General features: G+C 68.0%; 43 protein-coding genes and 1 tRNA gene (1 of these 44 cut by a window edge). 24 read left to right on the top strand and 20 right to left on the bottom strand.

What is annotated here, in order from left to right; genetic code table 11:
- Positions 1-114: 114 nt before the first annotated feature.
- From ACTQWE_RS07595 to ACTQWE_RS07570, 6 genes are all read right to left on the bottom strand, one after another.
- Positions 115-828 carry a hypothetical protein gene (locus ACTQWE_RS07595; RefSeq protein WP_441921504.1) on the bottom strand — a complete coding sequence of 238 codons (714 nt, stop codon included), beginning with the start codon at positions 826-828 and terminating at the stop codon, positions 115-117.
- Between the two features lie 168 nt (positions 829-996).
- Positions 997-1,848, bottom strand: a complete 852-nt coding sequence (locus tag ACTQWE_RS07590) for an ATP-binding protein (RefSeq protein WP_090862573.1) — start codon at positions 1,846-1,848, stop codon at positions 997-999.
- A 131-nt stretch (positions 1,849-1,979) separates the two neighbouring features.
- Positions 1,980-2,348, bottom strand: coding sequence for a hypothetical protein (locus ACTQWE_RS07585; protein ID WP_059053485.1), 369 nt, complete (start codon positions 2,346-2,348; stop codon positions 1,980-1,982).
- Positions 2,332-2,634, bottom strand: a complete 303-nt coding sequence (locus ACTQWE_RS07580) for a hypothetical protein (protein ID WP_441921502.1) — start codon at positions 2,632-2,634, stop codon at positions 2,332-2,334. Before ACTQWE_RS07580 ends, ACTQWE_RS07585 begins: the two co-directional genes overlap by 17 nt.
- A gap of 161 nt (positions 2,635-2,795) precedes the next feature.
- The gene (locus tag ACTQWE_RS07575) at positions 2,796-3,086 is read right to left on the bottom strand and encodes a helix-turn-helix domain-containing protein (protein ID WP_441921500.1); all 291 of its coding nucleotides are present in this window, start codon (positions 3,084-3,086) and stop codon (positions 2,796-2,798) included.
- A gap of 420 nt (positions 3,087-3,506) precedes the next feature.
- A tRNA-Val gene (locus tag ACTQWE_RS07570) sits at positions 3,507-3,581 on the bottom strand.
- A 410-nt stretch (positions 3,582-3,991) separates the two neighbouring features.
- Between ACTQWE_RS07570 and ACTQWE_RS07565 the strand changes: the two genes are divergently transcribed.
- The 5 genes from ACTQWE_RS07565 to ACTQWE_RS07545 all read left to right on the top strand — a co-directional run bounded on the left by ACTQWE_RS07565 (position 3,992) and on the right by ACTQWE_RS07545 (position 8,228).
- Positions 3,992-4,603: a pyridoxamine 5'-phosphate oxidase family protein gene (locus ACTQWE_RS07565; RefSeq protein WP_441921498.1), complete on the top strand. Its 612-nt coding sequence runs from the start codon at positions 3,992-3,994 to the stop codon at positions 4,601-4,603.
- Between the two features lie 3 nt (positions 4,604-4,606).
- Positions 4,607-6,151, top strand: coding sequence for an ABC transporter permease/substrate-binding protein (locus ACTQWE_RS07560; protein ID WP_441856263.1), 1,545 nt, complete (start codon positions 4,607-4,609; stop codon positions 6,149-6,151).
- Positions 6,148-6,993 (top strand): ABC transporter ATP-binding protein, encoded by an 846-nt coding sequence (locus ACTQWE_RS07555; protein WP_441856262.1) that lies wholly within the window; start codon positions 6,148-6,150, stop codon positions 6,991-6,993. Before ACTQWE_RS07560 ends, ACTQWE_RS07555 begins: the two co-directional genes overlap by 4 nt.
- A gap of 1 nt (position 6,994) precedes the next feature.
- Entirely contained in the window at positions 6,995-7,450 is a 456-nt protein-coding gene (locus ACTQWE_RS07550) for an Rrf2 family transcriptional regulator (RefSeq protein WP_441856260.1), read from the top strand.
- Positions 7,451-7,679: 229 nt separating this feature from the next.
- Entirely contained in the window at positions 7,680-8,228 is a 549-nt protein-coding gene (locus tag ACTQWE_RS07545; protein WP_441856258.1) for a hypothetical protein, read from the top strand.
- Between the two features lie 55 nt (positions 8,229-8,283).
- On the opposite strand, the gene ACTQWE_RS07540 is transcribed toward ACTQWE_RS07545, so the two are convergent.
- Positions 8,284-8,934, bottom strand: a complete 651-nt coding sequence (locus ACTQWE_RS07540) for a GntR family transcriptional regulator (RefSeq protein WP_441856256.1) — start codon at positions 8,932-8,934, stop codon at positions 8,284-8,286.
- Between the two features lie 218 nt (positions 8,935-9,152).
- Here ACTQWE_RS07540 and ACTQWE_RS07535 point away from each other — a divergent pair, with 218 nt between their 5' ends.
- From ACTQWE_RS07535 to nox, 4 genes are all read left to right on the top strand, one after another.
- Complete coding sequence (locus ACTQWE_RS07535; RefSeq protein ID WP_441856255.1) at positions 9,153-9,938, top strand: dimethylarginine dimethylaminohydrolase family protein; 786 nt, start codon at positions 9,153-9,155, stop codon at positions 9,936-9,938.
- Positions 9,939-10,100: 162 nt separating this feature from the next.
- Positions 10,101-12,611, top strand: coding sequence for an excinuclease ABC subunit UvrA (locus ACTQWE_RS07530; protein ID WP_441921496.1), 2,511 nt, complete (start codon positions 10,101-10,103; stop codon positions 12,609-12,611).
- Positions 12,612-12,681: 70 nt separating this feature from the next.
- Positions 12,682-13,725, top strand: coding sequence for a dipeptidase (locus tag ACTQWE_RS07525; RefSeq protein ID WP_441856252.1), 1,044 nt, complete (start codon positions 12,682-12,684; stop codon positions 13,723-13,725).
- Between the two features lie 221 nt (positions 13,726-13,946).
- Positions 13,947-15,299, top strand: coding sequence for a H2O-forming NADH oxidase (nox, locus tag ACTQWE_RS07520; protein WP_441856250.1), 1,353 nt, complete (start codon positions 13,947-13,949; stop codon positions 15,297-15,299).
- 161 nt (positions 15,300-15,460) lie between these two features.
- On the opposite strand, the gene ACTQWE_RS07515 is transcribed toward nox, so the two are convergent.
- Complete coding sequence (locus ACTQWE_RS07515) at positions 15,461-15,889, bottom strand: Dps family protein (RefSeq protein ID WP_170104478.1); 429 nt, start codon at positions 15,887-15,889, stop codon at positions 15,461-15,463.
- A gap of 251 nt (positions 15,890-16,140) precedes the next feature.
- On the opposite strand from ACTQWE_RS07515, the gene ACTQWE_RS07510 reads away from it, so the two are divergent.
- Entirely contained in the window at positions 16,141-16,992 is an 852-nt protein-coding gene (locus tag ACTQWE_RS07510) for an Rpn family recombination-promoting nuclease/putative transposase (RefSeq protein ID WP_441856247.1), read from the top strand.
- Between the two features lie 134 nt (positions 16,993-17,126).
- On the opposite strand, the gene ACTQWE_RS07505 is transcribed toward ACTQWE_RS07510, so the two are convergent.
- The gene (locus ACTQWE_RS07505; protein WP_441856245.1) at positions 17,127-19,112 is read right to left on the bottom strand and encodes an oxidoreductase; all 1,986 of its coding nucleotides are present in this window, start codon (positions 19,110-19,112) and stop codon (positions 17,127-17,129) included.
- A 204-nt stretch (positions 19,113-19,316) separates the two neighbouring features.
- Between ACTQWE_RS07505 and ACTQWE_RS07500 the strand changes: the two genes are divergently transcribed.
- Positions 19,317-20,099 carry a hypothetical protein gene (locus tag ACTQWE_RS07500; protein ID WP_441856243.1) on the top strand — a complete coding sequence of 261 codons (783 nt, stop codon included), beginning with the start codon at positions 19,317-19,319 and terminating at the stop codon, positions 20,097-20,099.
- A gap of 51 nt (positions 20,100-20,150) precedes the next feature.
- On the opposite strand, the gene ACTQWE_RS07495 is transcribed toward ACTQWE_RS07500, so the two are convergent.
- From ACTQWE_RS07495 to ACTQWE_RS07485, 3 genes are all read right to left on the bottom strand, one after another.
- The gene (locus ACTQWE_RS07495) at positions 20,151-21,209 is read right to left on the bottom strand and encodes a ribonucleotide-diphosphate reductase subunit beta (RefSeq protein WP_441856241.1); all 1,059 of its coding nucleotides are present in this window, start codon (positions 21,207-21,209) and stop codon (positions 20,151-20,153) included.
- Positions 21,210-21,286: 77 nt separating this feature from the next.
- A complete protein-coding gene (locus tag ACTQWE_RS07490; RefSeq protein WP_441921494.1) occupies positions 21,287-23,878 on the bottom strand; it encodes a ribonucleoside-diphosphate reductase subunit alpha in 2,592 nt (863 codons plus the stop codon).
- Positions 23,879-24,187: 309 nt separating this feature from the next.
- Positions 24,188-25,132, bottom strand: coding sequence for a 3-hydroxyacyl-CoA dehydrogenase (locus ACTQWE_RS07485; RefSeq protein ID WP_170104485.1), 945 nt, complete (start codon positions 25,130-25,132; stop codon positions 24,188-24,190).
- A 601-nt stretch (positions 25,133-25,733) separates the two neighbouring features.
- Between ACTQWE_RS07485 and ACTQWE_RS07480 the strand changes: the two genes are divergently transcribed.
- Positions 25,734-26,984 carry an MFS transporter gene (locus ACTQWE_RS07480; protein ID WP_441856238.1) on the top strand — a complete coding sequence of 417 codons (1,251 nt, stop codon included), beginning with the start codon at positions 25,734-25,736 and terminating at the stop codon, positions 26,982-26,984.
- Positions 26,985-27,066: 82 nt separating this feature from the next.
- Here the strand turns inward: ACTQWE_RS07480 and ACTQWE_RS07475 are convergent, their stop codons facing one another.
- Positions 27,067-27,462 (bottom strand): winged helix-turn-helix transcriptional regulator, encoded by a 396-nt coding sequence (locus tag ACTQWE_RS07475; protein WP_441856236.1) that lies wholly within the window; start codon positions 27,460-27,462, stop codon positions 27,067-27,069.
- Between the two features lie 113 nt (positions 27,463-27,575).
- Here ACTQWE_RS07475 and trxA point away from each other — a divergent pair, with 113 nt between their 5' ends.
- Positions 27,576-27,893 carry a thioredoxin gene (gene trxA / locus ACTQWE_RS07470; protein WP_441856234.1) on the top strand — a complete coding sequence of 106 codons (318 nt, stop codon included), beginning with the start codon at positions 27,576-27,578 and terminating at the stop codon, positions 27,891-27,893.
- A gap of 185 nt (positions 27,894-28,078) precedes the next feature.
- Here trxA and ACTQWE_RS07465 read toward each other — a convergent pair whose 3' ends face one another.
- Together ACTQWE_RS07465 and ACTQWE_RS07460 are read right to left on the bottom strand one after the other, a co-directional pair.
- Positions 28,079-29,113, bottom strand: coding sequence for a DUF4179 domain-containing protein (locus ACTQWE_RS07465; RefSeq protein WP_441856232.1), 1,035 nt, complete (start codon positions 29,111-29,113; stop codon positions 28,079-28,081).
- Positions 29,073-29,711, bottom strand: a complete 639-nt coding sequence (locus ACTQWE_RS07460) for an RNA polymerase sigma factor (RefSeq protein WP_441856230.1) — start codon at positions 29,709-29,711, stop codon at positions 29,073-29,075. The genes ACTQWE_RS07465 and ACTQWE_RS07460 overlap by 41 nt, the downstream gene beginning before the upstream one ends.
- Positions 29,712-29,905: 194 nt before the next feature.
- Between ACTQWE_RS07460 and ACTQWE_RS07455 the strand changes: the two genes are divergently transcribed.
- Positions 29,906-30,586, top strand: coding sequence for a pentapeptide repeat-containing protein (locus ACTQWE_RS07455; protein WP_441856228.1), 681 nt, complete (start codon positions 29,906-29,908; stop codon positions 30,584-30,586).
- Positions 30,587-30,726: 140 nt separating this feature from the next.
- On the opposite strand, the gene ACTQWE_RS07450 is transcribed toward ACTQWE_RS07455, so the two are convergent.
- Positions 30,727-32,979 carry a glycogen synthase gene (locus ACTQWE_RS07450; protein WP_441856226.1) on the bottom strand — a complete coding sequence of 751 codons (2,253 nt, stop codon included), beginning with the start codon at positions 32,977-32,979 and terminating at the stop codon, positions 30,727-30,729.
- Positions 32,980-33,251: 272 nt separating this feature from the next.
- Between ACTQWE_RS07450 and ACTQWE_RS07445 the strand changes: the two genes are divergently transcribed.
- On the top strand, positions 33,252-33,962 hold the full coding sequence (locus ACTQWE_RS07445) for an HAD family hydrolase (RefSeq protein ID WP_441856224.1): 711 nt from the start codon (positions 33,252-33,254) through the stop codon (positions 33,960-33,962).
- A 27-nt stretch (positions 33,963-33,989) separates the two neighbouring features.
- Here the strand turns inward: ACTQWE_RS07445 and ACTQWE_RS07440 are convergent, their stop codons facing one another.
- A complete protein-coding gene (locus ACTQWE_RS07440) occupies positions 33,990-34,622 on the bottom strand; it encodes a uracil-DNA glycosylase family protein (protein ID WP_441856222.1) in 633 nt (210 codons plus the stop codon).
- 287 nt (positions 34,623-34,909) lie between these two features.
- Here ACTQWE_RS07440 and ACTQWE_RS07435 point away from each other — a divergent pair, with 287 nt between their 5' ends.
- A complete protein-coding gene (locus ACTQWE_RS07435; RefSeq protein ID WP_441856220.1) occupies positions 34,910-36,082 on the top strand; it encodes a DUF389 domain-containing protein in 1,173 nt (390 codons plus the stop codon).
- Positions 36,083-36,091: 9 nt separating this feature from the next.
- Here the strand turns inward: ACTQWE_RS07435 and ACTQWE_RS07430 are convergent, their stop codons facing one another.
- Complete coding sequence (locus tag ACTQWE_RS07430; protein WP_441856218.1) at positions 36,092-36,982, bottom strand: LysR family transcriptional regulator; 891 nt, start codon at positions 36,980-36,982, stop codon at positions 36,092-36,094.
- A gap of 207 nt (positions 36,983-37,189) precedes the next feature.
- Here ACTQWE_RS07430 and ACTQWE_RS07425 point away from each other — a divergent pair, with 207 nt between their 5' ends.
- The 5 genes from ACTQWE_RS07425 to ACTQWE_RS07405 all read left to right on the top strand — a co-directional run bounded on the left by ACTQWE_RS07425 (position 37,190) and on the right by ACTQWE_RS07405 (position 48,955).
- The gene (locus ACTQWE_RS07425) at positions 37,190-38,188 is read left to right on the top strand and encodes a DMT family transporter (RefSeq protein WP_441856216.1); all 999 of its coding nucleotides are present in this window, start codon (positions 37,190-37,192) and stop codon (positions 38,186-38,188) included.
- A 430-nt stretch (positions 38,189-38,618) separates the two neighbouring features.
- Positions 38,619-40,763 (top strand): GmrSD restriction endonuclease domain-containing protein, encoded by a 2,145-nt coding sequence (locus ACTQWE_RS07420; protein WP_441856214.1) that lies wholly within the window; start codon positions 38,619-38,621, stop codon positions 40,761-40,763.
- A 168-nt stretch (positions 40,764-40,931) separates the two neighbouring features.
- Entirely contained in the window at positions 40,932-42,458 is a 1,527-nt protein-coding gene (purF, locus tag ACTQWE_RS07415; RefSeq protein ID WP_441856212.1) for an amidophosphoribosyltransferase, read from the top strand.
- Positions 42,459-42,832: 374 nt separating this feature from the next.
- On the top strand, positions 42,833-47,491 hold the full coding sequence (gene gltB / locus ACTQWE_RS07410) for a glutamate synthase large subunit (protein WP_441856210.1): 4,659 nt from the start codon (positions 42,833-42,835) through the stop codon (positions 47,489-47,491).
- 3 nt (positions 47,492-47,494) lie between these two features.
- The gene (locus tag ACTQWE_RS07405) at positions 47,495-48,955 is read left to right on the top strand and encodes a glutamate synthase subunit beta (protein ID WP_441856208.1); all 1,461 of its coding nucleotides are present in this window, start codon (positions 47,495-47,497) and stop codon (positions 48,953-48,955) included.
- A gap of 303 nt (positions 48,956-49,258) precedes the next feature.
- Here ACTQWE_RS07405 and ACTQWE_RS07400 read toward each other — a convergent pair whose 3' ends face one another.
- Complete coding sequence (locus ACTQWE_RS07400; protein ID WP_170104502.1) at positions 49,259-51,349, bottom strand: glutamine synthetase III family protein; 2,091 nt, start codon at positions 51,347-51,349, stop codon at positions 49,259-49,261.
- Positions 51,350-51,589: 240 nt separating this feature from the next.
- On the bottom strand, positions 51,590-53,155 hold the full coding sequence (locus ACTQWE_RS07395) for a DUF438 domain-containing protein (protein WP_441856206.1): 1,566 nt from the start codon (positions 53,153-53,155) through the stop codon (positions 51,590-51,592).
- Between the two features lie 239 nt (positions 53,156-53,394).
- Between ACTQWE_RS07395 and ACTQWE_RS07390 the strand changes: the two genes are divergently transcribed.
- From ACTQWE_RS07390 to ACTQWE_RS07380, 3 genes are all read left to right on the top strand, one after another.
- Entirely contained in the window at positions 53,395-54,201 is an 807-nt protein-coding gene (locus ACTQWE_RS07390; protein ID WP_441856204.1) for a DUF1295 domain-containing protein, read from the top strand.
- A gap of 109 nt (positions 54,202-54,310) precedes the next feature.
- A complete protein-coding gene (locus ACTQWE_RS07385; protein WP_441856203.1) occupies positions 54,311-54,739 on the top strand; it encodes a hypothetical protein in 429 nt (142 codons plus the stop codon).
- Positions 54,740-54,842: 103 nt separating this feature from the next.
- Positions 54,843-55,038: the 5' portion of an ABC transporter substrate-binding protein gene (locus ACTQWE_RS07380; protein ID WP_441921492.1), read on the top strand. 902 nt of this gene lie beyond the right edge of the window; only the first 196 of its 1,098 coding nucleotides appear in the window; the start codon lies at positions 54,843-54,845; the stop codon falls past the right edge of the window.

Below are 55,038 nucleotides of genomic sequence, written 5' to 3'. Positions count from 1 at the left end.
GCGCGGACCCCGTCGGCGCCGTCGGGTCGGCGAGGTCCGCGAGGAGGTCGGCGGCGTCGAACGCGGCAGCGGAGCCGATGGCCGCGGCCAGTGCCCCCTTCGGTTTGCCGGCACTCACTTTGACCGCTCCTCGCGCCTGGGCGCGAGGTCGCGACCGCGCTCGCAGTCGCGCGCGCGGTCGCGCGCGCCGGACCCGTCGCGCATGGCCTCAGACGCCTCGCGTGCGCGCCTGCCGCGGTCCTCCAGGGGCTCCGCGTCTCGGTCCTTCCGGGCAACGGCCTTCCCGTCGCCGCGGGTCTCGCCGGTGTGGTCGTCGTCGCGCGCCTCGTCGGCGTGGCCCCTCTCGTCGCGGTCCCCGTCGTCGCGGGCGCGGGCGTCGCGCTCCGCGCGCTCGGCGGCCCTGCGGGTCTCCTCGATGAGGCGGTCCAGGCACTCGGCCACCCTCGGCGCGTCGTCCAGCCTGAAGACGAGCTCCGTCCTGCCGTCCCGCCCCTCCACGAAGCCGTTGCCGACGCCGTGCGCCTCGAGGTCGGAGTGGATGATCCCCTTGAGCTCCTCGAAGCCGTCGATTGCCTTGAGCTCTCGCACGTCGAGGCGGGCGTACTCGGGCGCCGCGCCCCCGCGCGGCTCCTCCCTTGCAGGCCCCGGCGCCGCCTGGTCGCCGAGCTGCCGCCTGAGCGCGGAGAGCGCCTCCTCGATCCTGGCGGCCGCCTCGCCCATGGCGCCGTCGCGCGCGGAGAGCCCGGAGCGCTCCGCGGCGACCGTGCCGGCGCGGACGATCATGTCGTAGAGCCTCTGTCCCGAGTCGTCGCCGTAGTCGTCCGCCATGCCCGCCCCCCGTTCCTTGCGTGAGGGGCGGGCCGCCGGGACGGCCGCGCCCGGCCGAGTCCCCGCCATGTCCTGTGTGGCGCCGCGGCGACGCCGCCCCACACCCTTCTACAGGGGATGGGACGGCGCGTGTCGGCCCGCCGGGGCGCCTGGCTTCCCTGGGCTTCCCTAGGGTATCCCGTCATAAACTCTCCGCATCTGCGGGGGCGTGGCGGCGGCGCGCCGCTTGTCCGGACCGCCGAGCCTCACGTCGTCGCACGTCTGCCTGATCCGCGAGACTATCGCCCTCGCGGTCTCCGCCTCGCCCCGCCTCGCGAGCCGCGCCTCGAGCTCGTCCATGGTGTACTGGGTGGTGATGACCGTGGACCGCATCCCCTCGTAGCGCGCGTTCAGCAGCTCGAAGAGCGTCATGACCGTCCAGGGCGACTGCGCCTCCTTCCCAAGGTCGTCGAGCACGAGCACCTCGCACGAGAGGTATCGCTCCTTCACCGAGGCGGCGCGGGCCGGCGAGGCGTCGTCGAAGGTGTCCCTGATCCTCGCGAGGAGCCCGACCGAGGTCGTGAAGGCGACGGTCTCCCCCCGGTCGAGGAGCACGGACGCGATGCCGGCGGCGTTGTACGTCTTGCCCACGCCGATCCCGCCGTGGATGTAGAGGCCGTTGCCTGCGCCGTGGCGGTACCCCATCGCGAACGACGCGCACGCCTCGTCCGTGGGGAGCGCCGATCGGAAGCGGCGGCCTATCCCGCACCGTGCGAGGCGGGCCTCGCGGTCCTGCGCCTGGCGCTCGCCCTCCGCGCGGCGCGACTCCTCCTCCGCGGCTGCCGCGCCGCTGCACGAGCAGCGCTCCCTGGAGACCCACACGACCCTCTCGCCGACGACGACGCCCCTCGCCTCGAGCGCCCTCCCGCAGAACGGGCAGCGCGCGGCGGGCGGCTCGGGGCCGAGCCCCAGCTCCCTCGCCTGGGCCGGCCCGATGAGCGAGCGCCTGGGGTCCGGCGCCTTTGCTGTCTCTCCTTTCATGTCCCTCCTCTCTTATCGGGTGACGCCGCGTCACCCCTGCCGCTGACGCGATGTCATGGGGGCCCGGTTGGCGGCGTGACGTCCCGTCATGGGCGTGGGGCCTCCCGCCATGCCACGCCGTCATGGGTGGCTCAGCCTCCCACGGACCTGTTCCTCCGTTCCGTGACCCTGACCGCCCGCTCGACCGCGCTGTCCACGAGCCCGTACCTCTTTGTGATCCGCTTGTTGGGCAGCACGTGCTCGCCGAGCTCGACAATGAGGCCCCTGGCCTCCAGCGCTGAGACCGCCCGGTGGACCTGTCGCTCGCTGACGCCGAGCATGCGTGCCGTGCCCCTCTTGCTCTCGTAGAACTCGACGCCCTCATGCCTGCAGAAGCCGAAGATCCTCGCGTAGACGAGCAGCTCACAGCCTCGGAGGCCCATCCCCTCTGTCATGAACCGGTAGACCCGCACGTACTCGACGGCGCGCTCGTGCGCCCTCCCGTCAGTGCCCCGTGCCATGGGAGGACCTCTTGTAGACCGTCGCGTTCCTCCCCGCGGGGGAGTCCTTGTAGGGGACCGTGTTCCTGTCCCACCAGAGCTTGAACTCGTCCGCGTGGACGAGGGGGTTCCTGCGCTGGTCCTCGAAGATCCTGAAGGGTATCGGATCGACGTCCCTCAAGGCGAGCTCACGGACCTTGGTCACCTTCACGTGCATCAGCTTTCCCACGTCCGCTATGGTCAGGTAGTCCTGCACCATCTGCAGGACGTAGATTACCCTCTCCTCTTCGCCGCCTCTTCCACTCATCGGAATCGCCCCCGTTCGCCTCGTTGGGTTCCGACCGGCGTCCGAAGCCGGTGGTGGGGGCCTGCTGGCAGGCCGTTGGAGACGCGGGCCCGGCCTGCCGGCCGCTGCTCATAAAACGTTATACGAGCGACGTTGCCTTGTTCTTTCAGGGGCACGGCGGGTCACCAGACCAGACCTGCCGCTACGGCGACGTCGAGGGCGCGCTTGCTCACGCGAATCCTCCTGCCGACCCTGCTCACGGGTATGGCGCCGTTCTTCACGAGCCGGTACAGGGTGCGCCTGGAGATCCCCAGGTAGAGCTCGACCGAACGCGTGTCCATCCAGAGGTCGCCATCGGCACCCGCCGCGCAGATGCGGGCGATCCTCTCGAGGTCCTCCTCGTTCCTCGGAACGGCGGGGGATTCTCCCCGATGCCCGTTGTCCGTGCGGCTCCCGGCCTGATCCGCAGCCATGCGAATCCCTCCCAAATGTTCCCGTCTCGGGTGACATCGTGTGCCACCATGTGCCAGTCGTGCGCGTCGCCGCGAGTGGCGACGACACATGTATATGACTGGCACTTTCGTCAGTGCTGACCTCGCGCGAACGCCTGACTTCCACGGGCTTCCCGTGGGTTCCCGACCAGAAAATCGACACAGCTACGGATGGCTGGGCGAGGGGTTTTGGAAGGCCGATGCCTGCACGAACCGGCTTCGGGGGAGTGAAAGTTGTGTCTGCATAATGGAGAGTTCAAAATGTATAAGGAAAATTCTGACACGCAGATAAAACGGCATGCTGCGGAAGCGTCCTGAATGGGTTGCGTGCACTACGCGTGCACTCTTGCGTGCACCAAACGAAAACAGGCCAGAGGACATAGCCTCTGGCCTGCGAGTTTATGGTGGGCGTTAGAAGATTTGAACTTCTGACCTCTTCCGTGTCAGGGAAGCGCTCTCCCCCTGAGCTAAACGCCCGAATAGCTCGTCGCGATGCGACAGAGAGACACTTTATGGCAAACGCGCCGCGCTGGCAAGCGCGAATGCGAGCAAAACGATTTCTCCGCAATTCGCGAGGGGAGATGGGCGTGCTGAATGGGGGAGAAGTACGCGCTGCCATCCTCCGCGCCGTCTGCCCGCGGGGAGTGCCTGCGGGTGCGCGAGCGCCAGAACTTTCCGGAGTTTGTGAGCTCCTCGCGCGGCGGCATGACCTCCTTGTTGGTCCAATGCTCCAAGACGCGACCGTCCTCTGCCGCGCGGAAGATGTCTGTGGTGACCCAGTGCGCTGCGCCGTTTTGTGTAATGTCGGCCAACGTGATAGAAAGTATTTGACACGTTACATGTTATCAAATACATTACACGTATTGGACGACGACTGAGGAGGCGCCATGGACGCGCAGGATTGCCTGGACACGCTGCGACAGATCAAGGACGTGTCGTTTGCGACGGTGGACCAGGAGGGCCACCCACAGATTCGCATCATCGACGTGATGCTGGTGGAGAAGGGCAGGCTCTACTTCTGCACCTCGCGCGGGAAGGACTTCCATGCGCAGCTGCTGCGTGACCCGCACGTGGCAATCGTGGGCATGACGCACGACTTCAAGATGGTCCGCCTGGCGGGAGAGGCCCGTCGCGTGGAGGTGGCGCCGCGTGCCGTGATCGATCGCATATTTGACGAGAACTCCTCCATGAACGACGTGTACCCCGGAGACTCGCGATACGTTCTTGACCCATTTGTGATCGAGACCGGCTGCGTGGAACTATTTGACCTTGGGGTGAGCCCCATCTTCAGGCAGACGTTCTCGCTGGGGGGCGCGCCCGTGCACGTGCAGGGCTTCAAGATCACGGACACGTGCATTGGCTGTGGCCCGTGCGCGCGCCCGTGCCCGCAGCAGTGCATAGCGGCGGGCAGCCCGTTTGTTATAGACCAGGCGCACTGCCTGCACTGCGGGCTGTGCTTCGAGTCGTGCCCGGTCAAGGCGATCGTGAGGAGGGCATAGCCCATGCTTGTGCAGATGCTCGACCTTCTCGCCACAAGGCGGGACTTCTTCCTGGGACTGCTGCTAGAGCACGTACAGATATCTCTGGTGTCCATCGCCATCGCCATCGTGGTGGGCGGCATCGCGGGCATCCTCATAAGCGAGTTCCAGCGCGCGGCAAAGCCGACGCTTGCCGTGGTGAACTTTCTGTACACAATTCCTTCCATCAGCATGCTCGGCTTCCTCATCCCGTTTTCTGGCGTGGGAGACGCCACCGCCGTGATCGCGCTCACCATATACGCGCTGCTCCCCATGGTGCGTGCCACGCATACGGGCATCACGAACGTCGAACCCGCCATTCTGGAGGCGGCGCGCGGCATGGGTGGTACCCGCATGCAGACGCTGCTGCGCGTGAGGCTGCCGCTGGCGCTGCCCGTGATCATGAGCGGTATCCGCAACATGGTTGTCATGACCATCGCGCTTGCCGGCATCGCCTCGTTCATTGGCGCGGGCGGCCTGGGCGTGGCCATCTATCGAGGCATCACCACCAACAACGCCGCCATGACCATGGCGGGGAGCCTCCTGATCGCGGTGCTGGCACTGGTGGTGGACTTTGTGCTGGGGTTTGTTGAGAAGCGCATGGGCATGCGCTCGAAAGCGGCCAAGAGGACCAACCGCCGGCTTGCCGTGGGCGCCCTGGTGGCGTGCGGCGTCGCCGCGGCGTGCGCCGTGGTGCCGGGCATGGTTGCCGGCGCGCCCGCGACCATCAACGTGGCGACGAAGCCCATGACGGAGCAGTACATCATGGGCAACATGCTGAAGGACCTGATAGAGCAGGACACCAACCTCAAGGTGAAGGTGACGCAGGGCGTGGGCGGCGGCACCTCGAACATCGAGCCCGCCATGGAGTCCGGCGACTTCGACCTGTACCCCGAGTACACCGGCACGGGCTGGGCCATGGTGCTCAAGAAGGGTGGCACGTACTCAGAGGACGAGTTTGGCCAGCTCAAGGCGGGGTACCGCAAGAAGGGTTTCAGCTGGGTGGGCATGTACGGCTTTGGCAACACGTACGGCATCGCCGTCAGGAGCGACGTCGCGAAGCGCTACGGCATCAAGACGTACTCCGACCTCGCGAAGGTGGCAGACCGGCTGAAGCTGGGCGCGGAGGCGGACTTCTTCGAGCGCGCGGACGGCTACGACGCCCTGTGCAAGGCGTACGGCATGCGCTTTGGCTCCACGATGCAGCTGGACATCGGCCTGAAGTATGACGCGCTGGAGCAGGGGAGCGTGGACGCGCTCATCATCTTCACGACGGATGGCAAGCTGAGCCACGCAAACGCGACGGTGCTGAAGGACGACAAGGGCTTCTTCCCCTCGTACGAGTGCGGTAACGTCGTGCGCACGAAGGTGCTTGAGCAGCACCCTGAGCTGCGCGCGGTGCTGAAGAAGCTGGACGGCACCATAACGGAGAGCGACATGGCGCGCATGAACTACCAGGTGGAGGAGAAAGGCGAGGACCCCGAGGACGTTGCCCGGGAGTACCTGCGTGCGAAGGGACTGCTGAAATGAGCGAGACCACAGACATCGCCATCGAGTACCGCGACGTGACGAAGGCCTACGGCGAGAAGACCGTGCTTTCCCACTTTGACCTTCGTGTGGCAAAGGGGGAGTTCCTCACGATCGTGGGGTCTTCCGGCTGCGGCAAGACGACGGCGCTGAAGATGGTGAACCGGCTGATAGAGCCCACCTCCGGCGACGTGCTGGTGGACGGCCGCAACGTGCGCGACGTGGACGCGATAGAGCTGCGTCGCAGCATAGGCTATGCCATCCAGGGCAGCGTGCTCTTTCCCCACATGACCGTGGAGGAAAACGTGTCGTACGTGCCGAACCTGCTCAACCGGCACGACCGCGCGCGCACGGAGAAGGCCGTGAGCAAGTGGATGGACATCGTGGGACTTCCGCAGGACATGCTGGATCGCTACCCGGCGGAGCTTTCCGGCGGGCAGCAGCAGCGCGTGGGCATAGCGCGCGCACTTGCGGCCTCCCCGGACACCCTGCTGATGGACGAGCCGTTTGGCGCCGTGGACGAGATAACCCGCGGCCAGCTGCAGACGGAGATCGCGCGCATCCACCGCGAGTGCGGCATCACCATCATGTTTGTGACGCACGACATCGGCGAGGCCCTGCGCCTGGGCACGCGGGTGCTGGTGCTGGACGCAGGGCGGATTCAGCAGTATGGTACGCCGCAGGAGATTCTGGCCCGGCCGGCGACGGAGTTTGTCGAGCGCCTGGTGGCGCGCCAGCGGCACGCATGCGACCTTTCCGACGAGCGGCTGTGCGCATGCGAGCACAGCGGTGCCGCACGCGCGGAGGCGGCGCTTCTCGCCCAGGGGGCAGACAAAGGAGAATGACATGCAGATAACCAGCAGACTCACCATGGCCGCACACATGGTGTGCGCAATCGACTACTTTGGCGACAAGCTTCCCGTGACGAGCACGTTTCTGGCGGGGAGCCTTGGCACGAGCCCGGTCATGGTGCGCACAATCATGGGCATGCTCAAGCAGGCGGGCATCATCAGCTCAAGCAAGGGGAAGTCGGGCATCACGCTTGCGCGCCCGCTTGCGGACATCTCGCTGCTGGACCTGTGGCGAGCCGTGGACCAGACGGAGGCGAAGTCGCTCTTTCACTTTCACGAGGCTCCGTGCCCGCAGTGCCCCGTGGGCGGAAACATCCACGCCGCGCTGGACGGCCACCTCGAAGCCGCGCAGCGTGCGCTGGAAGACCAGCTCGCCGCGGTCTCGTTGGAGGAGGTCGAGGCAGAGGTGCGCCGCCGAGCGGACGCGGGCGCGGCGCGGCAAGGGGCGTAGCGCCGCCGCGGGCGCGACACCGAGCGCGGGCGTGGTCCTTCTCGCCCGGCGCGGCGCGCCGTGGATGCTATGGTTGAGCGTGCGTGTAGCGCAAAGCCGTCGCGGTCGGGTGCCCCACAACGCCATCCTCCGCGACAACAGGGTGTAGTTGGCAAAGCGTGCGGTTGCCCACGGGCGGCCGCACGCTTTTTGTGTCGCGGAGGGTCCGCGGCGAGAGGGGGAGAAGAGCATGCCACAAAACAAGAAGCAGGGACTCATCTTTGGGATTCTGATGTCCGTCACGATGGCCTACGGCATGGAGGTCTACAACGTCGCGTGGAAGATGGGCATCCCCACCATGCCGGGCGGGTTCTCTAACATGACGAACGACGTGTTCCTGGGGGCGCTCGTCGAGGCGTCGTACATGTGGCTGTTCGTGCTGCTGTTCTCGAACCTGTGGGGCACGCGCGGCGGGGCGGCTCTGGCGCGCCGCGTGGTCGATCCCAAGCGCGACGGCGCCTTTGTGCAGGGCGTCGCGCGGTCGTGCTGCACCGTGCTCGTGATGTGTCCCACCATGAGCCTTGTGGCCGCCATCCTGTTCAACGTGGTGCTTGGCGGCATGCCCGTAGCGCAGCTGCCGGCGATCTGGGTGGGCACGCTCATAAAGAACTTCCCGATGGCGCTCCTGTGGAACCTCTTTGCGGCAGGTCCCGTGTCGCGCTTCGTGTTTGCCAGGTGCTTCTCGCACGTGGGCGAGCCCGCGGCGGCGACGGGTGCCGTGCAAGAGGAGCGTGACTAGATGCGACTGTAAGTACGTGCGGGCGAGAAGGGCCTCGCTCTTGCCCGCGCCCTCGCTACCAGGCCGCGAACCTCACGTTCTCCAGGGACCAGTGCACGTCGCGCACGTAGTCCTGCAGCGCGGCGCCGTCGCCCGCGCGGAAGAGTCCCAGCATGTGGCGGTGCTCCTCGTTCGCGGCGCGCATGTTGTCCAGGGCCTGTGCGTCGTCGCGCGCATACGATCGCGACGACAGCTGACCCATGAGCTCGGACAGGGCCCTCTGCAGGCGGGCGTTGCCGCAGCGGTCTATGTAGCGCTGGTGAAACTCGCGCTGCAGGTTGTAGTAGCGCTCCGTGAGCCCGCCCGCGATGGCCAGCTCCATGGACTCGCACAGGAAGTCCATGTTCGCGAGGTCATCCTCCGTCATGTGCGGCGCGGCCAACAGCGCGGCGCGCCCGTCAAGGGGGCCCAGCATCTCGAACACCTCGCGCGCGCTCTGCTCGTCAAAGCTCCGCACGCGGAACCCGCGGCGCGGCACGCCCTCCAGGTAGCCGTCGGCCTCAAGCTGGATGAGCGCCTCGCGCACCGGCGTGCGGCTCACGCCCATGGCCTCGCTCACGGCAAGCTCGCCGACCTTCTCGCCCTGCTCAAGCTCCCCGCGCTCGATCTGTGCCCTCAGCTCTTGGTACACGCGCTGCTTAAGCGGCGCCAAGACGTGTCCCGCCATGGAATCCCCCTTCCATTTTGAACGATTGTATACATGTACGGGTGTGCATGCAATGGATGCGGCAGATGCAAAGAGCCTTGCAAAACCGCTTGTTACAGCCACATTACCGCTTGCAAAACAGTGCAACCCGTCCCGCGAATCCGCTTGACCATTCATGCATGCATTTTGTATACATAAGGCATCGGTACGCGAGCAGCGCAAGAGCGAAAGGATGCCCCATGGCAAGCAACTTCACCCACGCAATCGTCAGGCGCCCGTCGCATTCCGTGATCGACGGCATCGCGGACTTCACCAACAAGGGCAAGCCCATGTACCAGAAGGCCATGGAGCAGCACGAGCAGTACGTCGAGGCGCTTAGGCAGGCCGGCCTCGAGGTCACGGTGCTGCCCGCGCTCGAGGACTACCCGGACTCCGTCTTCGTGGAGGACACCGCGGTCATCACGCCGAGCGGCGCCATATCAGACCGCCCGGGCGCGCCCACCCGCCGCGAGGAGGCGGCGCTCATGCTGCCCACGCTGCACGAGTTCTTCTCGAGCGACCAGATCAAGGTCATGACCGAGCCCGCGACCCTCGAGGGCGGCGACGTCATGATGGTGGGCGACCACTACTACGTGGGCCGCTCGCGCCGCACCAACGACGAGGGCTTCCGCCAGTTTTCCGGCTTCCTTGCGGAGTGGGGCTACACCGCCGAGCAGGTCCCCGTGGAGCACATTCTGCACCTCAAGACGGGCGGCACGTACGTGGAGGACGGAAACCTGCTGGTCAGCGGCGAGTTCAAGACGAAGCCGGCCTACCGGCGCGGGCAGTTCAACATCTTCGAGGTGCCGGACGAGGAGGCGTACGGCGCAGACTGCGTGCGCATAAACGACTACGTGGTGATGGCGAAGGGGTATCCGCGCGTGAGGGCGCAGCTCGAGGCCTGGGGCTACAAGATCATCGAGGTCGAGATGACGGAGTTCGAGAAGATCGACGGCTCCATCACGTGCCTGTCGCTGCGCTGGTAGCGAAGATTCGCCCCAGGGGAGAGGAGCGGCTTCCTTTACGGGTGGGTTGCCATGTGCGGCCTCCCAGATTCGCGTCGCGACTTTTTATAACGAACGCTTGTTCGAATGCGCTCCATCCGCTACAATCGTCACAAAGACGATGTCGCGGATTGGTGGCTGGGTATGGTTGCATGCGTTCCGGAGGAAATCGAGGTCTACGGTGCCAGGGTGCATAACCTGCGCTCGGTCGACGTAAGGGTCCCGCTCCACAAGATCGTGGGGATTGCCGGGGTGTCGGGCTCGGGCAAGAGCTCGCTTGCGCTGGGGGTGCTCTACGCGGAGGGGTCCCGCCGCTACCTCGAGGCGCTCTCAACCTACACGCGCCGCCGTCTTACGCAGGCGGCACGTGCGGACGTCGACCTCGTCAAATACGTGCCGGCGGCGCTGGCGCTGCACCAGCGCCCACCCGTGCCGGGGGTGAGGTCCACCTTCGGGACCATGACGGAGGTTCTGAACTCGCTTCGCCTGCTCTTCTCGCGCGTTGGCTCCTACACCTGCCCAAACGGTCACAGGGTGCCGCCGTCGATGAACGTCGCGCTCGAGAAACCCATGGTCTGTCCCGTCTGTGGCGAATCGTTCTACGGGCAGGGGGCGGAGGACCTCGCCTTCAACAGCAACGGTGCCTGCCCCACGTGCGGAGGCACCGGCGTCATGCGCGTGGTGGACGAGTCGACGCTCGTGCCCGACGAGTCGAAGACGATAGACGAGGGCGCCGTTGCCCCGTGGGGGACGCTCATGTGGTCGCTCATGAAGGACGTCTGCCGCGAGATGGGGGTGCGCACCAACGTGCCCTTCCGCGAGCTCACGTCCCGGGAGCGCGAGATCGTCTTCCATGGGCCAGCGGAGAAGCGCCACGTGGTCGTGCCGATGAAGAGCTCCGACACCGCCACGGAGCTCGACTTCAAGTACTACTCCGCGACGCGCTCCGTTGAGAACGCGCTTGCGAAGGCGAAGACCGACAGCGCCTACCAGCGCATCGCCCGGTTCCTTAAGGAGGAGCCATGTCCCGACTGTCACGGGACGCGGCTTTCCGCAAAGGCACGTGACCCACAGGTGCTTGGCATCAACCTTGCGGAGGTAACCGAGAAGACCCTGGACGAGCTTTCCGCATGGCTCCCGCTGGTTGAGCCGAGCCTCCCCGAGGAGGTGAGGCCGATGGCTCACACGGTGATAGCGACGCTGGACGAGCCCGTCGCGCGCCTGCAGGAGCTGGGGCTTGGGTACCTCTCGCTCGACCGCGCGGGAAGCACGCTCTCCACGGGAGAGCGGCAGAGGGTGCAGCTGGCGCGTGCCGTGCGCAATCGCACGACCGGCGTTTTGTACGTGCTGGACGAGCCATCGATCGGTCTGCACCCCGCGAACGTGGAGGGGCTGCTTGGCGTGATGGACGACCTCCTTGCGGACGGCAACTCGGTGGTCGTGGTGGACCACGACGTTCGCGTGCTGAAGCATGCGGACCACCTGATCGAGGTCGGGCCGGGGTCTGGCGCCGACGGAGGGCGGATCGTGGCGCAGGGGAGCGTCGCCGAGGTCGAGGGGAACCCGTCGTCGCGTATCGCCCCCTATCTGCTGGCAAAGGAGCCCAAGCGCCTGCGTGCTGTCCGCCCGGAGGGGGAGCTCTTCTCGCAAGGCGCGATAGCGATGGAGACCAAGGCGGTCCACACCGTGCATCCGCTTTCCGTCCGGATTCCCCGGGGCGCGCTCACGGTCGTGACGGGAGTCTCGGGCTCGGGCAAGACCACCATGGTGCTGGAGTGCCTGGTTCCGGCCCTGGTCGCCCGCTCGAAGGGGCAGCGGCTGCCACGGCAGGTCGAATCCCTGGACGCAGACGGCATCCAGAGGGTGCACCTGATCGACTCCACGCCGATCGGCGCCAACGTGCGCTCCACCGTCGCCACGTACTCCGGCGTGATGGACGAGCTCCGCCGTGCGTTCGCGCAGTTTGCGGGTGCGAAGGCGCGCGGACTGAGGGCAGGAGACTTCTCGTACAACACGGGGTCGCTGCGTTGCCCGACGTGCGACGGAACGGGAACCATATCGCTTGACGTGCAGTTTTTGCCAGACGTCGAGGTGACGTGCCCGGACTGCCGCGGGTCGCGCTTCTCTGGCGTCGCGTGGCAGGTGAGAAGGGCGCTCGCGCGCGCCCGCAAGGACGCACCCGCCCCCCGCGAGCACAGCCTGCCCGAGCTCATGGCGATGACCGTCGACGAGGCGCTCGGCTGCGTGGAGTCGCTCAAGAAGGTGCGCGGGAAGCTCGGCGTGCTGCACGACCTTGGGCTTGGCTACCTGACGCTTGACGAGGCGACGCCGGCGCTCTCCGGGGGCGAGGCGCAGCGCCTGAAGCTTGCGGGGGAGATGGGCCGCGACCAGACCGATGCGCTCTTTGTGTTTGACGAGCCCACGATCGGCCTTCACCCCCACGACGTGGAGGTGCTCGAGGGGGTGCTCGACACGCTTGTGTCGCATGGGGCGACCGTCGTGGTGATCGAGCACGACCTGGACATGATTGCGAACGCGGACTGGATGATTGACATGGGACCTGGCGGAGGAGAGGCGGGAGGCAAGATCGTGTACGCGGGGACGCCTTCCGGGGCGAAGGGGTGCGCGCGCTCCATTACGGGCCGATACCTCTGACGGGCTGGGGCAATGGATCGGGGTATGCCGTGCTACATTGGCAAGCAATCGGCACGTTGGAGGGAGAGCCATGGCGTCATTGGACGAGAAGTGCCAGAGTCCCGAGGTGGAGGACGAGCTGCGCAGGCTGAGGGTGTTCGACCTGCACTGCGACACGCTGGACTCGCTGTGCATGAGGGACGTCGAGCCCTTTGCGACGCAGCTTGCGAACGCGGTGGGCGGAGACATGGTCGAAAACGACCTTGCGCTTGCGGCGGGACGCATGGCGAAGGCGGCGCCCGGGGGATGGACGCAATGCTATGCCGCGTGGGTGCCGGACGACCTCTCGCACACGCCGTTCACGCCGCTGGAGTTCTATCGCCACGTGAGGGACTACTTCAAGCGGCAGACAGCCACGAACTCGTGCAGCCTCGCGCGTACTGAGGACGCCCGCAGCGCGCAGGCGGCCCATGCGTGGGGGAGCGTCGCCGCGATGCTCACGGTGGAGAACGGGTCTCCCATCGGGCGCGACCTTGCCGTGGTGGACGAGCTCGCGGCGGATGGTGTGAAGATGCTGACGCTCACGTGGAACGGGAAGAACGACATCGCGTCCGGCAACGACACGGCTGACGGCATGTCCGACTTCGGCCGTGAGGTCGTGCGCGCGCTGGAGGACCGCCGCATCGTGGTGGACGTGAGCCACCTGAACGACGCGGGCTTCGCGGACCTGCTGCGCGTGGCGACGCGACCGTTCGTGGCGTCGCACTCCAACAGCCGCGCCATGTGCCCGCACCCGCGCAACCTGACGGACGCCCAGTTCGGCGAGATCCGCGACCGCGGCGGCCTTGTGGGCATCAACTACTACCGCGCGTTCATCGCGGACGAACCCGTGGGCAAGGACGTGACGTTCGACCAGCTCAGCAGGCATATCGACCACTTCCTCTCCCTCGGGGGCGAGAAGGTCCTCGCCCTGGGCAGCGACTTCGACGGGTCGGACACCCCCGCCTGGCTCGCGCGCTGCGACGACGTGCCCGCGCTCTTCTCGCGCGTCGCGTCGCGCTTTGGGCTGGACCTCGCGCGGCGCATGTTCTGCCAGAACGCGCAGGAGTTCTTCGAGCGCAACGAGACGCGGTAGCGAGACGCCTTCCGCGCCGGTCGCACGCGGCGGCGCCCGTCGTCCTGCGGGCGGCGTGGGTTGCGCCGCCTGTCGGACAGCGCTGGACGTCCCCTCCCATAAATGCTATTTATGTAGTAGCAATTATGGCGACAGTCGGGACGGTCGTGGGTCACGTCCTGGGGTCGCCTACGTCTTGGCGGCGTCGGCCACTGCCGCGCCAACGGAGGGAGACCACCACCATGAGCAGGATCGTCATCGTCGGCGCAAACCACGCGGGCACCGCCGCGGCAAACACCATTCTCGACAACTACCCGGAAAACGAGGTCGTGATCTTCGACCAGAACAGCAACATCAGCTTCCTGGGATGCGGCATGGCGCTGTGGATCGGCGGGCAGATCTCCAAGCCGGACGGACTGTTCTACCAGACGAAGGAGGGCTTCGAGGCGAAGGGCGCGACCGTCCACATGGAGACTCGCGTGGAGTCGATCGACTACTACGCCCACGTGGTCCACGCGGTCGCGGCGGACGGCACCGCCATCGACCAGCCGTACGACAAGCTGATACTGGCCACCGGCTCCGAGCCCATCATCCCGCCCGTCGAGGGGATGGACCTCCAGAACATCCAGCGCGTCAAGCTCTTCCAGCAGGCGGAGGAGGTCGTCCGCAAGCTTAAGGACCCTGCGATTCGCCGCGTGGCGGTGGTGGGCGCCGGCTACATTGGTGTGGAGCTTGCGGAGGCCTTCCGGCGCAACGGCCGCGACGTGACGCTCATCGACATGGCTGACACCTGCGTGGCAGGAAACTTTGACCCGGAGTTCAGCGCGCTCATGGAGAAGAACCTGGCGGACCATGGGATCGGACTCGCCTTCGGCGAGCGCGTGCTGCGCTACGAGGGCGAGGGTGGCAAGGTCACGCGCGTAGTGACGGACAAGGGTACGCACGAGGCCGACATGGTATGCGTCTGCATTGGCTTCAAGCCGAACACGGAGATGTTCCGCTTCGTTGGCTTCGAGATGATGAAGAACGGCGCGCTGCTTGTGGACCACCACCAGGAGACGTCCAAGCCGGGCGTCTACGCCGCGGGTGACTGCTCCAGCTGCTTCTATAACGCGGCGGACGGCGAGCCGGCGTACATCGCGCTTGCGACGAACGCGGTGCGCTCCGGCATCGTGGCAGCACACAACGCGTGCGGCACGGCGGTCGACGGCATCGGCGTGCAGGGCTCCTCTGGCATCTGCATCTACGACCTGAAGATGGTGGCGACCGGACTTACCCAGAAGAAGGCGCTTGCCGCCGGCTACGACGCGCGCGTGAGCGACTTTGCGCAGGTGCAGAAGGCGACGTTTGTAGAGACGCCGAATCCCGAGGTCAAGGTACGCATCGTGTACGACGGCACCACGCGCAAGGTGCTGGGCGCGCAGATGGCGTCCACCTACGACATGAGCGCGGGCATCCACATGTTCTCGCTCGCGATCCAGGAGGGGGTCACGATAGACCGCCTGGCGCTTCTCGACGTGTTCTTCCTTCCGCACTTCAACCAGCCGTACAACTACTACACGATGGCCGCGTACAACGCGATGCTGGGGAAGTAGGCTAGGCGCGTCTGCGTGAAAACGCCGTGACGGCGGTCGCGGATAGGCAAATCGAGCGGGAGGCCGGCATGTTGCCCGGCCTCCCGTCTTGTTGTCGTGCTACCTGCGACGCACATCGGTAGGTGATGGAAACTCACCCTGCCAACTGCGAATTTGCGAGGCTATGCCGCCTGCTGGCGAAGCATCCACAGCGTCTTGGACAGGCTCGCGATGTACTCGTCCATCTTGGCGCTCACGAGGTGGTTGGACTCCGCGTCCGCCTGGTCCTTTATCGCAGATACCTGCTCGAGGAGGTGCGAGAAGTCCTCGCGCACGCTGGCGAAGGCCTCGGCGCTCGCAAGCGGCTCGTCTGCGCGCTCAGCGATGTCGGCGGTGGAGAGGACTTCCGCGAGCGACGCAATGGGCTTTCCACCCAGCTGCAGCAGGAGTTCAGCCACGTCGTCGATGGCGGGAAGCAGCCCGTCGTAGAGTTCTTCGAGCTGGGCGTGAGCCTGGAAGAAGTCGCTTCCGGCTACGTACCAGTGCTGGTTCTGGAGCTTGTGGTACTCGACGGTGAGGTTGGCGAGAAGGGCGTTGAGCTTGGATTCCATGGTGGATCCTTTCTGTCGTGTCCCGTTTGGCTGAGCCTTTATTAGGACAATTTCTTGTTAGTGGAACTATACCCGATTGGCGGGCGATAGTAAACAGGAATTTGTCCTAATAAATTCTTCACACCCGAGTTCTTGGAAAGGTTCCCGCTAGACGCATGCGAAGTAGCTGCAAGTCCGATTTTGTATCATGCCCCCACTTGTTGGCGCGGCGAGAGGAGCGCGGGATGCGATAGGGACTTGACTTCAGCACGATGGGAATCACGGACGACTTCATGTTTGGGACCGTCTTCCAGGACTTGGGGCTCTGCCGCGGGCTTGTGGAGGTCCTCCTTGGGATCAAGGTAAGGGACCTCAGGATGGTCGAGCGACAGGAGCTCGTGGACTTTGGCCCCGCGTCGCGGGCCGGGGTAGTGGATCTGCTGGTGTGGGACGTCGACGGCAACGTCTACGACGTGGAGATGCAGAACGGCGCGGACCCGGACATCGCGCGAAGGGCGCGCAGGTACCTCTCGCTGGTGGATGCGAGCCTGTTGGATCGAGGCCAACGCTTTGGCGACGCGGGAAACGTCGTCGTGGTGTTCATCTGTGCTCACGACCCGTTTGGGCGGGGATGGAAGCGCTACAACTACCCGCGGCAATGCGAGCAGGACGGCGAGCCGCTGGGAGACGGGACGAGCATCGTGTTCGTGAACGCGGAGGGCACGAAGGGCGACTTCGGCGACGGATTCGACGCGTTCATGAGCTACCTGCGGGATGATAATGTGATTGGAAGCGACTTCGTCCGAAGCGTGGACGACGCCGTGTGCGGCTTTCGCGACGACCCCAGGTGGAGGCGATTCAGGATGCTTTGGTCCGAGAAGTATCGTAACGAGTTTGCGGACGCGCGCGACGAAGGCAGGGCCGAAGGTATGGCTGCAGGTAGGGCAGAAGGCATAGCCGAGGGCAAGGCCGAAGGCAACGAAGAGGGCTTCTCAAGGGCCATGGCCCTGACGTCCAGACTCATGGCGGACGGCCGCGAGCGGGAGCTCGAGGAGGCAATGCGAGATCCGGAGATGATGAGGCGACTCCTCGAGGAGTACGGGCTCTCGAACGATTACGTATGACGCTCCGCGGGGTTGAGAGCGGCGTGTGGGAGATGCGGCATGTAGGAGAATGGCGAACGATATGAGCTGGCGGGGCATCCGGAATCCGGAAACCCCGCCAGCGGCTGCATCGTCCTTCTCGCCGCGCGCCTTTGCTAGATCGTGTGCGCGACCTCGTACGCGTCCCAAATGGCCGTGAGGATGTTGCCCACGTGGCGCCCGTCACCGATCTCGAACACCTCGTACCCGTGTCCGCGCAGGTCGGGCGCCATGGACGGGTTGGGCCTGAAGCCGACCGCGATTACCACGGTGTCCGCAGGTAGCGTCCTTACGCCGTCCGGACCCTGGACCACGGCGCCCGCGTCCGTCACGGAAGAGATGCGTGTGTTCGTGAGGACGGGCGTGCCGTGGTGGGCGAACGCGTCGCGCAGGTACATGGCGTTTGGCAGCGGCACCGCGGGGCCGGAGCTCAGGATCTGCGGCAGCGCCTCCACGATGGTGACGTCGTGCCCCTTGTTTACGAGGTCGAGCGTGATCTCGCAGCCCACGAGGCCGCCGCCGACCACGACGACGCGCCGGCCGACGCGCTCCTCGTGCAGGAGGGCGTCGATGCAGCCGAGGGTCTTGGGGTGGTCGATGCCCGGGATGGGCGGCATCACGGCGGAGGAGCCGCTCGCCAGGATGACGGCGTCCGGCGCGAGGCCGTCGACCAGCTCCGGCGTGGCCTCGACGCCCATGCGCACGTCGACGCCCCAGTCGTCCAGCTCGCCCTGGTACCAGAGGTTGAGCTCGCGCACCTCGCCCTTGAAGTCGTGTGCACCGCCGCTGATGAGGTGTCCGCCGAGCTCTTCGCCCTTCTCGAACAGCGTTACGCGGTGGCCGCGCATGGCGCAGGTGCGCGCCGCCTCCATGCCGGCGACGCCGCCACCCACCACCACGACACTCTTGCGCACGAGCGCCGGCGTGGGCGCGTAGTCCTTGTCGCGGCCGACGAGGGGGTTCACGGCGCAGCCGCTGGGCAGGCCCTGGAACAGGCGGAGCAGGCAGCCCTGGTTGCACGCGATGCAGGGGCGGATCTTGTCCGGGCGGCCGATGGCGACCTTCTTGGGCAGGTCGGGGTCGGCGAGCATCGGCCTGCCGATGGCGATGGCGTCGAAGGCGCCCTCCTCGATGCAGCGCTCGTCCGCGTCGACGTCGCCCATGCGGCTGCCGCAGATGATGGGGATGCCCACGGCCTCCTTCGCGGCCCGTGCGATGTCCTCCATGTAGCCGCGCTTCACGTACATGGGCGGGCAGGCATAGTAGAAGCTGTCGTACACGCCGGTATCCACGTCGAGCGCGTCCACGCCGGCCTCCTCCAGGATGCGGCAGATCTGGACGCCCTCCTCAAGCGTGCGCCAGGCCTCGCCCTCGCCGTCGATCGAGCCCTGGTTAAAGCCCCTGGCGTACGCCTTCAGCCCCAGGCGCACCGTCACGGCGAAGTCGTCGCCGCACGACTCCTTTATGCCCTGGACGATCTGCGTGCACATGCGCATGCGGCCGTGCAGGTCTCCGCCGTACTCGTCCGTGCGGCGGTTCGTGAGAGAGGACGCCATCTGGTCAAGCAGGTAGCCCCAGTGTATGGCGTGAAGCTCGACGCCGGGGTATCCCGCCTGCTGTACCACGCGGGCTGCGTCCACCATCATCTTGATCTTCTCGCGCACGTCCTCCGTCGTGAGGACCGGGTTCATCTTGTCCGTGGTGCCAAAGTACGGGTTGGCGCTGGGGCCATAGGAGCCGGGGCTGTTGCGCCCGAGGCCAGCGGAGATCTGGATGAACATCTTGGCGCCGTACGCCTCGAGGCGGGCGAGAAGGGCGGCGGAGCTTACGATGAACGCCTGGCGGGACGCGGGCGTCGCCATGAACGAGGGGCCGAGGGCGCCGGGCTCGTCGATCTTGTAGTCCGTCATGAGGGCGCCGGTCTGCACGAGGCCCATGCCGCCCTGGGCGCGGCGCACGAAGTACTCGATCCCCTCCTTGCTGAAGGATCCGTCTGGCGCGAGGTAGGCGCCCGTGGTGGTCGGCGCCATCACGAAGCGGTTCTTGATTTTGACCTTTCCTATGGCAAACGGGCTGTTGAGGGCTGCGTAGCTGTCTTGCATTACTCCTCCTAAAGGGATGTGGGTGGCCTGATTCTAGAAGGGGCACGCCGTGTGGGCGGCGCCGTTTCGGTAGGTGACGGCATCGCCGCGCCTACCGCGTAAACGCGACGAGCGTCTGGCCTCCCACGAGGTCGGGCCACGCTCGATGCCGTGCGCGAGGTCGGCCGACCACGCGACCTGCAGGTTCGGGAGGCTGTCGAACACGTGGAACGCCTCCGGCCACCCGGCTCCCGGCTGGCCATGGGCTCATGGGGCGTCTCGGTCGCCGCAGTCATCGCGCTTCTCGCCGCCCGCGCGGCCGCGACCGCGTTTCAGGCGCCCGCGATGCAGGCCATGGTCCCACAGATCGTTCCGGAGGAGTCGCTCGTGGAGGCCGGCGGCATGTCGCAGGCCATCAGCAGCGCCTCGTACGTCCTGGGACCCGTGGTCGGCGGCGCGCTCTTCGCGGCGTTTCCGCTGGCGCTCATCCTGGTGACGGACCTCGCGGGCGCGCTCGTCGCTTCCGCCACGCTCGGCGTCGTTCCCGTTGCCGACCACCGCGCAAAGGGGGAGCGCCCAAGGCTCCATCCCGTCCGCGAGCTGCGCGACGCCCTCGTGGTCGCGAAGGCGAACTTCGCAAACGAGGTGCGCGCGTCGTTTAAGGCGACGGTGGCGCTGGGCGCCACCTGCCTCGCCTGCGGCCTGCTGCCCAAGAGCTTCGGCGGCTGGGTGGCGTTTGCGGTGCTCTGCGGCGCGATGGGGGCAACGGCCACCTGCTACGACGTGCCCATCGTGGCGTACATGCAGAAGAGCATCGCTCCCCAGAAGCTCGGCCGGGCGTTCTCGGCGTTCCAGATCGTCTCGATGGTGTCGACTCCCGTCGGTCTTGCGGTGGCGTCGCCCGTGGCGGAGGAGCTTGGCGTGAGCGCATGGTTTGGCATCAGCGGCGTCGCCATCGTCCTTCTCGGCGCGGTGATGCTGGTGCTTGAGGGCACGGCGCGCAGGTAGGCGAGAAGGGCGCGCCCCCGTCCTCGCGTCCCTCTCGCCCGTCCCCCTGCCTTACAGGTCGTCCACCAGCGCGGTCGACTTTGCGTACGCGGTCGAGCGCGCCTCGAAGAAGTCCGTCTTCACCATGTTGGCGTCGCTGTACTGCGAGACCCACGCCATGTCCGGCGGCTCCTGCGCGTGCTCCGGCCACAGCGTGCCGAAGCCCAGGGAGCTCCAGCGCAGGTTTCCCAGGTAGTGGATGTAGTCGCTCACCTGTTGGCTCGTGAGGCCGGCGATGTCGTCGCCTATCACGTACGTTCCCCAGGCCACCTCCTGGCGCACGCCCTCCACGAGCATCTGCAGCAGGTCCTCGATGGCCTCGGGCGTAAACAGCCCCGGCTCCTCCTTCTGCAGCTCCAGGATCATGTTGCGGAACAGCCACAGGTGGGTGTTCTCGTCGCGGTTGATGTAGCGGATCTCCTGCGCGCTGCCGGGCATCTTGCCGTTGCGTGCGAGGTTATAGAAGAACATGAAGCCAGAGTAGAAGTACACGCCCTCCAGGATGAAGTTCGCCATCATCACGCGAAGCAGCGCGGGCGCGTCGCGCCGCTCCTGGAACTCGTTGTAGAGGTTCCCGATGAACGTGTTTCTCGCCAGGAGGCGCTCGTCGGTGCGCCACTGGTACAAGATGTCGTTGCGCTGCTCCGGGCTGCAGATGGTGTCCAGCATGTACGAGTAGCTCTGCGAGTGCACGCACTCCTGGAACGTCTGGATGTGCAGGCACAGGTTCACCTCGTTCGCGGTGATGAACTCGCCCACGTTGGGGAGGTTCGCCGTCTGCAGCGAGTCCAGAAACACCAGAAACGAGAGGATCTTGTCGTACGCGGTGCGCTCCGCGGGCGTGAGGTTGGGGTAGTCCTTCGCGTCCTGCGAGAGGTTGATCTCCTCCGGGATCCAGAAGTTGTTCATGGCCTGGCGGTACCAGTCCGTGGTCCACGCGTACCTCACGTTGTTGAAGTCGTTCAGGTTGGTGGTGTTGCCGCCTATGAGGCGCCGCCGGCGCACGTCCGTATCGCCGTTGGGGTTGAAGAGCGCCTTAGGCGAGAGGGGCGTGGGGTTCGTGTGCTGCATGGTCTTCCCTTCGTGTGTGGTCGTGCCTGTCGTCGCGCCGCGTGCCGGCAGGCGGGTCTGCCGGCCGTGGTGGCCCGCTAGCTGGAGCAGCTCTCGCACTCGTCCACCTCGAGCGACTTGCTGCGGACGTAGTAGACGGTCTTCACGCCGTCGCGCCACGCCTCGAGGTAGAGGCCCAGCACCTGGCGCATGGTGTACTCGTTCGTGATGTAGAGGTTCACGGACTGGGCCTGGTCTATGTGGCGCTGGCGCACGCCGGCCGCGCGCATGCTCCACGTCTGGTCGATGTAGTGCGCGGGCTTGTAGTACCACCACGTCCTGGGCGAGAGCTCCGGCGCGACGCGCGGGAGCATGGCGCCCTTCTTCTCTTCCAGGAAGAACTTGCGCATCACGGGGTCGAGGCCGGCCGTGGTGCCCGCGATGATCGAGGTGGAGCTCGTGGGCGCGATGGCGATGAGGTAGGCGTTGCGCAGGCCGTGCCTGGCCACGCGCGCGGCGAGCTCGCGCCACGCCGGGGAGTCGTAGCCGCGCTTGCTGAAGTAGGCGCCCGTCTGCCAGTCCGAGCCCTCGAACTTCTCGTATGCGCCGCGCTCGCGCGCGAGCTCGCACGACGCCTCGATGGCGTGGCGGTTTATGCGCTCGAACACATCGTCCGCGAAGTCGAGGTGCGCCTGCGTCTCCCAGCCGATGCCGCGCCTCGCGAGCATGTGGTGGTAGCCGGACACGCCGAGCCCGATGGAGCGGTAGCGGCGGTTCGTGACCTTCGCGTACGGCAGCGCATAGAAGTTGAGGTCGATCACGTTGTCCAGCGCGCGCACGGCCGTGCGCACGGTCTTCGCCAGGTACGCGTCGTCCTCCACCGGCAGCCGCCCGAGCGACAGGCTCGCGAGGTTGCACACCACGAAGTCGCCGGGGCGCGTGGTGGTGACGACCACGGTGTCGCCGTCTTCCGTCACGACCTCCTGGCTCACGCCCTGGATCTCGCTCGTGTTCTGGGCGATCTCGGTGCAGAGGTTCGAGCAGTAGATCATGCCGGCGTGCGGGTTGGGGTTCGCGCGGTTCACGGCGTCGCGCATGAACGCGAACGGCGTGCCGGTCTCCACGGCGCTGCGCAGCACCAGGCGCACGACGTCCTTCACCGTGACGGTGCGCTTGGGTATGCGCGGGTCGGCCACGCACTCCAGGTAGCGGTGCTCCCACTCCTCGCCATAGTAGTCCTCAAGCGCGTATCCGCGCGCCACCAGGATATCGTGCGGGCACATGAGGTGCCACGGCTGGTTAAGGTCCTCCTGCGCCATGCGCCAGAACAGGTCCGGGTAGCACACCGCGGGGAACACGTCGTGCGCCTTCATGCGGTCGTCGCCGTTGTTGGTGCGCAGCTGCAGGAACTCGGGCAGGTCGCGGTGCCACGCGTCCAGGTACACCGCGACGGCGCCCGCGCGCACGCCCAGCTGGTCCACGGCGACGGCCGTGTCGTTTATCACGCGTATCCAGCGCACGACGCCGCCGGCCGCGCCTTGAAAGCCGCGGATGCTGCCGCCCTTGGCGCGCACCTTCCCCAGGTACATGCCCATGCCGCCGCCGTACTTGGACACCTGGGCAAAGTTGTCCACGCTGCGGTAGATGCCCTCCAGGCTGTCGGGCACGGTGTCGATGAAGCAGCTGGACAGCTGGTGGTGGGGCTTGCGCGCATTCGAGAGGGTCGGCGTGGCCATGGTGACCTCAAGCCGGCTCAGCATGTCGTAGAAGCGCCTGACCCACCCCATGCGGGCGCCCGCCTCCTCGCGAAGCGCCAGGTGCAGCGCGATGCCCATGAACATCTCCTGCGGGGACTCCAGCGGCACGTGGTCGTGGCTGCATACCACGTAGCGCTTCAGCAGCAGGTCGAGGCCGGGGTAGTCCAGAAGGTCGTCGCGGCTGTCGTCGATCCACGTGGCCGCGAGCTCTATCTCGTCGCGCGTGTAGCCCTCAAGTACGTACGACCCGTACAGCCCCTGGTCCGTGAGGTAGCGGAGCTTGCCATAGAGGCCGTCGATGCCGCGGGCGCGCTCCTGCCGGCGAAGGCGCCACGCCGCCACAAGCGCCAGCAGCCTGCCCGCTATGCGCGACCACTCCGGCGCCTCGGCGTTCGTGAGCTCCACGGCGGCCCGCACCAGGGCGTCCGCCCGCTCGTCCGCCCCCATGGACGGCTTCGCGAAGCCGGAGAACTTCGCCGCGAGCGCGGAGAGCGGGTAGGTCGCGGGGTCGAACTCCCGCGAGACCCTGTCCAGCACGGCGTCGAGCGCGTGCGACATTCCCTCGACCCCGTCGGGCGAGAAGGACGCGCCGCCCTCGCCCGCGGCCGCGTCCCGGGCGCAGGGGAACGCGAGCTCGCAGATCGCCCGCCTCGCGGCCCTGAGCTCGGAGCGGCGGTGGCGGTACAGGATGTACGCCTTCGCGGCGTCGTAGTGGCCCCTCTCCATCAGGGTGCGCTCCACGAGGTCCTGGATGGACTCGACGTCCTGCGCGTCGTCCGCGCCCAGGTGCGCCTCCACCGCCGCAAGCAGCGCCTCGAGCGCACCGGCGTCCTCTGCCGTGCCGTCGCCCACCTCCGCGAGCGCCTTTCGCATGGCGGCGCCGATCTTGCGCCTGTCGTAGGGCTCGACCCTTCCGTCTCGCTTCGTTACCACCGTCGTGTTCCCATCTGCCAGCGCGCCGTGCCGGCGCGTACACTCGTCAGTCACATGGGGCGTCGCCCCGCAACAAATGCTATCAAACAAGTAGCAATAAAGGTGGCACAAGTGGTGGCGTGGAGCCATCTACATACCGCATGTTGTGTTTGTGAGGTACGCAACGATGCTTGCGGGGGCGGCGGGCGTCATGTAGGCGCGCTGCCGGCGGGCGAGAAGGGCGGGACGCCCCGGCCGGCGCGTTCGCGTCCGGTCCGGGGCGTCCCTCGTCCACGGGATGTCACGGCCTGGGAGGCCGTCTCGCCCAGGCTACTGCTTCGGGTACTCGTAGAATCCCTTGCCCGCGTTGAGCCCCAGCTCGCCGCGGTCGATCTTCTCCTTCAGCTTTGCCGCGACCCTCGCCTGGACGGTGCTGGGGTCCTTGGCGCGCGGGTCCATGATGCCGATGTTGTACGCCGTGGTCAGGCCCACGATGTCCAGGATGCGGAACGGGCCGGCGGGGGCGCCCGTGCCCAGCGTCCAGGCGCGGTCGATGTCCTCCGGCGTCGCGACGTCGTTGGCCCACAGGGCCTCGGCGGAGCTCAGGAACGGCACGAGCATGGAGTTCAGCAGGTAGCCCGGCTGCTCCTTGTTCACGCGCAGCGGGATCATGCGGATGGACGCCGCAAACGCGATCGTGGCCTCGAACGCCTCGTCGCCGGTGCCGGCGTGGCGCATGACCTCGGCCGTGGGGTGCGACCAGATCTCGTTCGCGAAGTGCAGCGCCAGGAACTTCTCCGGGCGGCCGGTGGCCTCGGCAAACTGCGAGGGCAGCAGGGTGGAGGAGTTCGTGTCGATGATGGTGCGCTCGGGCAGGTGCTTCGCGAGCTCGGTGTAGAACGCCACCTTCTGCTCCACGTTCTCCGCCACGGCCTCGATCACCAGGTCCGCGTCGCCAAACGCCTCGTCCCAGTCCGTGGTGAGCCTGATGTTGGCGTATGCCGCCTCAACCTTCGCCTTCGCGTCCTCGCAGCTCTGCGGGGTCACGTCCTCGCGTGGCATGAGGCCGTACGCGTAGGCGGCCGGGCTCTCCTTCATGGCGTCGAGCGTCTTGAGGTACGTGGCGTGCAGGTAGTCGAGCTTCGGCTGGCAGCGTCCGATGGAGGCCTCCGTGCGCAGCCAGATGGTGACGTCGTATCCGCTGTACGCGCTCTGGAACGCGATCTGGCTCCCCAGCACGCCGCCGCCGGCGACGGTTACCTTCTTGATGTCCATGCGGTTTCCTTTCTGCGGCATGGCCGCTCTGACAGCAATGCTCCTCTCTTACCCAGCGGCCCACCGAGCGTTCCCAAACCGGTCGGAATCGTCGGTGGACGGTTGTTTGCTCAGGTAGTTGCGGTGCGTAAAATGCGATGACGCCTGTGTCAAATGCAAGGCCGCAAAGGTTTCGGCCCGCCATCGCGCGCACCGAACGCCCGCGATCGAAAATGCCGAATGCACCCAAGGTTGACCGGCGCCGCGGGAGGCGGTATAACGGGTGTCAACAAATTCCTAGTTAGCAAGTAGGTATTAGGCTGCGGGGGTTTGCGGGGTATCGCCCCGAAATGGTTCACGAGGGACCACGGCCAGGGCCGCGGCCGGCGCGTGAGCACGGCGACGAATCACTCTCCTCTCCCGTCGCCGGTGCCCCCCAGCGCGCGTGCCGGGCGCACGCCTGTAGGTCCCGGACGACAGGCGGCGCGGGTGCACGGCAGGCGACCGGGCACCCGCGCCTGCCATGTCGCGCGCGGACGCCGTGCGCGCCGCCTTGCGCCGCCCGCGCCTCGCCCCGAACGGCTAGACTGGACAGTCCGTTACGGAAGGCGAGGGGAGTGCGATGGCGGCATCTAGCAGGAGCGGCGCCCGTGGAGGGGCGGAGGGCGCCGCGGACGAGAAGGACGGGCGGATCCAGCCCAGGCAGTGGCTGGCGCTCGCGGGGCTCGCGGTCGCGGCGTTCGTGTTCAACACGTCGGAGTTCGTCCCGATCGGGCTGCTCACGGACATCGGCGCGTCCTTCTCGCTTGCGGAGGAGGGCGCCGCGCACATGATCTCGGTGTACGCGTGGGGCGTCATGCTCATGTCGCTGCCGCTCATGGTGCTCGCGTCCCGCGTGGGGTTCAGGCGGCTCATGCTGGGGTTGCTCGCGGTGTTCGCCGCCGGGCAGTTCCTGTGCGCCGCCGCGCCCACGTTCTGGCTGCTGGTGGCGGCGCGCCTGGTGGTGGCCGCCGCGCACAGCGTGTTCTGGGCCGTGGTGATGGTGGTGGCCGCGCGCGTGGTGGACCCGCGCGCGTCGTCCGCGGCCATAGGCCTCGTGGCCACGGGCAGCTCCGTCGCGCAGATCGTGGGCATGCCGCTGGGGCGCGCCATCGGCCTCGCGCTGGGCTGGCGCATGACGTTTGCCGCCATGGGCGCGGCGGCGGTCGCCACGCTCGCATACCTTGCGCTCGTCTTTCCGTCCATGGGGCCGGGGGAGCGCTTTCGCGTGGGGCAGCTGCCGGGGCTCCTTCGCAACGGGTCTCTCGTGGCGCTGTACGTGGTGACGGTCTTCCTGGCGGCCGGTCAGTTCGCGGCGTACAGCTACGTGGAGCCGTTCCTGCTGCGCGTGGCGGGACTCCCCGCGCGCGGCGTCACGCTGGCGCTCTCCGCGTTTGGCTGCGCGGGCCTGCTGGGAAGCGTGCTCTTCTCGCGCCTGTACGACGGCAACCGACGCGTCTTCCTGGCGGCGAGCCTTCTGGGCGAGTCCGCCGTGCTGTTCTTGCTGCTGCCTGCTGCCGCGTCGCCGGTGGGCATGGTCGCGGCGCTCGTGGCGTGGGGCGCGTGCCAGATGGGCTACGGCATCGCGTTCCAGGCGGTGCTCATAGACTTCGCGCGCCCGGAGGAGGCCACGGTGGCCATGGCCATATACTCCGGCCTGTACAACCTGGGCATAGGGGGCGGCACCGCCCTTGGTGGCGTTGCCGTGGCGCGCCTGGGCGTCGCATCCGTGGGCATGGTGGGAGGCGCGCTTGCGGCCGCGGGCACCGCCGTGGCGCTTGCGTTCTTGCTGCCCCGCATGCGGTGCGGCAGGGGCGGGGCCGGCCCGCGCTGACGCCTGCGCTGTCGCGCCCACCGCGGCGCGGGTCGATTGCCGCCGGCCGTCGGCGCGGTCTGGCACCTGCCTTCCGCCGCGTTTACAGGTTCTTCTCGCCCCAGTCCCTCAGCTGCATCAGTATGGGCACCAGCTCGCGCGCCTGCGGCGTCAGGCTGTACTCCACGCGGACCGGCATCTCGGCGTACTGCGTGCGCAGCACCAGGCCGTCGGCCTCCAGCTCCCTGAGCGAGGCCGCCAGCATGGTGTTGGTGATGCCAAACACCAGGCGGCGCAGCTCGCCGTAGCGCAGCTCGTCCGCCTGCGACAGCGCCACGATCAGCAGGATCTTCCACTTGCCTCCCACCGCGTCCAGCACGCGCCGCAGCGCGCAGCCAGACCCGGTGACGCTGGGGTCCGCGCTCGCCAGGCAGGGCGACGGATTCTTCGCATGTGCCGCCGTGGTCGTGCGAGCAGCATTCTTGCTGGTGGCTGCCATGGTCAGTCTTTCCTTACCACGTATATCCAAACTGCGTACTTGCTCAGGAAAACATACCACGTACAGTGGTGTCAACGACCAAGGCGCAAGGCGCCAACAAGAGAGGAGCAACCATGGAGTACAGGTTCACGAAGGAGAACTTCGAGTCGGAGGTGCTTGGGAGCGACGTCCCCGTGCTGGTGGACTTCTATGCGGACTGGTGCGGGCCCTGCCGCGCGATGATGCCGGTGGTGGAGCAGCTCGCGAAAGAGTACGACGGCCGCCTCAAGGTGGGCAAGGTCAACTCCGACGAGCAGCCGGAGCTTGCGTCTGCCTTTGACGTGATGAGCATCCCCAGCTTCTTCATCATCAAGGACGGCAAGGTCGTCGACCGGCTGGTGGGTGGCATGCCGAAGGAGATGCTCGCCCAGCACGTCGACGCCCAGCTGTAGCGCCGCCCGCGCAACACCTTGCGCGTGGGTGCGCCGGCGGTGGCGCCCTCCTCCAGACAGTCTACATCCCCGCGGCGCAATCGCGCGCGGCACAAGAAAGCCCCGCCGGAACGTCCGACGGGGCCTTGTCCGTGCTCTGTCCTACATTCACGCCCCCTGGGCGAGAAGTGCCGCCTCCTCGCTCACTACGCCGTCGCGGTGACGCCAGCGAAGCTTATGGACGCGACGTCGCTCGGGTCGACCACGCGGTCGAAGAAGGAGCCCATGCTCACCACGGTCTTCCCGTCCTTCTCGCTCGAGCTCGCGGCGCCGGTGGGCACGGTCATGGTGGTGCCGTCCCTCATCGTGACGGTGATGTCGCCCAGGTCAAGGTACTTCGGCGACCACCTGCCGCTCGCGGGCGCCTTCTCGGTGCCGTTCACGGTGTAGTCGATCGTGACGCCGACGGGCGATACGCTCACGCCCTGCACGCTGCCGCTGGTCCCGGCGACCTCGAGGCTGCCCGTGGGCTTCAGGCTCACGGAGTCGCTCTCGTAGTTGAGCTTAAACTTCAGGTTCCAGCTGCCCGTGGCGATGGTGCCTGCGTCGTGGTAGCCCTTGTCCTGCAGGGTGATGCCCCTGAAGCTCGTCCTCATGGTGGCGCCGATCACGTTTGCGTCTGTCGTCATCTTCGTGACCATCTGGATCGCGTTGTCGCTGGGGTCCGCGTCGTAGAAGTAGCTCTCTCCGCCCGCGCCGGATGTGCCGTCCACGCTCTGGTCGAAGTCCGCGTTCGGAGTCTTGCCGTCGATCGTGAGCGTGCCGTTCGCGTTCGTCGCGACCTTGCCCAGGGGCTTGCCGTCCGCACGGCGGATACTGTACACCACGGCGTAGTTGTGCTCGTCTCCCATGATGGCGTCCGCGCTGATGGTCACGCCGTCGCTCGTGGCGACCGCGTCCACCGGGCGCCCGACCTTGTTCCTCACCTTGGTCGGCGCCGTCGACCCCAGGAACACGTCGTCGAAGGCGCTTGCCACGCTCACCAGCTGGCCGCTCGCGTAAGCGTAGCCGCCCATGCCCACGGCAAGCGCGAGGCCGGCGGCCACGGCAGCGACGGCAAACCTCGGGCGCCTGCGCACGCCCGCCGCCCTGCCGCGGACGCCCGGGCGACACGCGCCGCCCCTCTCGCCCTGCGCGGCGTCAGTCGCAGACAGCGCGGCCGAGGCCACGGCCTGGGCCATCTGGCTCATCCTTTTGGAAGAAAGAGAGACCCGATCCATCTCGTCCCGATACGCCCTCATCGTGGTTTCCATCGCTCTTCTCCTCCAAGCTCTTGCGCAGCTCCGCGCGGGCGCGGCTCAGCCTCTTCGTGATGGCGGCCTCCGTCGCCCCCGTGGCCCGCGCTATCTGCCTGATGCTCATCCCCTCGTAGTAGTACAGGTACACCGCCTCGCGGTACGGGGGAGAAAGGCGCATCACCGCGGCGGTCACCCGCCCGGGAAGCTCGCTCTTCTCCACCAGGTCCTCCACCTGGGCGGACTGGTCCGCGACCTCGCCCGCCGCCGTCAGGGCGACGTTGCGGCTCCTGGCCGCGCTGCGGAGCTCGTCCTTGCAGGCGTTCGCGGTGCAGCGGATGACCCACGCCCTCTCGTGCTCCGGGCTCTCGAACGGCCGACGCCTGCAGATGAGCTTGCAGAGCACGTCCTGGCTCACGTCCTCCGCGTCCTGCCGCGAGCCAAGGTATGTGTAGGCAAGCCGCATTGCGAGGTTGCCGTACGTCTCCACGAGGCGCCGGGCCTCCCGCTGCACCTCCTCCTCGCGGCCTCTTGTTCTAGGCATGATGTCCTCTTTTCCGTTTGTGAGCGCTCGCCTACAACACGAGCGTGGGCCAAAAACCTGACGGCGGGCCTTGGGAAGGCGCGGCTCCACATTGTGCGCACGCGCCCGGGCACGGCGGTGGTGCCGCGTGGCGCGCGCCGCGGACATGGGCTATAGTTTCCAGCGTTTGCAGGAATCTGGCAGCCAGGGGTTATATGAGGGAAAAGGTCGTGGACGAGAGGCGCTTTCAGGGCGTGGAGCTCGTGGGGCAGATCGTGGCGCACGAGCGCTTCCTGCGCTGCGAGTTCGTGGGCTGCGTCGCGGACGGGTGCTCGTTTGGGGGCTGCACGTTCGAGGAGTGCAGCTTCGTGGGATGCCGCATAGCGGACCCGCGCGCACAGAACAGCTTCCTGCGCGCGTGCGACTTCGAGGACTGCGAGCTTTCCGGCGTGGACTGGGCGCTCTGGTGGCCGGAGGACCGCGGCGGCTCCGCGCTTTCCGGCGTGCGCTCGTGCCGCCTGGAGCGAAACGCGTTCGACGGGCTCAACCTGCGCGGGGGCACCTTCGCGGGCAGCAGCGTGCGCAACAGCCGCTTTGACGCGTGCGACCTGCGCGACTGCGACCTGCGCGGCTGCGACCTTTCCGGCACCTGCTTTGCGGACTGCCGCATGCAGCGGGCAAACCTCACGGGCGCCCGCGGCTACCGCCTGAGCCTCCTGCGCAACCGCGTGCAGGGCGCGCGCTTCACCTACCCGGACTGCCTGGCGCTCCTCGAGGGCACGGGCGCCGTCGTGGTGCCGGGCGAGCGTGACGCAGCGCCTGCGGACGGATCGCCTACAAACGCAGCGCCTGCGGGCGAGAAGGACGGCCGTCCCGACGCGCCGGCATCCGCGTAGGCCACGCCCTTCTCGCCCCGCGCAAGGCGAGGCCCGGCCCCCCGCGGTGGCTTTCGCGTCGCGGGGGCCGGGCCATGTGATGCCGTGGGCCCTCTGTCGGGTGCGGGCCCGCCGTGGGGCCGCGTGCGGTCGCGCCGCGGCTACTGCGTCAGCTCGAGATACAGGTCGCGGTACTGCCTCGCGGACCTCTCCCAGCTCACGTCCTTCGCCATGTCACGCTGGACCATCTCGTCCCAGCAGAAGCGGTTCGTGAAGAACAGCGTCTTCGCGCGGTTGATGGCGTCGTACAGCAGGCCGGCGTCGTAGCGGTCGAACGTGAAGCCGTTGCCCTGGTTGCTGAACTTGTTGTACGGCTCGACCGTGTCCTTCAGGCCGCCGGTCTCGCGCACGATGGGGATGGTGCCGTAGCGCATGGCGATGAGCTGCGTCAGGCCGCAGGGCTCGAAGCGCGACGGTACCATGAGCGCGTCGACGCCGGCGTAGATCTGGTGCGAGCGCGCCTCGTCGTACATGATGTTCGAGCAGACGGTGCCCTTGTACGCGTTCTCGTAGTAGCGGAACGAGTCCTCGTACTGCGCGTCGCCGGTGCCCAGAAGCACGATCTGCGTGTTGCCGTCAACGAGGCCGGGGATGACGGCGTTCACCAGGTCCAGGCCCTTCTGGTCGGTCAGGCGCGATATCAGGCCAAGGATCATCTTGCCGTCGTCCACCTCCAGGCCAAGCTCCTCCTGCAGGGCGCGCTTGTCCTCGCGCTTCTTCTGGATAACGTCCTCGACGTCGTACGGCGTGGCGATGAACTTGTCGCGCGCCGGGTCCCAGATGTCCACGTCGATGCCGTTCACGATGCCGCGCAGCTTCCAGGAGTGGTAGCGAAGGTGCGCGTCCAGCCCCTCGCCGTACTCCGGGCTCTGGATCTCTTGCGCGTAGGTGCCGCTCACGGTCGATATCATGTCCGCGTACGCCAGGCCGCCCTTCAGGATGTTCGCCTCGGTCCAGTCCTGCTGCAGCGCGCCCTCGTTGAAGACGTAGTCGGGCAGGTTCGTCCAGTACTTGATGGTGGGGATGTTGTACTTGCCCTGGAAGCGCAGGTTGTGGATGGTGAGGACCACCTTGGAGCGGCCGAGCTCCGTGTTCTGGAACATGGTCTTCAGGAACAGCGGCACGAGCCCCGCCTGCCAGTCGTGGCAGTGGATTACGTCGGGCGTCCAGTCCAGGAAGTTGAGCGCGGCGAGCGCGGCCTTGCTGAAGTAGCAGAACCTGGGGATGTCGTCCACCAGGTTGGTGTACGGGTTGCCATAGCTGAAGAAGTCCTGGTTGTCGATGAAGTCGTACACCACGCCGGACTCGTCCACGTACTCCATGATGCCCACGTAGAAGCTGCGCCCGTCGGAGCAAAGGTCCATGTCGAACGCCCCGCGGTACACCATCTTCTCCTGCCACTCCTGCTTGATGCAGGCGTAGCGCGGCAGGATGACCTTAACGTCGCAGTTCTGCTTCACGAGGGCCTTCGGCAGCGCGTACATGACGTCGCCCAGGCCGCCCGTCTTCACGAACGGGTAGCACTCGGACCCTATGAAGGCGATGGAGCGGCGCGGCTGGGGGAGAGGAGCGGGCTCCGGCTTTGGTGCCGGTGCGGCCTTCGGCTCCGGCTTGGCCGCGGCCTTGGGCTCTGCCTTCGGCTCCGGCTTGGCCTCGGTCTTGGGCGCGGCCTTTGCTGCGGGCTTTGCCTCGGCTTTTGCAGGCGCCTTCTCGGCCGGCTTCGCCTTCTGCTCGACCTTCGCGGCAGCGGGCTTTGCGGCCGGCTTCGCCGCAGGCTTGGGCTCGGCCTTTGCTGCGGGCTTTGCCTCGGCTTTTGCAGGCGCCTTCTCGGCCGGCTTCGCCTTCTGCTCAACCTTCGCGGCAGCGGGCTTTGCGGCCGGCTTGGGCTCCGTCTTCGGCTTCGGCTTTGAGGCGGCGACGGGCTCGGCCTTGGCAGCGGGCTTTACGGCCGGCTTCGCCGCAGGCTTTGCGACCGGCTTCGCCGCGGCCTTCGGGGTGCTCTTTGCCTCGGACTTCGCGGGTGCCTTCTCGGCCGACTTTACCTCGCTCTTCTCGCCCGCGGGCTTTACGGCCGGCTTGGGATCCACCTTCACAGGTGCCTTCGCCGCGGGAGTCACCTTTGCCGCGGACTTGGGGGCTGCCGGTTTGGCCGCAGGCTTCGCAGCGGGCTTGGGGGATGCGGGCTTCGGGGTTGCGGTGGCCTTCGCCGCCGGCTTCGTGGCGGCCTTGGGCTCCTCGGTCGCCTTTGGCGCCGGCGCGGGCGCCGATGCCTTGGATGCCGGCTTCGCGGCGGTCTTGGGCGACGCCTTTGAGGCTGACTTTGCTGTGGAGGAGGTCCTCTTCTTGGTAGCCATGTGCATTCCCCTTATCCGGATCAACGGTTCTGGCGGCCAAACGCGCCCGGCACCTGCCGTGGGACGGCCGCTCGCATCCCCTCCATTGTACTTAATGGCGGCGCACCAGAGGCGTCTTGGGGTTGTCTGGTGGCTGTTTGCCCCTGTGCGTAGCGCGTGCCGCCGGCCAGAAATGCCGCATGTCGCCGCTGCGTCGCCCGGGCCTTCTCGGCGGCGTTTGGGGCCGTGTTGGGCTCTTGCGCGGGCGCGCCGCCACGCGCTACAGTGGGCGCATGGACGCGATTCTGTTTGACATGGACGACACCCTGTACGACCAGGCGCTGCCCTTCGCGCGCGCCGTGCGCAGGGTGCTGGGAGAGGTGCCGGGCGCCACGGCCGAGGGCCTGTACCTTGCGAGCCGCCGCCACTCCGGCGAGGTGTTCGCGGCGTACGCGGCCGGCGAGCGCCCGACGGACGCCATGTACGTGCGGCGCATGCAGCGCACCATGGCGGAGTTTGGCGTGCGCGTGGACGATGCGTGCGCCCTCAGGCTGCAGCGCGCCTACACCGCGCGCGACGACGCGGGCATGGTGCTTTCCCCAGCGATGGCGTCCGCGCTTGACTGGTGCCTTGCGCACGCGCGTTGCGGCGTGGGTGTCGTCACGAACGGCACGCCGGACCGGCAGATGGACAAGTGGCGAGCGCTCGGCCTGGGCAGGTGGATACGGCCGGAGCACGTGTTTGTCTCGGACGCGCTCGGCGTGGCGAAGCCGGACCCCGCCATCTTCCGCGCGGCGCTTTCCGCCATGGGCGCCCGCGCGGCGCAGTCGCTGTACGTGGGCGACGCGTTCCAGACGGACGTGGTGGGCGCACGCGCGGCCGGAATGCGCGTGGTGTGGCTCAACCGCAGGCGCCGCGCCGTGCCAGGGGACGCCCGCGTGCGGCCGGACGCGGAGGTCCGTTCCGACGAGGGGCTTCTGGACCTCCTGCGCACGTCCCTCTAGCCCTTGGCGTCCCGGCCCAAGGCCGCCTTACCCGGCCAGGGCCTCCGCCACGCGGCGGCGCAGCTCCGGCACCACGTCCTCCTCGAACCACGGGTTCCTCTTCATCCAGATCTGGTTCCGGGGTGAGGGGTGCACCAGCGGAAAGCGCTCCGGCAGGTACAGCCGGTAGTCGCGCACGACGTCCGTCAGCTTCGCGGAGCTCTTCAGCCCCAGGTAGCGCCTCGTGGCGTACGAGCCAATCAGCACGGTCAGCCGCACGTCCGGCATCAGCTCCAGAAGCCGCGGGTGCCACTTCTGAGCAAAGCCCCTGCGCGGCGGCAGGTCGCCGCTTTTGCCCTTGCCGGGAAAGTAGAAGTCCATCGGCATGATCGACACCCTCGCCGGGTCGTAGAACGTCCGCGCGTCCATCCCCAGCCAGTCGCGCAGGCGCTCGCCGCTCTTGTCGTTCCACGGGATCCGCGTGTCCTGCGCCACCCGTCCGGGCGCCTGCCCAATGATCACGATGCGCGAGGTCGCGCTCGCCGTGTACAGCGGGTCGATCCCCGCCCGCGTGTACGCCTCGTTCTGCGGGTCCGCCTTGATCGCCTCGAATATACGCTCGAACCTCTGGTCGCCCTCGCCCGGATCGCCCTGTGCCCGCCGCTCGTCTTCCTGCCGCATGTGCCCCCGCACCGTCCTTCTCGCAATTGTTTTGCGGGCCGCCCTGTGCCCGCGCCGCCTGCGGGCACGCGCCCGCGGCACCCAGTGTAGGACGCCGACGGCAGCCATTCCGTTGCAGGTGCAACGCAGCGTGCGGCCACGGGCGGCATCGGCCGCGCCGCGGACGGCCCTCGCGGGCAAGGGGGACGGCCCCCGCGGTTTAGGCCGCGCCATACGGGATAGAATCACCTCGACCACGAACATGGCGGCGCGCGGACGCCTGCGCGCCGAGGCGATGGAGGCGAGGCATGGGCGAGGTCGGGTCGGGCGGTCCGTCGGCGGGGCCGGGAGTCGCGGGCAAGTCGCGTGCGGGCGCATCCGCCGCGCGCCGTCGCGCCGCGCATGGGGCAAACCCGCTTGCGCGGGCGCTGTCCAGCGTGTTCAACCTGCGGGCGGGGCGCGCCAGCTACCAGGACATCCGCCGGCGCTTCGTAAACGGCTCCAAGCTCAACGGCACGCACCTGTGCATCCTCATCGTGGCGATGCTCATAGCGTCCATCGGCCTGAACACGGACTCGACGGAGTGCATCGTGGGAGCCATGCTCATCTGCCCGCTCATGGGCTCCGTGCTCGCCATCTCGTACTCCGTGGCCACGGCGGACGTGCGCCTGCTGCGCGACGCGATCGTGGGTCTCCTCGTCCAGGTCTGCATCTGCCTTGCCACGTCCACCCTGTACTTCGTGCTGTCGCCCCTGAGCGGCGTCACGAACGAGCTGCTCGCGAACTCCAACCCCACGGTGTGGGACATCCTGGTGGCGCTTGCGGGCGGCTTCGCGGGCGGCCTGGGCAACTCGCGCAGGCAGGAGCCGTCCACCCTCATCGCGGGCGTCGCCGTGGCCACGGCCCTCATGCCGCCGCTGTGCGCCGCGGGCTACGGCATCGCCGCGCGCGACCCGGCGCGCTTCGCGAGCGCGTTCTACGAGTTCGCGCTGAACGTGGTGTTCATAGCGCTGGCGGCAGAGATCGTCCTTCTCATCCTGCGCGTGCCGCTGCACCGCGAGGTGGGCCCGGACGGCGTGGTCGCCCTTGAGGAGGAGGTCGCGGAGGAGCGGCTCTCGCGCCGCATGAAGCGCTTCATCCTGGTGGCGACCATCGTGTTCATGATCCCGTGCGTGCTCGCGACGGCCGACATGGTGCGCCAGGCGGCGGGCCCCGGCGCCGCGGGCGCGCAGAGCGCGGACGAGTACCAGGTAGACCTGACGACGCGCGAGCTTTCCGCCGTGTGCCCGTCGCTCGTGGAGTACCGCGTGGGCACGGAGTACGTTGCCGAGGCCGGCCACGCGACGGCCACGCGCCGCGTGGTCGCCACGGTGAGGACGAGCGCGCCGCTTGACGCCACGCAGAGGTCGCGCCTGCGCGCGCTCATTCGCGTGCACGTGAAGAACCTGGACGGCGTCACGTTCGAGGTCGCCGGCGGCTAGGCCGCGCGCCTACTGCAACAGGTCCGCGTTGTCCGGGCTCGTCAGGAACCCGACGAACGTTCGCGCCACCGCCGTGAGGCCGGCCGGGTCCAGGGTCGCGATGCCGATGGTGCGCCAGCGCGCGGGCGAGAAGGGCCTGACCTCCACGTCGAAGGCGGAGTTGCGCAGGATCAGCTCCGGCATGACCGAGACGCCAAAGCCGTGCTCCACCATGGCGAGGGCCGAGAAGTCGTCGTTCAGGGCGTAGCGCACGTTGAGCGGGCTCGGCGAATCCGCGAGCGCCGCGCGGATGTCCTGCTCGGATCCGCGCAGGGGCATGACCAGCTCCTCGCGGGCCACCTGCCCCACGCTCACGCGCCGGCGCGCGGCGAGCGGGTGGTCGCGCGGGAGGATGGCCATCATCTGGTCGCGGCGCAGCGCGTGGAAGCAGAGCTGCGGGCTGCGCACCACGGACGTGAGGAAGCCCAGGTCCGCGCGGCCCTCCTGGACGCGCTCCGCGATGTCCTCGTAGCCGCCGGCGTAGATCTGGAACTCCACCTGGGGATAGCTCCTCTGGAATCGCTCGATCATGCCGGGCAGCCACTGCGTGGAGACGGACGTGAACGTGCCGATGCGCAGCGCGCCGGCGACCACGTGGTTGACCTCGTGTATGGCCTGCTCGAGCGCGCGCTGCTGGTTTACGAGCGCCTGGATGCGCGGCAGCAGCAGCCGGCCGTTCTCCGTGAGGGCGACGCCCGCCTTGCCGCGCGTGAGCAGCGCGACGCCGCACTCCTGCTCAAGCGCGCGGACGGCGTGGCTCACGCCGGACTGCGTGTAGCTGAGCGACTCCGCCGCGCGCGTGATGTTGCCGAGCTCGACGACCCTCAAGAAGATCTGGTAGCGCTCCATGCCTGCGGCCATGCGTGCCTCCGGTTACGTTTTTCCTGGTATGAGGGCATGCCGCGGGCGGGTGCGCGCGTCCTTCTCGCCCAGGGGCGCGCCGGCGGCATAACCAGTACACAGTGTAATGGATGCAAGTACAAAGATGAAGTTAACAAATGGCTGGGAGGCGCGTAAAACTGTTCGCGGAACATTTTTGGCGGGCATGCTCACGGGACGGAGAGCTTGATGGAAGTTGCGCGCAGGGCGGGCGTCGGCGCAGGCTGGACGCAGAGGCAGGCGGACCTCATGATCGCGGTCATCGCGTGCGCGTGGGGCAGCTCCTACCTCATGATGCAGGTGGGGCTCTCTTCCATCCCGCCGTTTGGCATGGTGGCGCTGCGCTTTGGCATCGCGTTCGTCGCGGTCGCGGTCATCTTCCGCAAGAGGCTGCGCGAGATGACGGCCTCCGTCGTGGCGCGCGGCGCCGTGCTCGGGCTGCTGCTGTGCGTGTTCTTCGGGCTGCTGATGTACGGCCTGAAGACGACGCCCGCCTCGACCGCCGGCTTCCTTACCAGCGCAAAGGTCATCTTCGTGCCGCTTATCGTCGCGGTGGCAACGCGCAGGGCGCCCAGCCGCGCCACGCTCGCGGGCATCGGGATCTGCGTCGCGGGGCTTGCGCTGCTGACGCTGAGCGGGCCGGTCTCCCTGGGCGGCGGCGCCGGGCTGTGTCTGGCGGGCTCTGCGGTGTACGCGCTGCAGATCGTGGCGACGGACACGTTCTCGCGCTCCGACGACGCGCTGCTGCTGGGCATCTGCCAGCTGGGCTTTGCGGCCGTGTTCGGCGCCGCGTTCAACCTCGCGTTCGAGGGGCCGGTGCTTCCGCAGTCGAGCGCGGAGTGGGGCGCCGTGCTCGGCCTCGCCCTCGTGTGCAGCGCGTTTGGCTTCGCGATGCAGCCGGTGGCGCAGAGCCGCACCACCGCGACGCACGCGGGGCTGCTGTTCTCGCTCGAGTCCGTGTCCTCCGCGGTGCTCTCGTTCGTGTTCCTGGGAGAGGTCATGGCGCCCCAGTGCTACCTGGGCTGCGCGCTCATCCTGGCGGCCGTGCTCCTGAGCTCGCTTGCGGACGGCGGGTCCGAGGCCAGGGACGCCGCGGCGGGCGTGCCCGCGTACTCCGCCCCCTCGCACGGCGGCATCGCGCGCGGCCTCGCGACGGCCCGCGCCCACGCGAAGCGCGCGCAGCAGTAGCGCTCGACGCGCCCGCGCGGCGCCTGCGATGCGCGGAAGCTGTCGCGATGCGCGGAAGCTGTCAGATTGTGGTGCCTCGCACTACGGAATTGCTCGCTCCCGTCAGATAGTGGTACCACTATCTGACGGGAGCTATTTCTGTCAGTTGGTGGGGTCGCCGCGGCACCACTTTCTGACAGGAGGCGATCCTGTCAGTTAGTGAGGCTTCCGGGCTTACCACTTTCTGACAGGAGGCGATTCTGTCAGTTAGTGAGCCGGCCATGGCGCCACTATCTGACAGAACACGCCTCCATCGCATGCTTCTGTCAGTTGGTGAGCCCACCGCGGCACCACTAACTGACAAGAGCAGCTTCTGTCAGTTAGTGAGGCCATTCGGGACGCCACGGGCCGCCGGCACCGCCCGGCGCGGCGGCGGGAGGGAAAGCGCAGCATGGACGCAGGCGTACGCAGGGTCATGGGGCTCATCAGCGAGATGAACGTCCGGTACGTGGTGCCGGTGTACCAGAGGCCGTACTCGTGGGGAGAGGAGCAGTGCCTCCAGCTGTGGGACGACATCCTGGCGTGCGGGCGCTCGCGCGAGCAGACGCACTTCACGGGCTCCATCGTCACCATGCAGGATGGCACCGCCTCGCCGCAGGGCGTCGCGGCGCTCGCCGTGATCGACGGCCAGCAGCGCATCACCACCATCGCGCTGCTGCTGGTGGCGCTCGCGCGCTACGCGGACGCGCACGAGGCGGAGCGCCTGCCGTTCTCGCGCCAGGAGATCCTGATGAGCGGCTACCTCACGAACCCGTTCCGCTCTGGCGACGACCACTACAAGCTCACGCTTTCCAAGGGCGACCGCGCGACGTTCCGCGCCGTGGTCGACCACCTGGAGGATCCGTCGCGACCCGCTCCGGAGGGGCCGTCCAGGATCCTGGACAACCTCGCGCTCTTCGAGCGGCGGCTGGACGCGCTCGCGGACGTCGCGCTCGTGTGGGAGGGGCTGCGCCGCCTGGAGGTCGTGTCCGTGACCATGGCGCAGGGGCGCGACAACGCGCAGCTCATCTTCGAGTCCATGAACTCGACCGGCAAGGACCTCAGCGCTGCGGACCTCATCCGCAACTTCGTGCTCATGAAGTACCCGCTGGACCGCCAGGCCCAGGCGTACCAGACGTACTGGAGGCCGCTCGAGGACGTGCTGGCGCCGCTGGGCGACGAGGGTGCGTTCGACGACTTCGTCCGCTGCTTCTTCCAGATGGCCTACGCGCCGGAGCGCCTGGGCGACGCGGACCTGTACCAGGTGTTCAAGCGCTACGTCAGCGCGAACGCGTACGACGCGAACGACCGCATGGGCTTCCTCTGCCTTCGGCTGAAGGACTTCGCCGGCTACTACGTGGACGCGGTGCGCGGCGGCCTTTCCGGCGCGGACGCCGCGGACCCCGTGGCCAGGAGGACGTCGTTCCACCTGGCGGCCGTCGCGCGCCTCGGCGGCGCCGCGGCGCGCCCGCTCGTGCTGGAGCTCTTCCGCAGCTGCCGCCGCCGCGAGTGCACGCGCGAGCAGCTGGCGGACATGCTCGGCGTGCTCGAGTCGTACCTGCTGCGTCGCGCGGTGTGCGACTGCGAGGGCAGCGCGCAGGAGCACTTTCTGCGCCACCTCGTGGCCAAGCTCGCGGCGGTGCGCAGCGCGGGCGAGAAGTACTACGAGTCCTACGTGGCGCTCTTCCTTGTGGAGGAGGGCACCCCGCGCCGCTTCCCCACGGACGACGAGTTCCGCCGCGCCCTCCTCACGCGCGACTGCTTCGGCTTCGCGCAGGCGCCGTTCCTGCTCGCGCGCCTGAACGCGCACCTCGCCGCGGGCGACGGCTCGGACGGCGCGGCGACGGACTCGGCCGCAGCCGCCGCGCAGGCGGGCGTGCCGGGATCTGCCGCGGACGCCTCCGCGCTGCCGGAGGGCTGGGGCGTGGAGCACGTCATGCCCGTGGGCGCGCTTGCGGACCCCGCATGGGCGCAGGCGCTGGGGCAAGGCGCCAGGCTCGCGTTCGAGCGCGGCGTGAACGCGCTCGGCAACCTCGCGCCTTCCGCGTACCCGTACGACCTGCAGGACGGCACCCTCGCGCAGAAGCAGGGGCGCCTCGCGCGCGACGGTGAGGGGCGTCCCGTGGACGTGCCGCTCTGCCGCGACGTGCTCGCCGCGAAGTCGTGGGGCCCCGCGCAGATAGAGGCCCGCGGCCGCGCCCTCGCGGACGTCGCCGTGGGCGCGTGGCCGCTGCCGCGCATGGACGCGGCCGCGCTCGAGGCGTTCAGGCCGTCGCGCCGCGCGGCGCAGGTGAAGACCGTCACGTGGCAGGACCTGGTGGACGCCGGCGTCGTGCAGATGGACGACGTGCTCGTGAGCGCGAGCCCCATGTACCCGGGACGCGCGACCGTCACGTCCACGGGCAGGATCATGCTCGCCACCGGCGAGACGTTCGACGAGCCCACCGCCGCCTACGAGCGCTTCCTCGGCTCCGTCGGCGCGCACGAGACGGGGCTGAACGGCTGGACGCACTGGCGCCTGGGCGAGGGCGGCCCGCTCTTGGACCAGCTGCGCTAGGCGCGGGCCCGGGCGCCTTCGGGCGTCTGCTGCTTTTTTGTTACCCGCGCGCAGGCGCCGCGGCGCCCGGGACTGCAAAGCGCTAATCTGTGCTAGTAATCGTGGCAGGGCACGGCGATGCGCCGGCACACGGGACGCGCGCACGCGCGGCAGAGGGGGACCATCGACATGGGTTATGACGAGCGCTTTGGCCTGCGGGCGACCGTGGGGGAGGACGACTCGCTCCACGACGAGTGCGGCGTGTTCGGCGTGTGGGCGCCCGGCCGCGACGTCGCGAGGATCACGTACTTCGGCCTGCACGCCCTGCAGCACAGGGGGCAGGAGTCCGCGGGCATCGCCGTCGGCAACGGGAAGTCGGTGCTCGTGCGCAAGGACCGCGGCCTCGTGAGCCAGGTGTTCACGGACGCGGACCTCTCCGCGCTCTCCGGCAAGGCCGCCATCGGCCACGTGCGCTACGGCACGGCGGGCGGAGGCGGCTTCGACGCCGCGCAGCCGCACTTCTCGCTCATAGACGACGTCACGATCGCGCTCGCGCACAACGGCACGCTCGTGAACACGTCGGGCGTCCGCCGCGAGCTGGTGCAGATGGGCGTGCCGTTCCGCTCCGAGACCGACTCCGAGGTCGCGTGCGAGCTCATTGGCTACTTCACGAAGAAGTCCGGCCACCTGCGCGTGGGCATCCGCCACGCCATGCAGATGATCGAGGGCGGCTACGCCATGGTGTTGCTGCGCGAGAACGCGCTGTACGCGTTCCGCGACCCCAACGGAATCCGCCCGCTGGTCATCGGCGCGCTCGGCACGGAGGGCTGGGTCGTCGCGAGCGAGACGTGCGCCCTCGACATCGTGGGCGCGACGTTCGTGCGCGAGGTGCGCCCCGGCGAGATCGTGCGCATATCCGACGGCGGCATCCTCTCCGAGCAGGGGATCGAGCCGCGCCACGAGGCGCAGTGCATCTTCGAGGACGTGTACTTCTCGCGCCCCGACACCGTGGTGCGCGGCCGCTCCGTGTACTCCATGCGCTACGAGATGGGCCGCCAGCTGGCGCGCGAGGCCCCGGTCGACGCGGACCTCGTGATCGGCGTGCCGGACTCCGGCATGCCGCCGGCGGAGGGCTTCGCGTCGCAGAGCGGCATCCCGTTCGGCGAGGGCCTCATCAAGAACCGCTACGTCGCGCGCACGTTCATCCAGCCCACGCAGGAGATGCGCGAGATGGGCGTCCGCATGAAGCTGAACGCGCTTTCGGACAACGTGGCCGGTCGCCGCGTGGTGATGGTGGACGACTCCATCGTGCGCGGCACCACGTCCAAGCAGATCGTCCGCATGCTCAAGGAGGCGGGCGCCACGGAGGTCCACGTGCGCATCAACTGCCCCGAGGTCGTGTGGCCGTGCTTCTATGGCATCGACACGGACGTGCAGCGACAGCTCATCAGCGCAAACAAGGGCGTGGACGAGGTGCGCGACTACATCGGCGCGGACAGCCTGGCGTTCCTCTCGCTCGAGGGGCTCAGGCGCTGCGTGCCGGAGTGCGGCTACTGCGACGCGTGCTACACCGGCCGCTACCCCGTGCGCATCCCGGAGGCGTTCTCGGCCGGCAAGTTCCTGGACGGCTTTGCGCCCACGTTCCCGTACGACGACGGCGGGGAGGCCAGCGTGCCGCCCGTGGCGGACGTGCGGATGGACGCCCCGCGCGACTAGCGCGACCAGCACCCAGGCGACCTGCCCATGACGCCCGCGGGCGGAGGGCGTGGGCCGAGGGTGCGGGCGAGAAGGACGGCGGCGAGAAGAACGGCAGCCCCTGCGGGCGCGGCCACGGGGTCGCGCCCGCTTCTTGGTGGCGGCCCCCGTTGCGCAGGCGCGGGGCCGCGGCGTTTGCCCCCTGCGCCGCCCACATGTGAGGACGCGGCTTTTCTCACCTATCTACCTGCGCGTATTTCGATTGCGCTACGTGTGCGCTACCCGTTCGTGTCAGGGTCATTATGATTTTGGCAATCGGGCCCCTCCGGGCGGGGCCGGCCGTAAACTAAGCTGGACCACATCTGCCACCCATGGCACAGGCGAGAGGAGACCCGATGTCAGGCCATGATTCCCAGGAGGCCGCCCAGATGCCGCGGACGCGCCGCGACGGGGAGGGATACGAGCCCCAGGGGCTGTACAGACCGGAGTACGAGCACGACGCGTGCGGCATCGGCGCGCTGGCGAGCCTACGCGGCGAGCGCTCGCACGCGATGCTCGACGACGCGCTCGCGGTGCTCATGAACCTGGAGCACCGCGGCGGCAAGGGCCTGGAGAAGAACACGGGCGACGGCGCCGGCGTGCTGCTGCAGATCCCGCACCGGCTGTTCCGCAGGGAGGCCCAGCGCGAGGGCCACATCCTGCCGGCCGAGGGCGACTACGGCGTCGCCATGCTGTTCTTCCCGCAGGACGCCGAGGGCTACCGCGACGCGCGTCGCGTGTTCGAGGACGGCTGCGCGCAGGAGGGCGTGCCCCTGCTGTTCTGGCGCGAGGTGCCCGTCGACCCGCACGACCTGGGCGACACGGCGAACCGCTGCCGCCCGCACATCGTGCAGGCGTTCTTGGGCAGGCCCGACGCGACGGCCGCCGGCCAGGACTTCGAGCGCCAGCTGTACGTGACGCGCCGCGTGGTCGAGAAGATGGCCGAGCAGGAGGGCGCGCTTGCGGGCAAGACGTTCTACGTGTGCTCCATGAGCGCCCACACCATCGTGTACAAGGGCATGCTCGTGGCGACGCAGCTGCGCTCGTTCTACCGCGACCTGGGCGACGCCTGGGCCGAGACGGCCATCGCGCTCGTGCACTCGCGCTACTCCACGAACACGACGCCGAGCTGGGAGCGCGCGCACCCCAACCGCTACATCATCCACAACGGCGAGATCAACACGCTGCGCGGCAACGTGAACGGCGTCCGCGCGCGCGAGCCGGAGCTGTACTCGCCCGTGATGGGTGCCGAGCTCAAGAAGGTCATGCCCGTCATCAGGAGCGAGGGCTCCGACTCCGCGGTGCTCGACAACGTGCTGGAGTTCCTCGTGATGAACGGCCGCTCGCTGCCGCGCGCGGTCTCGATGCTGCTGCCCGAGCCGTGGGACAAGAACACCCAGCTCTCCCAGGAGCGCCGCGCGTTCGGCGCGTACCAGTCCATGCTGTCCGAGGCGTGGGACGGACCCGCCGCCATCGCGTACACCGACGGCCACTACATGGGCGCGGCGCTCGACCGCAACGGCCTGCGCCCCGCGCGCTACTACGTCACGCGCGACGACCGCCTCATCCTCTCGTCCGAGGCGGGCGCCTGCAACATCGAGCCGGAGGACATCGTCCAGGCCGGCTCGCTCGGCCCCGGCCAGATGCTCCTCGTCGACCCCGACAAGGGCCGCGTCGTCTGGGACGACGAGCTGAAGGATGCGCTTGCGCGCGAGAAGCCCTATCGCGACTGGGTCGCGCAGGAGACGCTGGGCGTGGACGACCTCGCGCCCGCGGCCGAGGGCGACGAGGAGGGCGAGGCCGCCGACGCGCAGACCCCGCTGCCGATCCGCCTGGCGCGCCACGGCTACCACTTCGACGACGTCGAGGAGGCCATCGGCCCCATGGCCGTCACGGGCAAGCGCCCCGGCGCCTCCATGGGCGCGGACATGCCGCTCGCCGTGCTGTCCAGGCGCTCCCGCTCGTTCTTCGACTACTTCAACCAGCTGTTTGCCCAGGTCACGAACCCGCCCATCGATGCGCTTCGCGAGGACTTCGTCACGTCGTCCATCCTGTACCTCGGCAATCACGGCAACCTGCTCGAGGACCAGCGCAGCAGCTGCCGCCTCATCAGGCTGAGGACCCCCATCCTCACGCAGGACGAGTTCAACCGCATCCTGCACGTGGACATGGTCGGCTTCGGCTGCCGCCGCTTCGTCGCGTCGTTCGACCGCGACGGGGGAGAGCACGCGCTCGCCGAGGCGCTCGACCGCCTGAACAACGAGGTGGAGGCCGCGGTCCGCGAGGGCGTGAACATCATCGTGCTCTCCGACCGCGTCCCGGACGGGCAGGTGCCCGTGCCGTCGCTCCTCTCGCTCGGCTCCGTGCACAGTCACCTCATCAGGCGCGGCCTGCGCATGCGCGGCGACATCGTGGTCGAGACCGGCGACGCCATGACGCCGCACGACTACGCGTGCCTCGTCGGCTACGGCGCGTCCGCGATCTGCCCGTACCTTGCGCACCAGCTCATCCGCGAGATGTCCGCGGACGGCCGCATCAAGGTCGACGCGAAGACGGGCGTCGAGAACTACAACAAGGCGCTGACCGCCGGCATCGTGACCATCATGTCCAAGATGGGCATCTCGACGATGCAGGGCTACCACTCCGCGCAGATCTTCGAGATCATCGGCCTTGCTCCGGAGGTCGTGAGCGGCTGCTTCGAGGGCACCCCGAGCCCGGTGGGCGGCCTTACCATGGACGACATCCAGCGCGAGTGCGAGGGCCGCTACGACGAGGGCGAGGCGCAGCGCAGGAGCCCGTCCCCCGACCAGCTGGCGAGCTCTGGCATCACGAAGTGGCGCCCGCTGGGCGGCGAGCAGCACATGCTGACCCCCGAGGTCATCTACCTGCTGCAGCGCGCCGTCCGCGAGGGCAGCTACGACCTGTTCAAGCAGTACAGCGCCGCGCTGCACAGGCCCGGCCGCTCCATCGTGCTCTCCGACCTTCTCTCCTTCGTGCCCCTGGCGTCCGGCCCCGTGCCGATAGACGAGGTCGAGCCCGCGAGCGAGATCGTGAAGCGCTTCACGAGCGCGGCCATGTCCTACGGCGCCATCAGCGAGGAGGCCCACGAGGCGCTCGCCATCGCGATGAACCGCCTGGGCGGCAAGTCCAACACGGGCGAGGGCGGCGAGAACCCCATCCGCGAGACGACGCTGCCGAACGGCGACTCCACGAACTCCGCGATCAAGCAGGTCGCGTCCGCGCGCTTTGGCGTGACGAGCCGCTACCTGCGCAGCGCGAAGGAGATCCAGATCAAGATGGCCCAGGGCGCGAAGCCCGGCCAGGGCGGAAACCTGCCCGGCAAGAAGGTATGGCCGTGGGTCGCGGAGGTCAGGAACTCCACGCCCGGCGTCGGCCTGATCTCGCCCCCGCCCCACCACGACATCTACTCCATCGAGGACCTGGCGGAGCTCATCTTCGACCTGAAGAACGCGAACCCGGACGCGATGGTCTCCGTGAAGCTCGTGAGCGAGGCCGGCGTCGGCACGATCGCGACCGGCGTCGCGAAGGGCGGTGCGGACAAGATCCTGATCTCCGGTGCGAACGGCGGCACGGGTTCCGCCCCGCGCGACTCCATCTACCACGCCGGCCTGCCCCTGGAGCTTGGCCTTGCCGAGACGCAGCAGACGCTGCTCCTGAACGGCCTGCGCTCCCGCGTGGTGGTCGAGGCCGACTCGAAGCTCATGGACGGCCGTGACGTCGCGATCGCGTGCCTCCTGGGCGCCGAGGAGTTTGGCTTCGGCACGCCGGCTCTCGTCTCGCTTGGCTGCCTCATGCAGCGCGACTGCCAGCAGGACACCTGCCCCGTAGGCATCGCGACGCAGAACGCGTGCCTGAGGAAGCGCTTCGCGGGCAAGCCGGAGCACGTGATGAACTTCATGCTGTACACGGCCGAGGAGCTTCGCGAGGTCATGGCGAGCCTGGGCTTCCGCACCGTCGAGGAGATGGTGGGCCACGTGGAGTGCCTGCGCCAGACCGGCGTCGAGGACAACTGGAAGGCCTCGAGAATCGACCTGAGCCCGATGCTCCAGAAGGTCGAGAACGACCTGGGCAAGTCCTTCCCGGGCGCCGAGGTGCCGCACTTCGTGCCGAGCATGGCGCCGGACGTGGGCCTCGATCGCACCCTGGACGCGACCCTGCTGATCCCGTACACCAAGGAGTGCCGCGCGACCATGGGCCGCATGCACTTCTCGGTGGACATCGCGAACGTCGACCGCTGCACCGGCACCATGCTGGGCTCGGTCATCACGAAGGAGCACCCGAAGGGCCTGCCCGACGGCTCCATCGAGATCGACTGCGCGGGCTCGGCCGGCCAGAGCTTCGGCGCGTTTTTGCCCGCGGGCGTGACGCTTAACGTCCACGGCGACGCGAACGACTACTTTGGCAAGGGCCTCTCCGGCGGCATCCTGACCGTGGCGCCCGCTGAGACCGCGACGTACAAGTTCGACGAGAACGTGGCCGTGGGCAACGTTGCGTTCTACGGCGCGACCGCGGGCAAGGGATTCATCAACGGCCTTGCGGGCCAGCGCTTTGGCGTGCGCAACTCCGGCGCGACCATCGTGTGCGAGGGCGTGGGCAACCACGGCTGCGAGTACATGACGGGCGGGCGCGCCCTGATCCTGGGCCCCGTGGGCGTGAACTTCGCCGCGGGCATGAGCGGCGGCATCGCGTTCGTGTACGACGAGAGGCACGTCCTCTCAGCCCGCGTGAACCGCGACATGGTGCTCCTGGAGAAGCCGACCGAGGACGACCTGGAGTACGTGCGCGCGCTCATCCGCGAGCACGCGGACCGCACGAAGAGCCCGCGCGGCATCAAGATGCTCTATCAGTTCGACGACATCAAGGACGACTTCGTGAAGGTCATCCCGCGCGAGTACAAGCGGGTGCTCGACCTCACTGCCGAGGCGAAGGCCGCAGGCATGAGTGACGAGGCTGCGGCCGAGCATGCCTTCGAGGTCATGAGGGAGGGGATGTAGCCCATGGGCCAGGTAGGAGGATTCCTCGAGCACGGCCGCAAGGAACACGGCCAGCGCCCGATAGCCGAGCGCGTGCACGACTACGACGACCTTGCCGTGACGCTGCCCGCCGAGGAGCAGCGCGTGCAGGCCGGACGCTGCATGTACTGCGGCGTTGCGTTCTGCCAGACCGGAGCCGGCTTTGGCAAGGCGCGCACGAGCGGCTGCCCGCTGCACAACCTCATCCCCGAGTGGAACGACCTGCTGTGGCGGGGCCTGTGGGACCAGGCGGCGGAGCGCATGGCGCTCACGAACCCGCTGCCGGAGTTCACGGGAAGGGTCTGCCCCGCGCTGTGCGAGGCGGCCTGCAACCTGGGCCTGCACGACGACCCCACGACCATCCGCGACGACGAGCGCGCCATCAGCGACTGGCAGTGGGAGCACGGCGGGCCGAGGCCCCTGGCGCCCGCGCCTGAGGGCGCTCCGCTCGTGACCGTGGTGGGCTCCGGCCCCGCGGGCCTGGCCTGCGCGTGGGAGCTTGCCCGCCGCGGCCTGCGCGTGCGCATGGTGGAGAAGAGCGACCGAGCCGGTGGCCTGCTCATGTACGGCATCCCGAACATGAAGCTCCCGAAGGAGGTCGTGGAGCGCAGGATCGACCTGATGCGCGAGAGCGGCATCGACGTGGAGTGCGGCGTGGACGCGTCCGACCCCGACGTGGCGGCGCGCCTGGCGAAGGAGAGCGACGCCGTCGTGCTGGCCGCAGGCACGGGCAACGCCCGCACGCTGAGGGTGCCTGGCGCGGACCTCGACGGCGTGACGCTTGCGGTGCCGTACCTGACGGCGCAGACGAAGGCCGTGCTGGGCGGCGGCAAGAGCGCCATCAGCGCCGAGGGCAAGGACGTCGTGGTCATCGGCGGCGGTGACACCGGCACCGACTGCGTCGCGACGGCGCTGCGCCAGGGCGCGCGCAGCATCATGCAGCTGGAGTTCCTGCCCGAGCCGCCCGAGAAGCCGCTGCCCACGAACCAGTGGCCGGAGTGGCCGATGGTCAAGAAGACCGACTACGGCCAGCAGGAGGCCATCGAGGAGTTCGACGCGGACCGCAGGCTGTGGGCCACGGACACGCTCGAGGTCCTGGGCAAGGGCTCGGTCGAGGGGCTCAAGATCGTCTCGCTCGACTGGTCGAACGGCAGGCCCGAGCGCAAGGAGGACAGCGTGCGCACGCTGCCGGCGCAGCTGGTGATTCTGGCCATGGGCTTCGTGGGCCCGGAGGCGAGCCTCGTCGAGGCGTTCGGCGGCGGCCTCGCGAAGCAGGGGAGGCCGCTTCCCGTTGTCGAGGGCAAGGGGCACGGGCTTTCCGGCGCCGACGGCAAGGCGCGCGTGTACTGCGCGGGCGACACGAGGAACGGCTCGACCATCGTGGTGAACGCCATATCGGACGGCCTTGCCTGCGCGGCTGAGGTCGCGGACGACCTGCTGGGGTAGCGGTTGCGAGCCCGATGTTGACGTGTGTTTAGTGGGGCGGTCCGGGCATGAGCCTGGGCCGCCCTCTACGTGTTTGAGCAGTGCAATGCGAGCTGAAGGAGAAAGGCCCCTCGTCAAGCGACGTAGCTTGAGATTGCGGGCCTCAATCGGCGTCGCTTGAGGGTTTGCAGGGGCGTGCCTACGGAATGAACATGGACCGTTACCGTGCGGGGGACTGACAAAAGGGCGACCCCCGTCTCGCATCGGGCTGCGAGACGGGGGTCGCTTGTGCTGCTGGGCCGACCGAGGGTCGGGGTTTCGTCGCTACACGTAGAACAGCATGTCGTTGTAGCTCGGGACCGGCCAGTAGTCCTTGCTGGTGACGGTCTCCATGGCGTCGACGGCCGCACGAAGCTTGTCCATGAGCGGCAGGACCTCGTCGCGGTAGGCGTCGTCCTCGGCGGCGACGTCGTCCAGCCCGCGCGCCTTCGCATTCGCGGCCTCGAGCTCGTCGGTCGCGGCCAGGATCGCCGCGGAGCCCTCGCTCAGGGCCTTGACGGTAGCCTTGTCGGCCGCGGCGTCCACGCCGATCTCGGCGCGGGTCGCGACACTCGTCGCGAGGTCGCCGGCGTACGCGCTGATGGCGGGCAGGTACATGGTGCGGGCCATGTTCACCATCGTGTTGGCCTCGATGTTGAGGAGCTTCGCGTACTGCTCGGCCTTCGCGACGTAGCGGGCACGGGTCTCAGCCTCGCTGAGGACGCCGTACTTCTCGAAGAACGCGATGTTCTCGGGCTTGACGATGCTGGGGATGGCGTCCGGCGTGCTCTTGAGGTTGGGCAGGCCGCGGCGCTCGGCCTCCTTCTCCCAGTCCTCGGAGTAGCCGTTGCCGTCGAACAGGATGCGCTCGTGGTCGCGGAACGTGTGGCGGACGAAGCGCATGGCAGCGGTGGTGAAGTCCTCGTCGGAGTGCTCGTCGATGTAGCTGACGAAGCGCTCGCACTGCTCCGCGACGGCCGTGTTCAGGACGACGTTGGGGTCGGAGAGGTTCTGCTGGCTGCCGCACATGCGGAACTCGAACTTGTTGCCGGTGAAGGCGAACGGGGAGGTGCGGTTGCGGTCCGTGTTGTCGCGCAGGACGTTGGGCAGCGCGGGGACGCCCAGGTCCATGCGGGCGCGGTCGTGAGACTCGGGCTGCTCCTTCTTGATGAGCGCGTCCACGATCGGGGTGAGCGCGTCGCCCAGGAAGACGGAGATGATCGCGGGAGGCGCCTCGTTAGCGCCGAGGCGGTGGTCGTTACCGGCGGAGGCGACGGACGCCCTCAGCAGGTCTGCGTGGTCGTCGACCGCGGCGACGAGGAACGCGAGGAAGACCAGGAACTGCAGGTTGTCCTGGGGGTCGTCGCCCGGCTCGAGCAGGTTCTCGTTGTCAGCGGAGACGGACCAGTTGTTGTGCTTGCCGGAGCCGTTGACGTACTCGAACGGCTTCTCGTGCTCGAGGCAGGCAAAGCCGTGGTGGGTCGCGAGGAGCTTGAGCTTCTCCATGGTGAGGAGGTTGTCGTCGATGGCGAGCGAGCCCTTCTCGTAGATGGGGGCGAACTCGTGCTGGCACGGCGCGACCTCGTTGTGCTTGGTCTTCAGGGGCACGGCGAGCTTCCAGAGCTCGTCGTCGACCTCCTTCATGAACGCGTTGACGGAGGGGCGGATGGTGCCGAAGTAGTGCTCCTCGAGCTCCTGGCCCTTCGCGGGCTCGGCGCCAAACAGCGTGCGGCCGGTGAGGACGAGGTCCGGGCGGGCCTTGTAGTCGTCCTCGGTGATGATGAAGTACTCCTGCTCCGGGCCGATCGTGGTGTAGACGCGGCTCGGCTTCTTGCCAAACAGGCCAAGGACGCGCTTCGCCTGCTTCTCGAGGGCGACCTCGGAACGCAGCAGCGGGGTCTTCTTGTCAAGCGCCTCGCCGGTGTAGCTGATGAACGCGGTGGGGATGCACAGGACCTCGTCCTTGATGAACGCGGGGCTCATGGGGTCCCACACGGTGTAGCCGCGGGCCTCGAACGTGGCGCGCAGGCCGCCGGAGGGGAAGCTCGACGCGTCGGGCTCGCCCTGGACGAGCTCCTTGCCGCTGAACGCCATGAGGACGGTGCCGTCGCCGTTGGGGTTGATGAAGCTGTCGTGCTTCTCGCTCGTGATGCCGGTGAGCGGCTGGAACCAGTGCGTGAAGTGCGTGGCGCCGTGCTCGAGCGCCCAGTCCTTCATTGCGTGCGCGACCTCGTTAGCGATGTCGAGGTTGAGCTCCTTGCCCTCGTCGATCACGCGACGAAGCTCCTTGTAGGTGGGCTTCGGTAGTCGCTCCTGCATGTCCTGGTCGGTGAAGACCAGGCTGCCGTACTCCTCGGTGACCTTGTCCTTAGACATCAGTCCTCCTCTGCAAAGTCGACTGGGCCGCGTCCGCGGACCCTTCGTACATATTGCATGATAGCGGGGACTGGTTGCATTTGAATTTCCCCAACGTGACGGTTACGAATGCGAAACCGTTTCAAAACCATTGCCCGCGCCGGCGTCCGCGCGTGCGTGCGCGGTCCCGACGCGGGCCTGGACCTTGGAAAAAACGTGCATGTGCGTGGGCGAGAAGAGCGTGGCGTCGCGCCTCGCGCCCTAGCGCCCCGCGAAGTGGTCGCGCGCAAATCCCATGGGTTGTACACACTCGAGCGTGCCGAGGTAGTTGCCCTCGCGGTCGCGCACTGCCATGTAGCGCACGAGCACGGGCTCGCCCTTCTTCTGCATCCACACGTCGACGGAGTCTCGCTGGCCACTGCGAAGCATGTCTATCACGTTTCGAACCATGTACTCGATCTTTGGCGGGTGGCACGACCACACCTCGCGCCCGAGCGCGCTTGCAGGACGCTTGAAGAGCTTCAGCTTGCCGTCGTCGTTCCAGTAGCGGTTGATGTTCTTCTCGTCCACAAACGTGAGCTCCATGGGGATGGTGTTCAGCACGGCATCCAGCTGCGCGGCAGAAAGCGTGCCCGTGGGAAGCGAGACGTCGCCGCCACCCAGCGTCGCGCGCGCGTCCAGGGAGGCCGCGTACTTCTCGCCCTCGCCCCAGCGGCCGACCTCGGAGGGGTCCACCATGCAAAGCTCGTAGCCGCGAAGGTCGACGTAGGCCTGCAGCCACTCCTGGTCCGTGAAGCACCGCACGCACAGCGGGAACAGGATGTTCGCCTCCTTGTAGCACATCTCGTCCGCGCGACGGACCACGGCGGCGGCGCGGTCGCGCCACGAGGCGTCGCGCGCTTCCGGCGCGGCCGCCACCAGGGCGCGCAGCTCGTCGCGGATCTCGTCGTCCACACCCCACATCACGTCCGCGGGGCCAGAGTAGCCGTGGCGCACCTTCAGCACGGGGTACAGCAGGTCGCCCTTCTTGGCGTAGTGGCCGCCTACCTGGGCGAGAAGCGCAAGCTCCTTTGCCGTTGCCTCGTCGTCGGCAGCGTCCAGCGCCTGCTGCGCCGCGGCGACCTGGCGCGCGATGGCCTTGTTCTCGAGCGAAAGGACGTTCACGGGGTGGCCTTTCAGCGCCGCGAGCACGCGCGTCTTGAAGTCGCCCTCGCCGGTGCCGCCCGCGATGGAGTCCATCACCGCGGCCTCGGCGTTCGCGATGCGCTCCTCGCGCGTGGCGCCGTGGAACAGCGCGGAGTGCACGTCGCACAGGCGCTGCACGTCCTCCACCTTCGCGCCGCCCTCGATCAGGCCCTGCTCCGCGCGGGCGATCTCCGCCGCGTCCACGTCTCTGAAGTTCGCCACGAACTCGCGGCGCACGCTCTCCAGGTCCTCGCCGGCCGAAAGGCGGCTCACGTAGCTCGAAAGAAGCTGTGCGCGACCGGCCTCGTCCGTCGCGACGGCGGCGGCGCCCGCGTCCGTGGCGCCGTCCGCGGCACCGGCGCCCGCGTCCTTCTCGCCCGCGGGCGCCGCCGTCGGTGCGGCCACAGGCGCGGGCTGGCCTGCCACCTCGAAGCCGGCGTCGCGCAGCGCGTCCACCACCTTGGCAATGTCGATGCCCTTTATCTGGGCGCCCCGGGGGATGGTCATCACGCGGCCCACGGTCTCGAGCGCCATGGGCTTCGCGATGTCCGTGAAGCCCAGGTCCCTCATGATGTCAACCACCTCGGGGTAGTCGCTCGCGAGGTCGTGCACGGTGCGCGAGAGGTCAATCGTCTTCGGCATGGTTGCTCCTATCTGCCGCCGGTCATGCCGGCGCTTGCTGCTGCCTTGCGCCGCGGCGATCCCGGGCGCCCTTCACGCAAACGATGGTAGGGGAGGTGTCGTCGCGCCGCTGTTGCATTTGCAACGCAACTAGGCAGCCAAAAAACCGCCACAAACTGTTGCATCGGACACGTCCGCGGCGCGGGTCGTTTGGCTATGCTTTATCTTGAAAAAGTTTCAAATGCTAGGCACGTGAGGTCGTGAGGCTCAAGATGCAGGGGTTCCTGGTTCTGCTTGTGGTTGCGCTCGCTGCAAGCGCATGCGGGTTCAAGAAGTACGTGTGGTTCATCTCCATCGGCTATGGGGCGGCCGTCGCCGCCATTGGCGTGGCGCTCCTCGTCATGTTTGGCGCTCGCTCGAGCGCGCCTGTAGTGGCGCAGGCTCTGCTCTTGGTGGCGTATGGCTGCCGCCTCGCCGGCTACCTCTCGTATCGCGAGCTGCGCAGCCGCAGCTACAACCAGAAGATGAAAGGCGAGGTCAAGGGTAACGACAGCGTGACTCTTGGCGTGCGCTTCGCCATCTGGGCCTCGGCGGCGCTCCTGTACGCGTGCCAGACGTCGCCCGTGCTCTTTCGCATGGCGGCGGGCGGCCGCGCGGACGCCTTCCTCGCGGCGGGGCTTCTTGTCTCGGTCTTCGGCCTCGCGTTCGAGACCACGGCAGACATTCAGAAGAGCGCGGCCAAGAAGCGAAACCCGCGCCGCTTCGTGGACACCGGCCTGTTCCGCATCGTGCGCTGCCCCAACTACCTGGGTGAGATGCTGTTCTGGACCGGCGTCTTCGTCAGCGGCATCGGCGTGTACGACGGCGTCGCGCAGTGGGCGGCGGCACTTCTCGGATACCTTGGCATCGTATACGTGATGTTCGGCGGTGCTCGCCGGCTCGAGATGCGCCAAAACCGCAGCTACGGCAAGGATCCTGCCTACCAAAGGTACGTGCGCACCACGCCGATCATGCTTCCGTTCGTGCCGCTGTACTCCGTCGAGAAGTACAAGTGGCTCGTGGCGTAGGCGCCTGCGGCCCCGGACGTCGCCTGCGGCTCCTAGCTATATAATCTTCAGACCCAACACGCATGCGATGCCGCGGCCACAAGGCGCCGTGGCAGACGGGAGCAGAGACATGTCAGACAGCACCACCAAGCCCGCGGCCGCGACGGACGCGGCGGCAGGCGCGGGCGAGAAGGTCGTGGACGTATCGGTCGAGCTCGCCCGCACGCTCGAGACGCAGCCCAAGGTCGAGGGAATCCTTCGCGAACTCGGCTTCGAGGAGCTTCCCGGGGACAAGACCATCCTCGAGGTCTGCGCGGACGCCGGCGTCGACCCGTCCATCGTCACGCTCGCGCTTGCGGCGGAAGGCTTCGAGACCCGCGGCTACGTGAGCGAGGACGGCGGAGTCGCCGCGAAGACGTTCGAGAACGTGCTGAGCGCCCTGTTCGACCCCACGAGCACGCTCATGCCGAACGCCTCCCCGTCGCAGGCGCCCATGCTCAACCACATGGAAGCGGCCATTCGCCGAGCGCAGGACAGGGGAGACCTTCCCAAGGAGTAAGGTCGACCCCATGTGTGCGGACGCCAGCCGGCTCGGGCGGCCCCGCACGACGGCACGAATCCGCGGCACGAGCCCTGCGCCGCGGCAGAAGGGAGCAGCACCAATGCAGAAGAACATGACCCGTCGCGAGGCCCTTGCGACGCTGGCCGGCCTTGGCCTCACGGGCGTCCTCGCCGGCTGCGGCACGGGCGCAAGCGACTCGTCCGCGTCCGACTCCTCCAAGTCGGGCGGCGCCAAGGCGTCCAAGGCCAAGGCGTCAGACGACGTCGTCGTACGCGTCGCGTCCCTGAAGGGGCCCA

The sequence above is a fragment of the Parafannyhessea sp. LCP19S3_B1 genome (genome assembly GCF_052121955.1).
Classification (GTDB): Bacteria; Actinomycetota; Coriobacteriia; order Coriobacteriales; family Atopobiaceae; genus Parafannyhessea.
The sequence above is the reverse complement of the archived record's forward strand: the minus strand, read 5'-3'. Positions and strand labels throughout refer to the sequence as shown.

What these genes read in the sequence shown, in the direction of transcription:
- ACTQWE_RS07595 (WP_441921504.1), bottom strand. Translation starts at nt 828, where the DNA reads ATGGCGGACGACTACGGCGACGACTCGGGACAGAGGCTCTACGACATG.
- ACTQWE_RS07590 (WP_090862573.1), bottom strand. Translation starts at nt 1,848, where the DNA reads ATGAAAGGAGAGACAGCAAAGGCGCCGGACCCCAGGCGCTCGCTCATC.
- ACTQWE_RS07585 (WP_059053485.1), bottom strand. Translation starts at nt 2,348, where the DNA reads ATGGCACGGGGCACTGACGGGAGGGCGCACGAGCGCGCCGTCGAGTAC.
- ACTQWE_RS07580 (WP_441921502.1), bottom strand. Translation starts at nt 2,634, where the DNA reads ATGAGTGGAAGAGGCGGCGAAGAGGAGAGGGTAATCTACGTCCTGCAG.
- ACTQWE_RS07575 (WP_441921500.1), bottom strand. Translation starts at nt 3,086, where the DNA reads ATGGCTGCGGATCAGGCCGGGAGCCGCACGGACAACGGGCATCGGGGA.
- ACTQWE_RS07565 (WP_441921498.1), top strand. Translation starts at nt 3,992, where the DNA reads ATGGACGCGCAGGATTGCCTGGACACGCTGCGACAGATCAAGGACGTG.
- ACTQWE_RS07560 (WP_441856263.1), top strand. Translation starts at nt 4,607, where the DNA reads ATGCTTGTGCAGATGCTCGACCTTCTCGCCACAAGGCGGGACTTCTTC.
- ACTQWE_RS07555 (WP_441856262.1), top strand. Translation starts at nt 6,148, where the DNA reads ATGAGCGAGACCACAGACATCGCCATCGAGTACCGCGACGTGACGAAG.
- ACTQWE_RS07550 (WP_441856260.1), top strand. Translation starts at nt 6,995, where the DNA reads ATGCAGATAACCAGCAGACTCACCATGGCCGCACACATGGTGTGCGCA.
- ACTQWE_RS07545 (WP_441856258.1), top strand. Translation starts at nt 7,680, where the DNA reads ATGCCACAAAACAAGAAGCAGGGACTCATCTTTGGGATTCTGATGTCC.
- ACTQWE_RS07540 (WP_441856256.1), bottom strand. Translation starts at nt 8,934, where the DNA reads ATGGCGGGACACGTCTTGGCGCCGCTTAAGCAGCGCGTGTACCAAGAG.
- ACTQWE_RS07535 (WP_441856255.1), top strand. Translation starts at nt 9,153, where the DNA reads ATGGCAAGCAACTTCACCCACGCAATCGTCAGGCGCCCGTCGCATTCC.
- ACTQWE_RS07530 (WP_441921496.1), top strand. Translation starts at nt 10,101, where the DNA reads ATGGTTGCATGCGTTCCGGAGGAAATCGAGGTCTACGGTGCCAGGGTG.
- ACTQWE_RS07525 (WP_441856252.1), top strand. Translation starts at nt 12,682, where the DNA reads ATGGCGTCATTGGACGAGAAGTGCCAGAGTCCCGAGGTGGAGGACGAG.
- nox (WP_441856250.1), top strand. Translation starts at nt 13,947, where the DNA reads ATGAGCAGGATCGTCATCGTCGGCGCAAACCACGCGGGCACCGCCGCG.
- ACTQWE_RS07515 (WP_170104478.1), bottom strand. Translation starts at nt 15,889, where the DNA reads ATGGAATCCAAGCTCAACGCCCTTCTCGCCAACCTCACCGTCGAGTAC.
- ACTQWE_RS07510 (WP_441856247.1), top strand. Translation starts at nt 16,141, where the DNA reads ATGGGAATCACGGACGACTTCATGTTTGGGACCGTCTTCCAGGACTTG.
- ACTQWE_RS07505 (WP_441856245.1), bottom strand. Translation starts at nt 19,112, where the DNA reads ATGCAAGACAGCTACGCAGCCCTCAACAGCCCGTTTGCCATAGGAAAG.
- ACTQWE_RS07495 (WP_441856241.1), bottom strand. Translation starts at nt 21,209, where the DNA reads ATGCAGCACACGAACCCCACGCCCCTCTCGCCTAAGGCGCTCTTCAAC.
- ACTQWE_RS07485 (WP_170104485.1), bottom strand. Translation starts at nt 25,132, where the DNA reads ATGGACATCAAGAAGGTAACCGTCGCCGGCGGCGGCGTGCTGGGGAGC.
- ACTQWE_RS07480 (WP_441856238.1), top strand. Translation starts at nt 25,734, where the DNA reads ATGGCGGCATCTAGCAGGAGCGGCGCCCGTGGAGGGGCGGAGGGCGCC.
- ACTQWE_RS07475 (WP_441856236.1), bottom strand. Translation starts at nt 27,462, where the DNA reads ATGGCAGCCACCAGCAAGAATGCTGCTCGCACGACCACGGCGGCACAT.
- trxA (WP_441856234.1), top strand. Translation starts at nt 27,576, where the DNA reads ATGGAGTACAGGTTCACGAAGGAGAACTTCGAGTCGGAGGTGCTTGGG.
- ACTQWE_RS07465 (WP_441856232.1), bottom strand. Translation starts at nt 29,113, where the DNA reads ATGGCCCAGGCCGTGGCCTCGGCCGCGCTGTCTGCGACTGACGCCGCG.
- ACTQWE_RS07460 (WP_441856230.1), bottom strand. Translation starts at nt 29,711, where the DNA reads ATGCCTAGAACAAGAGGCCGCGAGGAGGAGGTGCAGCGGGAGGCCCGG.
- ACTQWE_RS07455 (WP_441856228.1), top strand. Translation starts at nt 29,906, where the DNA reads ATGAGGGAAAAGGTCGTGGACGAGAGGCGCTTTCAGGGCGTGGAGCTC.
- ACTQWE_RS07450 (WP_441856226.1), bottom strand. Translation starts at nt 32,979, where the DNA reads ATGGCTACCAAGAAGAGGACCTCCTCCACAGCAAAGTCAGCCTCAAAG.
- ACTQWE_RS07445 (WP_441856224.1), top strand. Translation starts at nt 33,252, where the DNA reads ATGGACGCGATTCTGTTTGACATGGACGACACCCTGTACGACCAGGCG.
- ACTQWE_RS07440 (WP_441856222.1), bottom strand. Translation starts at nt 34,622, where the DNA reads ATGCGGCAGGAAGACGAGCGGCGGGCACAGGGCGATCCGGGCGAGGGC.
- ACTQWE_RS07435 (WP_441856220.1), top strand. Translation starts at nt 34,910, where the DNA reads ATGGGCGAGGTCGGGTCGGGCGGTCCGTCGGCGGGGCCGGGAGTCGCG.
- ACTQWE_RS07430 (WP_441856218.1), bottom strand. Translation starts at nt 36,982, where the DNA reads ATGGCCGCAGGCATGGAGCGCTACCAGATCTTCTTGAGGGTCGTCGAG.
- ACTQWE_RS07425 (WP_441856216.1), top strand. Translation starts at nt 37,190, where the DNA reads ATGGAAGTTGCGCGCAGGGCGGGCGTCGGCGCAGGCTGGACGCAGAGG.
- ACTQWE_RS07420 (WP_441856214.1), top strand. Translation starts at nt 38,619, where the DNA reads ATGGACGCAGGCGTACGCAGGGTCATGGGGCTCATCAGCGAGATGAAC.
- purF (WP_441856212.1), top strand. Translation starts at nt 40,932, where the DNA reads ATGGGTTATGACGAGCGCTTTGGCCTGCGGGCGACCGTGGGGGAGGAC.
- gltB (WP_441856210.1), top strand. Translation starts at nt 42,833, where the DNA reads ATGTCAGGCCATGATTCCCAGGAGGCCGCCCAGATGCCGCGGACGCGC.
- ACTQWE_RS07405 (WP_441856208.1), top strand. Translation starts at nt 47,495, where the DNA reads ATGGGCCAGGTAGGAGGATTCCTCGAGCACGGCCGCAAGGAACACGGC.
- ACTQWE_RS07400 (WP_170104502.1), bottom strand. Translation starts at nt 51,349, where the DNA reads ATGTCTAAGGACAAGGTCACCGAGGAGTACGGCAGCCTGGTCTTCACC.
- ACTQWE_RS07395 (WP_441856206.1), bottom strand. Translation starts at nt 53,155, where the DNA reads ATGCCGAAGACGATTGACCTCTCGCGCACCGTGCACGACCTCGCGAGC.
- ACTQWE_RS07385 (WP_441856203.1), top strand. Translation starts at nt 54,311, where the DNA reads ATGTCAGACAGCACCACCAAGCCCGCGGCCGCGACGGACGCGGCGGCA.